The organism is Polaromonas sp. (assembly GCF_012927485.1).
Classification (GTDB): Bacteria; Pseudomonadota; Gammaproteobacteria; order Burkholderiales; family Burkholderiaceae_C; genus Polaromonas.
Window position 1 is genome coordinate 111658 of the sequence record NZ_JABBPC010000035.1, and the last position, 56527, is coordinate 168184.

Sequence of the window (56527 nt, forward strand, 5' to 3'; positions counted from 1 at the left end):
TCGGCCAGTGCAAGATGGGCTTCCGCGTGCTTGGGTGACAGCCGGATGGTCTGCTCCAATGCATTTTTCACCTTGTTTCCCAAGCCCTGTGCCAGTGCCTTGGCGACGCTGATGCCCTGGCTATAGCGTCCGAGCGCGAATGCTTGCCAGTACCAGGCATTCGCGTTCTTCGGGTCAGCGACCTGCTGCGCTTCCGCTCGCTTGGCCACTTCCATAAAAAGCTCCAGCCTGGCTTTTTCTCCACTCTCCAGGTAGTTGGCATAAATGCAGGTGGCCTTGTTGGCTGCCGTGATGCCGTGACCACCCGCCTTGAGGCCTGCCTCGGCCGCCTTCTGGAACTCGCCGTTATGAAACAGCACCCAGGCATCCAGCACGGCGGCTTCTTGAGGCAGCGGTTCGCAATCACCTTGGTGCAGTCGCGCCCAGTTCTCTTTGAGGGTGGCCGTATCAAAGGCATAGTCGCCAGCGTGCGGGAAAGTCGTCCATTGGGTCATGTGTCGTCTCCTTGGGATTTTTTTATTGATATTGCGGATAAATCATGGTGCATTAGTGACTGTGCCGCAGTAGGCCCCTACCAAAGCCTGCAAATGCGCGCGCTGACTGTCTTCCAGATAAGGAATCAGCAAATTCAGGACGTGATGCGCACCTCGCAGCAGCGCAGCTTGGGCGTTGCCGGGCTCCAGTGCATTGCGCGGATCGCGCACGTATTCAAAGCTTAACCAGAATGTGAGCACTACGACCATGCTGGTAGCGGTGGCATCCACTTCGCGCAAATCAATGTTCATGGCGCCAGCGCGGCTCATTCCGTCCAGCAGGGCCTTGACGGCACGTGTTTTATTTTTCAATATCGACTGGAAATGGGTTTCCAATCGCCGATTTTTGCTTAATAAATCATTCAGATCGCGGTACAAAAAACGGTATTGCCAGATCAGTTCACACAGCGTGTGCATGAAAAACCAGGCGTCTTCGACGTTTCGCACACCGTCGCTGGCGTTGAGCAGCTCGCTCAGGGCGCTCTCGTAGCGGTCGAACAGAGAGTTGATCAACTCCTCTTTGGCGGGATAGTGGTAGTAAAGGTTTCCGGGGCTTATGCCGAGTTCGGCGGAGATCAGCGTGGTCGAGACATTGGGTTCGCCAAAGCGGTTGAACAGGTTAAGCGTCACCTCCAGAATCCGCTCTGCAGTGCGGCGCGGCGCTTTTTTCGCCATAGTGGTCTCCCCGGTGTTGTGCCCTACTCTAACCTAGCGCGGCGGGAGTGGAACGGGGGAGCTCATAATCCGGCGCGAAGACCCATGCAATGGGGATGAGAAAAAAAAGGACAGATTGTCCTTTTTAAAACGGCGCAGTCAGGGCGATTTGCGTGCGGCCGGCCGCTTGGTGGTCGCTGGCCTGGTTGCCGGATCGGCTACGTTGTTAGCTGCCGGTTTTACAGTTGTTTTGCCTGCAGCTTTTGCTGCTGGGCCTTGCGTGCGCATAGTCCGCACGTGCTTGCTGAGTTCATCCACGCGCGCTGCCAAGGCGTCTACTTCTTTAACAGACGGCACGCCGAGTTTGCTTAGCGCCTTGGCCACACGGTTTTCAAAGATATTCTCCAGCTTGTCCCATTGCTGGCCCGCTTTGGACTGAAGGTCGGTCGCCATGGTGGTCATTTTGATGGTGGCTTCAGAAATCTTTTCTCCGGTAACCGACTGCGTCTTGCGCTGGATGGAGAGGCCTTCCTTGACCAGTGCTTCAAACATTTTTCCGCCTTCTTCCTGTGCCTTCGAAAAAGCGCCCAGGCCAGCCAGCCAGATTTGTTGTGCAGACTCTTTTACAGCACTCGACAATTGCGGTCCCGATTTTTTGTCAGCGCTCATTTTTTCCAGTTTCTTGACCATAGCGGACTCCGAACAGATTAGGGTTGTGGAATATTGCGCAGGCATGGTGCCACGCACGCCCAGGAAATATAAGCGTTGGCCGTACCCGCGTGTAGGTGTTGAATTCTAGAAATATGGCCTGTAGTTGCATAAGCCTGCAATTACTAAACCAAGGCGGATTGCCGCCGGTCGGGTAGGCCCGCGGCCTCCGATACGCATTGGATGATGCGAAGACTTCCTGTCTGACGTGGCAAGTCTGGGTACTCGCCACGGGTTCTTCGCAAAGTCGTCGGTCTTTAAATCAGAAAGTCCTGTTTGCTGCTACCGGCAGCGACTTGGGCGACTAACCAGCCGGGGGTCTTACCGCGACCGGTCCATGTTTTCCCGCTGGCGGGATCCTTGTATTTTGGCGCGACCGTGACGCGTCTGTCGCCCGATGCGCGTTTGGCAGACGTTTTCCCCAAAAAGCCTAATTCAGAGGCGGTCAGGCCGTGGGTTTTGATTAACTCCCTGGCGGCGACAATTCCTTGTGCTCGTTCATTGTTGCGCTCTACATCCAGTTGTTTTCGGAGTTCATTTACCTTGGCTTCGGCTTCATTAAATCGCTGCTGCAATTCACTAAAATTTGACATAAATAGACTTTTCTTAAAAAAATGCGATGGAATTTGTTTGTAAAAAAACTAAATTAATACTTAAACGGTGAATAATTGTATGTGAGCAAGTGTTTTTTGTCTCATGCCCCGCGTGAAGGATTTCTGGTTTTGGGATTTTTTTCTTGCCCGTGCAAAAAATATTAGACGCGAAAGCGGATGTTGTCACGTGTCAAATGGGTGTCCAATGACTCTTGCGGTTGAGAATCGCTACTTTATACGCCCTTATTTGGTTATAAATTAAATCTCGTGCCGTTACCTTCATGACATTAATCAAGTCCGATTGCAATAGGGTTTTCATAGGCTATTGTTATAAGTTGTAATTTTTGAAACAAGTGTTAAATACAACGATAGGGCCCATTTATTATTTCAATTCTTTGTATATCGTTAAGTTATTGCAAGCCTTCCTTTTTCCAATTCACGTAACCCGGACTATGTAAATAAAGTGCTTATGGATCTAAAGCCCGCTAGAAAAAAAATGGAAGAAATTCAAGGCTCGCTCACCGCCGAGGAAGGCGAAATTGGCTTGCTGGACATACTGGTCACTCTGGCAGAAAACCTTAAATTGCTGATCATCGTGCCGTTGTTCGTGGGATTGTGTGCGCTCGGCATCGGTTTTGTACTGCCTCAAGCCTTTGAAAGTGTGGCGGTGCTCCAGGCAGAGCCAATTACCGCCAGTCTTATGACTACCGCTGCGGTGCTGGACCCTGTAGCGGCAGCTTTGGGATTGACTAAGGGCACCACGGTTGAAGATGCCCGTCGCAAGCTGCGGGATCAAATCAAAGTCGTTGTCGGGCGAACCGACAAGCTGCTCACGCTGACCGTATCTGCCAGTGTGGCGCAGCAAGCCCAGGCCATCGCCAATGCGCTGCTGCTGCAAACCTATCAGGAGAGTCGTCCCAAAGCCAGTGCGCGTAAACGGCTAGAGGGCCAACTCGCAGAAGCGCAGGGCCGTCTGAAAAATGCCCAAAATGCTGCCGCGAGCTTGGTCAAACGCATGGAATCGCCGGCCTCTAGCGTGGCAGGTGGTGCTGAACTGGCGCGAGGTTATGCGGAACTGCTGAACGCAAGCAGTGCCGCCCAAACCCAAATCAGTTCCTTCGAGGTTTTGTTGGAAGGCGTGAGCGATGCATTATTGGTTCAGGCACCCACGCTGCCGCAGAAAGCCAGCCAGCCCAAAAAGGCCTTGTTGGCTATCGGAGTTACGTTGGCGACTGAACTGCTGTTATTGCTGATTGTTTTTATGCGTCAAGCGTTTCGCGACACGCCTGAAACTGCGGAGACCACTGGAAAGTGGGCGCGCATTCGTCGGGCACTGGGGCTGACATAAAATAGGGCGGTAGTGGTTTTGTAGTCGCTACAACACAGCGCTGGTACCAGCCCCATAGCCCCGAATCGGCTCGACGCCGAGTCCCCCTGAATTTATGACTATTCTCATCACCGGAGGCGCTGGCTTCATTGGTGCCAACTTCGTCCTCGACTGGCTGGCGCAATCCTCTGAGCTCCTCATTAACCTCGACAAGCTGACCTATGCCGGCAACCTCGAAACGTTGTCCAGTTTGCAGGATGATGCGCGGCACGTTTTTGCGCAAGGGGATATTGCCGACACCGAACTGGTCGCCAGCCTGTTGGTCAAGCACCAGCCCCGGGCCGTCATCAACTTTGCTGCTGAATCGCATGTGGACCGATCCATCCACAGCCCCGAAGACTTCATCCAGACCAACATCGTCGGCACGTTTCGCCTGCTCGAAGCGGTGCGTCACCACTGGAGCGCCTTGCCAGACCAGGGCAAAGCAGACTTTCGATTCCTGCACGTCTCCACCGACGAGGTGTACGGCTCGCTCAGCGCTGGCGAGCCCGCGTTCACTGAAACCCACGCCTATGAGCCCAATAGCCCGTACTCGGCCAGCAAGGCAGCCAGCGACCACCTGGTGCGCGCCTACCACCACACCTACGGCCTGCCGGTGCTGACTACCAACTGCAGCAACAACTACGGCCCCTACCATTTCCCCGAAAAGCTCATTCCGCTGATGATCGTCAACGCCCTGGCCGGTAAACCGCTACCGGTTTACGGCGACGGCATGCAGGTGCGCGACTGGCTCTATGTCAAGGACCATTGCAGCGCCATCCGCCGCGTGCTCGAAGCCGGAACACTGGGCCAGACTTACAACGTAGGCGGCTGGAACGAGAAGCCCAACCTCGAGATCGTTCACACCGTCTGCGCGCTGCTTGATGAACTGCGCCCCAAGGCCGATGGCCGCCGCTACGCCACCCAGATCACCTCCGTCAAAGACCGGCCCGGCCACGACCGCCGCTATGCCATCGACGCCAGCAAGATAGAACGCGAGCTGGGCTGGAAGCCGGCGGAAACGTTCGAATCCGGTATCCGCAAGACCGTGCAGTGGTATCTGGACCACCCCGAGTGGGTCGCCCACGTGCAAAGCGGTGCCTACCGTGAGTGGGTGCAAACCCAGTACGCTGCCGCATGAAGATTCTTCTTCTCGGCAAAAATGGACAAATCGGCTGGGAGCTGCAACGCAGTCTGGCCCCGCTGGGGGAGGTCGTCGCGCTGGATCGCCACAGCCCTGACTTATGCGGAGATTTGACCAATCTAAAAGGTCTTGCAGAAACAGTGCGCGCCGTGCGCCCTGATGTCATCGTCAATGCCGCCGCCCACACGGCAGTGGACAAGGCGGAAAGCGAGCCCGAACTGGCCCGAACCATCAACGCTTTGGCGCCTGGGGTGCTGGCGCAGGAAGCTCAACAGCTCGGCGCGTGGCTGGTGCACTACAGCACCGACTATGTGTTTGACGGCAGCGGCACCCAGCCATGGCTTGAAACCGACATGCCCACACCGCTCAGCGTGTATGGCCATACCAAGCTCGAAGGTGAGCAACTGATCGCTGCCCACTGCAAGACCCACCTGATTCTGCGCACCAGCTGGGTCTATGCCGCACGCGGCGCTAACTTTGCCAAAACCATGCTGCGCCTGGCGCAGGAACGTGAGCGCCTCACAGTGATCGACGACCAGTGGGGCGCCCCCACCGGTGCTGAATTGCTGGCCGATGTAACTGCTCACGCCATTCGCCACGTGCTAGGCCATTCAGAAGCAGCTGGCTTGTACCACGTAGCGGCCAGCGGCGAAACGACTTGGCACGGGTATGCGAAATACGTGCTCGCGCAAGCAGAGCGGTCGCAAAAAGCTATTAAAATAATAGCAAAAGAAGTGACTCCCGTGCTTACCAGCGCCTTCCCTACCCCTGCCCAGCGGCCGCATAACTCGCGCCTGAACACGGGCAAGCTGCAGACCACCTTTGGCCTGAGCCTACCCGCCTGGCAGCAAGGTGTGGATCGCATGCTGGCCGAAATCCTTTGAAATCAAGACAAGACCACATCACGACATGACACGACTTCAAAGTTCACGCAAAGGCATCATCCTCGCCGGCGGCTCCGGCACCCGGCTGCACCCGGCCACCCTGGCCATCAGCAAGCAGCTGCTGCCGGTGTACGACAAGCCCATGATTTATTACCCGCTCAGCACCCTGATGCTGGCCGGTATCCGCGACGTACTGATCATCAGCACCCCACAAGACACGCCGCGCTTCGAGCAACTGCTCGGCGACGGCAGCCAGTGGGGCATGAATCTGCAGTACGCCGTGCAAGCCAGCCCGGACGGTTTGGCCCAGGCGTTCATCATTGGTGAAAAATTTGTCGGCGACCATCCCTCCGCCTTGGTGCTCGGCGACAACATTTTTCACGGTCACGACTTCGCGCCCCTGCTGGCGCAGGCCGACGCACAAACCAGCGGCGCCACCGTGTTTGCCTACCATGTGCAAGACCCCGAGCGCTACGGCGTGGTGGCGTTTGACGCAGCGGGCAAAGCCCGCAGCATTGAAGAAAAACCGCTCAAGGCCAAAAGCAACTACGCCGTCACTGGCCTGTACTTCTATGACAACCAGGTGGTGGACATCGCCAAGGCGGTCAAACCCAGTGCCAGAGGGGAGCTTGAGATTACCGCCGTCAACCAGACCTACCTCGACTTGGGCCGGCTCAATGTCAAAATCATGCAGCGCGGCTACGCCTGGCTGGACACCGGCACGCACGACAGCCTGCTGGAAGCCAGCCAGTTCATCGCCACCCTGGAGCGCCGGCAAGGCCTCAAGGTGGCCTGTGTGGAAGAGATCGCATGGCGCAACGGCTTGATTGACGACGCCCAACTGCGCAAGCTCGCCCAGCCGCTGGTCAAGAATGGCTACGGCCAATACATGCTAAGACTGCTGGCTGAACACCTATGAAAGCCATACCCACTGCCATTCCCGACGTCCTCATTATCGAACCCAAGGTGTTTGGGGACTCGCGCGGTTTTTTCTTTGAAAGCTTCAATAAAAGAGCCTTCAGAGACGCCACCGGCGTCGATGCAGATTTTGTGCAAAACAACCACTCACGGTCTGCCAAAGGCGTATTGCGTGGGCTGCATTACCAGATCGAGCAGCCGCAAGGCAAACTGGTGCGGGTCGTGCGTGGTGCCGTATTTGACGTCGCGGTCGACTTGCGTAAGTCATCCGCGACCTTTGGCAAATGGGTGGGCGTGGAACTGTCGGAGTCGAATAATCGGCAGTTGTGGGTTCCACCCGGTTTCGCGCACGGTTTCTTAACCCTGAGCGACTCGGCAGACTTCCTGTACAAAACCACTGACTATTACGCACCAGAATTTGAGCGCTGCATTGCGTGGGACGAGCCCGCGCTGGCCATTGCATGGCCACTGGCGGGCAACACCCCGCAAATCTCGGTAAAGGATCAGACGGGTTTTGTGCTGGTGAACGCGGAAGTGTTTGTTTAGGGATGCACAAAGTTTGCGGGGGATATTGTCGCGCAAAGGGAGTGATAGGAGAATGGAAGTGGAAGTGGAAGAAAAAGAAGTCAGCTTGCTTGACTTGCTGGTAGTAGTCGCAGAAAACCTCAAGCTGTTGATTCTGGGGCCTGTTTTGGTTGGGCTGCTGGCAATCGGCTATGCCTTGCCGCAGAGCTTAACCAGTCAGGCCATCCTGGCACTGCCAGCGCCGATAGCCCCGCAGGCTGCGGCAATGATGGTGTCGCCGTTGGTGCTGGACCCAGTCATCCAGATGCAGAATTTGTCCAAAGGGCAGTCTATTCAGGGTGCGCGCGCGGAGCTTGCCAGCCAAATCAAGGCGGCAGTGGGAAAAGACGGGTTGTTGCGCTTGGACGTTACCGCTGATACGCCCATCCACGCCTAGATAATTGCCAACGCAGTAATTGACTCCTGGCTCAAAAGCACCGTGCCGGGCGAGCAAGACCGCGCAGACCTGGAAAAGCGCCTTGCCTATGCTAAGACATCGCTCGAGTCCGTGCGTCATCTTCTGGACCGCCTGACTGCAGGCTCGGTCAGTCTCAACACACCACTCACACGTGGTGAGGCTGGCACCAGCCTCGTGGCGTTGGGCGAGTTGCAGGCCACATGGCAATTTCAGCCATCACGCTGGCCGAATTACTGCACGGTGCGGAAAAAAGTAATGCGCCAGCGCATTCCCTGGCCGTCGTGGAGACTTTTATAGTCGTCTGAAGGTGTTGCCTTACGGACCCAAAGCTGCGCAGCATTGCGGCAGCATCCGCAGCGCATTGGAAAAGCAGTGCGACCCATGGGTGTCAATGATCTGCACATTGGCTCCCATGCCCGCAATGAAGGACTGACGCTTGTGTCGAACTACCTGCGCGAGTTCGAACGCGTGGAAGCGCTGCAACTTGCCAACTGGGCGATTTGACGCTGCGCCATAAAAACCAAAATAAATGACTCCTTACACCCAACTCTAAGCCCATCACTCGACATAGCCGACCAGCATGGCTCCTGCGAGTGGTATCATTTGTTCAACACTTGAACAAATAGGCGGAGCGAGCCTTCTTGCCTTTCATCTCAATGTCCGAAAACGTTCCCCTCCATGAAGACACGCACTTGAAAGTGCTGCGCCTGCTGGAAGCCAAACCGAAGATAAACCAACGCGATTTAGCAGCGGCTTTGGGTGTGAGCTTGGGTAAAACCAACTTCTGCCTGAAAGCACTTCTGGACAAGGGGCTGCTGAAGATGCAAAACTTTCAGAGCAGTAAACGCAAGCTCGCCTACGCCTACTTGCTCACCCCCGCCGGCATTGCCGAAAAGACATCCCTTACTGGCCGGTTTTTGAAGCGCAAGATGGAAGAATATGAATTGCTGAAAGCAGAGATTGCATCGTTGCAGCAGGAGACTTCCAGAAAAGAAACCGAAGTGCAGCCCCGTCCATGACGTCAACACCCAAAATCTACGTTGCCGGCCACCCGGGCAGGGTCGGTTCAGCCATCGTTCGTACTCTGCAGCAACAGGGCCAGTCAAACATCGTCACCCGCAAAGGTGCGGGCGAAGTGGGCTACTGGACTAACAAGCCGATCATCAAGATCGACCCCCGCTACTTCCGCCCCACCGAAGTTAAAACCCTGCTCGGCGATCCCATCAAAGCGAAAGAAAAACTCGGCTGGGTGCCGGAATTATGCTGGATGAAATGGTCCAAGAAATGGTGGCATCCGATTTGGCTAATGCGAAAAAACATGCCCTGCTCACACAGCATGGCTATCAAATCGCCGTGAGCTTGGAGTAACCCAAAATGAAAGCAGTCATTCTCGCTGGTGGCCTCGGCACCCGTATTTCCGAAGAAACCCACCTCAAGCCTAAGCCAATGATCGAAATCGGTGGCATGCCCGTTCTCTGGCATATTATGAAGATTTATTCCCACTACGGGATCAACGACTTCGTGATCTGCTGTGGTTACAAGGGTTATGTGATCAAGGAATACTTCGCCAATTATTTCCTACACATGTCCGATGTTACTTTCGACATGGTCAATAACCGTATGGAAGTACACCAGCAAAAAGCAGAGCCCTGGAAGGTAACTCTCGTCGATACGGGTGACGAAACGCAGACCGGTGGACGACTGAAGCGCGTTGCGCAGTACTTGCAAGATGAAGAGGCTTTTTGCTTCACCTATGGCGATGGCGTCAGCGACATAAACATCGCCGAGCTCATTGCCTTTCACAAAGCGCAAAAGGTAAAAGCCACGCTCACCGCGACCTTACCTCCAGGACGTTTCGGCGCACTCGATTTCGAGGGCCACAAAATCCGCACCTTCAAAGAAAAACCCAAGGGCGATGGCGCCATGATCAATGGCGGTTTCTTTGTGCTTTCCCCCGAGGTGATTAACCTCATCAAGGACGACACCATAGTGTGGGAGCGCGGCCCGCTGGAAACCCTGGCTAGTCAGGGTCAGCTTGCAGCCTTCCAGCATAGCGGTTTTTGGCAACCTATGGATACCTTGCGTGACAAAGTTCACCTTGAGGAACTTTGGGCTAGCGGTAAGGCGCCGTGGAAGGTCTGGCAATGACGACTCATTTCTGGCGCGGAAAACGCGTTCTTCTTACCGGCCACTCTGGCTTCAAGGGCGCCTGGATGGCACTTTGGCTCCACCGACTTGGTGCACAGGTCACCGGAATTAGCCTAGCCCCGCAGACTACGCCCAACCTTTTTAGCCTGGCTAGCATCCAAACGATCACCGATAGTCATTTTTGCGATATTCGCGAGTCAACCGCGCTCGCTACGTTGATCATCAAAGCCCAGCCAGAGATCGTTTTCCACTTAGCCGCGCAAGCGTTGGTGCATGCCAGCTACCGAGATCCGCTGACGACCTTTGCCACCAACGTTCAAGGCACCGCCAATGTGCTCGACGCTCTGCGGCCGCTCGACTCGGTCCGGGTGGTTGTTGCCATTACAACCGACAAGGTCTACAAGAACCTGGAACAGCCTTACCCATACCGCGAGACGGATGCGCTTGGTGGTCACGATCCCTACAGCGCCAGCAAGGCTGCTGCGGAAATCGTTATCGCCAGTTACCGTGATTCCTACCTGAACAACAAAGGCATCGCCGTTGCATCGGCCCGTGCCGGCAATGTCATCGGTGGCGGTGACTGGTCCGCAGACCGTCTAATTCCAGACGCCATCCTCGCCTGGAATACAAACCAGCCATTACAGATTCGCCGCCCGCAAGCCATCCGCCCCTGGCAACATGTTTTGGAGCCTGTTGCCGGCTACATCAAACTTGCCGAGCAACTCTGGCAACAACCGACCGTGGCGGGTGCCTACAACTTTGGCCCGCAAACTCATGAAGCGGCGACCGTGCGCGAAGTCGTACAACTCGCTCAAGGCGCCTATGGCATGGGGCAAGTCTCTTGGGGTGATGGCACCGAAGGCCCGCACGAAGCTGGCTGGCTGGCCCTTGAGATCGCCAAGGCACGTACCGTGCTGGGCGTTAAACCGCGCTGGCCACTGGTTGAGTCCGTGCAGCGCACTATCCACTGGTATCGTCAGCAGCATGAAGGTGCTGACGCTCGGGCACTATGCGAGGCAGACATTTCAGCCTACGAAACGGCCAGCGAATCAAGTGGGGAATCATGAGCCGCTTTACTATTCTCGATACCCCCATCGACGATCTCAAGATCGTCGAGCGTCAACAACAGGGCGATAGCCGCGGCTTCCTCGCGCGGCTGTTCTGCGCCGACGAACTCGCCGCTGCGGGCTGGCACAAACCCATCATCCAGATTAATCAAACGCTCACGCAAAAGCAGGGTACGATTCGCGGCTTGCATTTTCAGAACGCCCCGTATGCCGAGATGAAGCTCGTAACTTGTTTGCGCGGCGCAATTTGGGATGTGGCAGTGGACCTCCGCGCCGCGTCGCCCACCTTTTTGCAATGGCACGCCGAGGAGCTTTCCGCCGCCAATCACCGCGCACTGCTCATACCCGAAGGCTTCGCTCACGGTTTCCAAACCCTTTGTGACGACTGCGAGCTCATTTACTTGCACTCACGGGCCTATACGCCAGGTGCAGAGGCTGGGCTCAACCCGAAAGACTCCATGCTGTCAATTACCTGGCCACTGGCCATCACAGAACTGTCAGCCAGAGATGCACACCTCCCTATGCTCGACCCTCAATTTAAAGGACTGACGCTGTGAAATGCCGTCATTGCGAATCCTCACTTGAGCACACTTTCCTCGACCTCGGGTTCGCACCCCCATCGAACGCCTATCTGACAGATGCAGACCTCGCCAGGCCAGAAAAGTACTATCCCCTTAAAATCAAGGTCTGCGATCAATGTTGGCTGGTGCAAACCGAGGATTACACCCAGGCCGACGAATTGTTTAGCTCCGACTATGCCTATTTTTCCAGCACTTCTAGCGGCTGGTTGATCCACGCGGCAAGTTATGCAGAAAAAATGACCAGGCAGTTAAATCTCACCAAAGACTCCTTGGTCATCGAGGTCGCTTCCAACGATGGCTACCTACTCAAGAATTTCGTGGCAGCAGGAATTCCCTGCCTGGGCATCGAGCCCACCGCCAGTACCGCCGCCGCCGCCGAGAAGCTCGGTATTCCTGTCTTGCGCGAGTTCTTTGGCGAGCAACTAGGCAAGCAACTTGCCACCTCAGGCAAACAGGCCGATCTCATCGCCGGTAACAATGTCTACGCCCATGTGCCCGACATCAACGACTTCACCCGTGGCCTGAAAGCCGCACTCAAACCCGGCGGCACCATTACCCTGGAATTTCCTCACCTGATGCGCTTAATTGAGCACACCCAGTTCGACACCGTCTATCACGAGCATTTTTCTTACCTCTCTCTCTACACGGTTGAACGCATCTTCAAAGCGGCTGGTTTGCGTGTTTGGGACATAGAAGAATTGCCAACGCATGGCGGCAGCTTGCGCATTTATGGCTGCCATGCCGAAGAGGCGCACGCGACCACTCCTGCCGTTGGCGCGATGCTGGCAGAGGAAGCGCAGCGTGGCCTGCAAACGCTCGCCACGTACCAAAAGTTTCAGGCTAAGGCTAATCGAGTCAAGGACGATCTCCTGGCTTTCCTGATCGAACAAAAACGCGCGGGCAGACGAGTGGCCGCCTACGGTGCAGCGGCCAAGGGAAATACGCTGCTCAATTACGCAGGCGTCAAGCCTGACCTGCTACCGTTCGTTTGCGACGCCGCCGTCGCCAAACAAGGCAAGTTCATGCCGGCCAGCCACATTCCCATCCTGGCGCCAACCGTGCTACTTGAACAACGCCCCGACTACCTGGTGATCTTGCCCTGGAACATAGCCGCCGAGGTCAAGCAGCAAAATGCTCGTTTGGCCGAGCTGGGTACGAAATTTGTCACGGCTGTGCCAAAACTGGAGATCGCATGAAACCTCGCATCTATTACACCAAGCCATCCATCACCGAACTAGAGGTTCGCTATGCCACTGATGCGGCTACTAATGGTTGGGGTGAGAAATGTTACGAGTACATCAATCGCTTTGAGGCAGCGTTCAAGGAGCATCTCGGGGTGGAATATGCGATAGCGACTTCGAGTTGCACCGGCGCACTGCATATGGGCATGGCCGCCCTCGGCGTTGGCCCCGGCGACGAAGTCATCCTGGGCGATACCAACTGGATCGCTTCGGCGGCTCCCGTTACCTACCTCGGTGCCAAACCAGTTTTTGTCGACGTGTTGGAAGACAGCTGGTGCATCGATCCCGCGAGGATAGAGGCCGTGATCACACCCAAGACCAAAGCCATACTCGCCGTTCACTTGTATGGCAACCTCTGCGACCTCGACGCGCTGCTGCTGATCGGTGAAAAGCACGGGATACCGGTGATCGAGGACGCTGCAGAAGGCATTGGTTCTGTCTACCACGGCAATCGGGCTGGCTCCATCGGCAAGTTTGGTGCATTCTCCTTTCATGGCAGCAAGACCGTGACAACCGGCGAGGGCGGCATGTTCGTCACCAACGATGCCGAACTCTATGAGCATGTGCTGACGCTCAGCAACCATGGGCGAGCACGCGGTCAGACCAAGCAGTTTTGGCCGGATATGGTGGGGTTCAAATACAAGATGTCGAACATCCAGGCGGCCTTGGGATGTGCACAGATTGAGCGCATTGAGGAGCTGACGCGTCGCAAGCGTGAAATCCTGTCCTACTACAAGAAGGGCCTGACGGGCATTCCCGGCCTGCAGATGAATCCGGAGCCGTCAGATACCGTAAACGGTGCGTGGATGCCCACAGTTGTCATGCCAAAGGATACGCACATCACTCGGGAGGCGTTGCAGCAGGCTTTTACGACCGAGAATATTGACGCACGCGTGTTCTTCTGGCCGCTGAGTTCGCTACCGTTCCTTGATAGCCATGCAGTGAACCCGGTGTCGGATGGGTTGCCGGGGCGCGCGATCAATCTGCCCTCCTATCACGACATAACCCGAGAAGATATGGATCGTGTGATAAGTGTGTTGTTGCGCTTGTGTCTGCAGCGATGATGCCATGAAGCTCGCACTTTTCGCAGATGGACAGGTGGGCTTGCGCATCACACAGTTTCTGGTGGACTCCTACCTCGGGGATTTGGCTTTGATCGTCACCACGCAGAAAAATGAAATACATGCGTTGGCTGAAAGTCGGGGCCTCGCTGTCGATCTTTATGACGCCAGCCATGCGGTTCCTGCCGCCCTTGCCGACGGTGTAGATCTTGGTGTTCTGGCCTGGTGGCCGAAGATCATTCGCAATCCACTTCTGGCCTTCCCGAAGCATGGGTTCGTCAACACTCACCCGAGCCTGCTTCCTCATAATCGCGGCAAGCACTACAACTTCTGGACGCTCGTCGAACAGACTCCGTTTGGCGTGACATTGCATCGCGTGGATGAAGGCGTCGATACTGGTGAAATCGTGGCACAGCGCGAAATAGCGTACGGCTGGAGCGACAACGGCGGCAGTCTATATGCGAAAGCGCAGGAGGCCATGGTCGAGCTTTTCTGCAGTACGTATCCGGGATTGCGGGCAGGGGATTTCGAGTCAACCGCCCAAAATAGCGAGCTTGCGTCGTTCCATCACTCGTCCGAAATCGAGTCCGCCAGCCGAATCGACCTTGATCGACTTTATAGCGCAAGGGATATCCTCAATTTGTTGAGGGCGAGAACATTTGCGGGGCATCCCGGTTGCCAGTTTGAAGATATAGGAGATCATTTTGAAGTATCAATTGAAATCAAGAAAGTCCAATCATGAATGAACACGAAAAATTCAAAGCCGAGTGCAAAGTTGAAGTTGCCGCTTTGGGCGAAAATCAACCGGTTAAAAAGCTAACCAACGACTGGATGACTGCGGTCAACCTGCTGAAGTACTCCTATCACTTCGAGTGGCAAAGCCGGCCGGTCATCCAGTACCCGCAAGACATCGTTGCGCTGCAGGAGCTGATCTGGTCGATCAAACCCGACCTGATCATCGAAACCGGCATCGCGCACGGCGGTTCGCTGATCTTCAGCGCTTCGATGCTTGCCTTGCTGGATATGTGCGAAGCCATCGAGGCAAATAAGTCGATAGACCCCAAATCATCCAGGCGAAAAGTCCTGGGCATCGATATCGATATCCGCTCGCACAATCGCGCAGCGATCGAGGCCCATCCTATGGCCTCCAGGATCCATATGATCCAAGGATCGAGCATAGCGCCGGACGTTGTCCAGCAAGTCAAGGATTTCGCAGCGGGGTATTCGCGCGTGTTCGTGATTCTCGACAGCAACCACACCCACGACCATGTTCTGGCAGAACTGCAAGCCTATGCACCACTGACCAGCAAGGGTAGCTATTGCGTGGTCTTCGATACCGTGGTCGAAGACATGCCGAAGGAGATGTTCCCAGACCGCCCTTGGGGGCCTGGTGATAATCCGAAAACGGCAGTATGGGAATACCTTAAGACGCACCCTGAATTTGAGATCGATAAGAGCATTCAGCATAAGCTCCTGATTACCGTAGCGCCGGATGGCTATTTGAAGCGCATCACCTGAACACAAACGCGCATGCTTAAACGCAACCTCATCGCCAACTACCTAGGCCAAGGCTGGACCACCCTCATGGGTTTGGCCTTCATCCCCCTATACATCAAGTATCTGGGGATTGAAGCCTATGGTTTGATCGGCTTGTTTGGGGTGTTGCAAGCCTGGCTCAGCCTGCTTGACATGGGCATGACCCCCACGCTCAATCGCGAGATGGCGCGCTTTACCGGCGGCACCCATAGCGCCACATCCATCCGTGATTTGCTGCGCAGTATTGAGGTCATCGCGCTGGGCATTGCAGCGCTAGTAGGACTGGGTATTTGGGCCGCCTCGGGTTGGCTGGCAAGTGACTGGCTGCGTGCTGAAAACCTGCCCATCGACACTGTCGCCCAAGCTTTTACCATCATGGGTGCGGTCACCGCCCTCCGTTTTGTTGAGGGCATTTACCGCAGCGCCATCGTCGGCCTGCAACGCCAGGTGCTGTACAACGCAGTCAACAGCGCACTGGCCACCCTGCGCGGGCTGGGTGCGGTGGGTATTTTGATGTGGGTATCACCCACGATTGAAGCCTTTTTTATTTGGCAAGGTGTTATTTCACTGCTCACCTTGGGTGTGCTGGCCAGCGTGACCTATCGCGCCCTGCCCAAAGCCGAACGCGATGGTCAGTTTTCGATGCCCGCTCTGCGGGGCATTGGCAGTTTTGCCGGCGGAATGATGGGCATCACTTTTTTAACACTGCTGCTGACGCAGGTGGACAAAATCATGCTCTCCAAACTGCTCACCCTCAGCGACTATGGCTACTACTCCCTGGCGACAGTAGTGGCTGCTGCGCTGTACATGCTCACTGGCCCCATCACCCAAGCTTGGTTTCCACGCCTCAGTGAATTGCACGCCAATAATCAGCAGGCCGAGTTAATCACAAAATACCACCAAGGTGCGCAACTGGTGTCTGTGTTTATGGGAAGTGCCGCCGTAGTAATGATTGTATTTGCCGAGCCCATTTTGCAGCTCTGGACGCGCGATGCCGAACTGGCCCACCGCAGCGCCACCTTGCTCAGCCTGCTGGCGCTGGGCAACTTGCTCAATGGTTTGATGTGGATACCCTACCAAACCCAGCTTGCCCATGGTTGGACGGGTTTGACCACCCGCATCAATATCGTCTCGGTGGCCATCATCGTGCCCGCCATTTTGTGGGCAACACCCCGCTACGGCGCAGAAGGTGCTGCTTGGGTTTGGGCGGGTCTGAATGCCGGTTATGTGCTGATTGGCATTCACTTTATGTATCGTAAAATCTTGATTTACGAAAAATGGCGTTGGTATGGTCAAGATGTCTTTCTACCCCTTCTCACATCAATCGTGGCAGCGTTGCTGGTGCGCCGGCTGGTACCTTCGATGGTGCATCCGATCGGCCAGCTGACAGTTCTGGCTGTGGCTTCCAGCCTTACCCTAGCCTCAGCGACGGTTGCTGCACCGCTGTTACGGCAACAAGTGTTCTCGAGGATGATTATTCTGCTCATGCATGTGAGTCGAAGGCTAAAGAACTCTATACAAACTGACTAGGGAATTAGAAAGTGTGTGAAAGTTTAAAATATCCTTTTTTTTCAATTGTAATTCCCACAAAAGGTCGACCAGATCTACTCCAGGATGCAATAAGTAGTGTACTTCGTCAGGATTTTTCTGATTATGAATTAATCGTTTCCGATAACTTCAACGACAATCGAACGCGAAAAGTAGTTGAATTATTCAAAGGAAATTCGTCGATTCGCTATTTTCGCACGGAGTGTGAACTCAATATGCCATTGCATTGGGAATTTGCGACAAAAAAGACGCTTGGTAAGTATGTGTTGATATTGACAGATCGTTCTGTTCTTAAACAACATGCCTTAACTACAATACATAAAGAGCTCGTTGATCACCCGGAGGTCGCAATTTGCTCATGGAGATGGTCTCTTTATGATGCGAAAAATGGCATTGAGTTTTACAAAACTATCGATCAACGACTCCAGGAGGTAGAAATACTACCGACAAGCTTTGTAGCTCGAGATTTTGTACGTAAATCGACGAATTACCCCTATTCTCTGCCTAGAGGGTTAAACAGTTGCTACAGAGCAGACCTGGCAGAGCATGTCAGAGAAAAACACGGTGCTCTTTTCTTGCCAATTAGTCCAGATTATAGTTCGGCGTTTTTACTGTTGGCTTACGCACCAAGTATTATTCATATCAATAAATCATTATTTATTTCGCAAGGTCTAGCCGTTAGCAACGGAGGAAATGCTATGGCTTCCAACGGGGATAGTTACTTAAATACATTAAATTTGCCTGATCCCTACAAGTACGTACCAATAAAACGTTTTATTGTGGAAAGTGGGATTTTTAGCGATTTTTTAATGGTTAAAGAAATCACTAACGGAAATCTGGCAAATGTTGAAATGGATTGGGAAGAATATTTTGTTGCATGTTACCGCGAGATTTATGAAAAAATCAGTAGAAATGTGCTTAACAAAACTGCCATCGCTAAAATAGTTTTATCATGGGATCTTGCTTTAAAAAACTCTAATACAAACATTCAAATTAATGTTAAAAGAAGGTTAAGGCGATTTAAGCTTCTTGTAGTATTGAAAAGAAGTATGTTTGGGCCACCATTGCTATATATCAAACATAGCGTTAAAGCATTAAGATCGGTGGGGCGTCAACCCGATCATAAGACGGTTATTGAAGCAGCGGGGTTTCGTATTGAAATCAAAAAATAAAATAGTTTTATATTTTATCAATATTTTGAATCCGTGGCCTCAAAATCCGACCATAAATTTCCAGTCTGAATAACGCTCAAACTTTCCCTACTTTTTGTGAAAACACTCGTCCACGCCAACCGCAATGCTTCGAAAGTTCACCCGCGTGAATTCTTGACTAGCATGTGGCTGCGTCCTCCAAATTCTGGACGCTACCAACCACGTCCAGTCAATACAAAAAACAAATTTCAGATCGTGGAATTATTTTGATTCGACTGATTTGCTAATCAGTATTGGGCTGCCCGTAATAATGCTCAAACACTGCAATGCCGCTATTACTCTCGCTCAGGCCAAATATCCAGCGCCTGGTGTGCTTGGTTATGCGCGCCGCCATAAACATCATCTCCTGCATCCTTGCCTTAATGCACCTGCGCTTAGCGGTATGGCGCATGGTGCTCTTGGGATATTTGGCAACGAATTCAAATTCGACGTCAGAGCTGAGTTGCTAGGGCAGTCGTTTGATAATGAAGTCGATCATATTGGGCCTGACATGCAGAGTGAGTTGCACATGAAAGCTAATGCGCTTATTTCAAAAGAGAAATCGACAAAATTCACACTAAAGCCACCGATTCGAGGCATATCTTTTGCTGTAACCACGGCCAAGTTGAGTATGATTATTCTTCACCGCGTACTTGGCAAAAAGTTATTAAAGAACCCCCACGAAGATTATTTTGGGGTGCACGTTTCCCTACCGCCATTACTTCAACGCTGGGTAGGTCTACATGGTGGATAGACATATGAAATCCATTCTCGTCATTCATCATGGCCAGGGAGTAGGCGGTGGATTAATTGCATTGTTGGGATTGATTGCGGAACTTAAGGAAAACAATAGGGTACATGTTTTATCTATTTTTGACGGAATTGCAGTAGATTATATACGCCAGACTGGCGCGACGGTCACGGTGGCGAAATCACGATTTTATGCAAAATTTTATCAACTCTTTATTCATAGCGATGCCGCGTATTTTAATATTATTGATTCAATTAGAAATAATAAATCTGTAATTTTGTATTATCTTAGCAAATATTATTTTGCTGGTAAAGAGTTGAAAAATATTGTTTTCGATTACGAGATTGTTTATTTGAATTCAATTTTCATTTCAGACTGGGCGAGGGCGTCGAAACTCGCGAAAAAGAAAGTGGTAATTCATGTTCGAGAACCGCTATCCAGGGGATTGTTCAAATTTAAATACGAAATTATACGCCAAACTATTAATAAATACTGCGACCAAGTTATTGCAATATCGCATGATAATGCCAGTCGATTGGACTTGCAGCACAAGACAACAGTTGTTTATGATCCAGTGGTGACTAAAAATCGGAGCCAATCAGAGTATAAACTAATAAATCGAAAATTTAAGTATTTTGTATATTTGGGAGGTATGGCGCGTATTAAAGGATTTGAGCAGTTGGTTGAGTCGCTGGAGTATTTGGATGAAAATATAAGAATATTTTTTCTTGGTGGAGAATCCGAATACGCGAGTCATGGATTAAAGCGCCTAGTTCGGCAAAATTTGGATCCGTTCTTTCTTAAAAATAAACGTCTGATTGATAAGCTTAAGAAATCAGGAAAAATTATCCATGTCGGATTAGTTGATGACGTGTTTTATTACTACGAGAACAGCATCGCGGCAATATGTCCATTTTCAAAACCACATGCGTCATTGCCGATTCTCGAGGCCTTTTCGGTCGGTAAGCCAGTTATAGTATCGGACGTGAAGGGCATGGAAGAGTTAGTTGATAGTACCAATGGCGTATTTTTCATAAATTCCGACCCCGAGTCGCTAGCGCATAAAATAAACGAAATGTCGCAGGTTACGGAACAAGATTATGAGGCCATGCGGACCGCATGCATGACTAAATACAAACAGATTCGCGAGCGAAGCGATTCGGTGACATCTGTTTTGAATCGAACATAAAATTTTATCGGAAATAGGGATTGGCCCATAAATGAGTTTATTAGGTAAGCTTTATACGACGCCTAAAATTTTGGAATCTGGCGAAAAAAAGGTCAGTTACTCGTTGGTGTTTTTGCTAGGAATGGTAATTTTTCTTTCAGATGATACTATTCTGTTCGGGACCAATGCAAGTAAGAGTTACCTGATATTCAAGAATTTAGTTTATCTGATTGTTACGTTAGGGCTATTAACCAATTTAAACCTTAAAGTATTTCGATCACGTGGAATTTATTTTATCTCTGCCATAGTTGCCTCGATTCTTTTAACCTTGTTGTCCAATCTTGATTTTACTGGTGGCTATGTTTATCAGATTTGGATAGTGTTTCTGGCTTTCCTCATTACCCAGTCTTTGGACTTTGAGGTGTTTGCAAGTCTTTTTAAGAAGTATATTTTCATCCTGTGTTTGTTTTCAATCCTTATATTTATAATTGCAAATTACTATGAGTGGATACTTGATTATTTTCCGACGGGAGAAAATACTGCGGGAGTGGAGTTTGTTAATTTATATGTAGGCTCTGTATATAAGGGGGTTGGTGAAGTAAGAAATTCAAGCATTTTTCGTGAGCCTGGTGTATTTGCAATATATATCCTGCTTGCCATAATGTTTGAATTATTTCTTTCAATAAAAATGAAGGTAAATATAAAATTTATTGCTTGCTTCTTAATAGCATTGTTTGCCACATTTTCTACTACTGCTTTTGCGGTAATGGCTCTGATGACAATTGGATATATGTTTAAAGACGGGGCGGCCCATTTTCAATCGAAGATTGTTTTGGTCGCTTTGTTTTTCATGATCGTTACTTTTGTTTTTGGTTTTCAGGAAGATCTGTACTTTAAAGTTTTTTCTAAACTGGACACCGATTCGATATCGTTTGAAAGTTCAATTGCAAGGGTTGCATCCATTGTTGTGAATTTTGAGATATTCATAAATCATCCATTATTCGGCTCTGGGTTGGGAAATTACGGGAATTTGTTTCAAACGTATTCAAATCTGCATTTTGGTGTGCCTCTTGAAGCCTCTGGTCTATCCACCAACTCCTTTATGTCTGTATTGGCAACCTACGGTTTGTTATATGGATTAATTATCATGTTGGCCCTAATGCGCCTGCCAGCAAAGTTATCCGATAGATTTGTCGTGAAAACTGTTTTATTCATTTCGTTTGTACTTATGTTTAGTAGTCAGGATATGCGCTATTCCTTGCTATTTAATATTCTAGTTTTTTATGGATTAAAGCTTTCTGGAAGTGTTTTTTATCGCCCTAATTTAGATCAAAATTAGGACTTACGTTGAATAATAAATTTAAAACAATCCGCATGCACTTTGTTGGCTCAGTCGTCCCGGCTGGTGATGAATCTAGCTCGGATGCAATCAGTCACGCGGGCAATTTGTGCCAGCTAGGATTGATACGCGGATTTACTGACACAGTGGTAGAGCTTATTCAGGTAATTTCTTATTTTCCAAACAGGATATTTCCGGTGGGTAAACGGGTTTATTTTTCCGGTAAACATCGAACTTTACCGGGAGACATAGACTTTTATGCTATACCGTATTTAAATCTTCCCGGCCTGCGTGCGATTACTGTGAATGCGGGCGTGCTATTAAACCTTTTGGTAAACGCACGACGAGGCGATGTTGTCTTATTTTACAATGTGACTATCCCCTCTGGTTTGTTAGGTCTTTTACTTAGGTTGATTCGAGGGGTGCATTGTTTTGCCATGGTGTATGATATTCATGTGCCGGGACAGACTGTCCCAGATAGTTGGCGCTGGCGTTTTGAATATTGGAAACATAAATGGTTACTTCCTAGACTTGATGGTGTCATAGCAATCACGTCAAAGATTTTATTTGATTTTAATGCCACCAATAATGGAATTGTTGTAGAGGGCGGCGTTGCAGTCTTACCATCCGCAATTATTTTTTCATCTTTGGCGAGGTCGCCATCGACTTTCACCATGGTATATGCTGGTCGACTCAATGAAGATAATGGAATTGAGTTAATGCTTCGGGCTATGGCACGGCTGACGAACGCTGAGTTGCGGATGGTGATTGTAGGTAGCGGACTGCTGAGTGACACGGTTAAGAAGGCAGCCGAAAAAGACGCGCGTATTACTTACCTTGGAGTGATTTCACACAGCGAAGTAACCGCGCTTTATAGAGGTGCGCAGTTGCTGATGTGCATACGTATTACTAAGCAGTTGAATACAGGATATTTTTTCCCGTCCAAGTTGATTGAATGCCTGGCTACCGGTGTTCCAGTTTTGACTACTCGCGTTACTGGCGGAAGTTTTGACCCAGCTGAATATGCATATGTGGTTGATGATGAGACTGATCAAGGCGTGGCGGCGGGAATTCTAGAAAGTATGAAAAATGGTGCCGCTTATAATTTCGCAAAAGGAGAGAAGGCACGATTGTTTATTTCAGAGAATATGACTTGGTCAAAGCAGTGTCTGAAGATTAGTCACTTTCTATTAACAAAGATCGAAATTGAGTGAGGCATTTTTAGAATGCTTAAACTACTACATATTGTCCCCGATATCGCACTAAGCTCCGGTGGCTTGGGTCTCGCAGCTCTGCGCTTTGGAGAAGCCGTTGCCAAGGCCGGTGCCAGAGTCACCTTGTTTTCAGCTTCTAACGGGAGCCAGACACTGTTAAAGCCAATTGCAAATGTCGATAGTTTTGAGTGCGTGAATTATTCGCTTTCCGGCAACTTCGCACAGAGGTTGATCCAGCAGCAGACGCAGATTGTCGAGTATTGTGCGCAGCATCGGCCCGATATTATTCATCTTCATGGCGTGTGGCTGCCTTTTTTGATGATTGCTGCGCGGGTTGCGAATAAGCAGGGAATACCTTACATAATTTCACCGCATGGTAGTTACGAGCCTTGGGCGCTAAATCAAAAGCGATTGAAAAAAGCGATTGCATTGGTGACATATCAAGGTATGGTTAACCGGGCTGCGGCTATGTTCTTTGCTACCGCGCCGCAAGAGGCCGATAGCATACGTCGGTTACGACTTTCGCAGCCGATAGCGGTGATACCAAATGGTGTCGATATTAACAGCCTGCCAGAGCATGTATTAGCTGATGGAAAGCGGACGATACTGTTTCTTTCGCGGATACATCCTAAAAAGGGGTTGCTGGATTTGGTCGAGGCCTGGGCCCAAGTCCGTGATCAAACTTGGCGAATTGTTATCGCAGGACCGGATGAAGATGGTCATCAATCGGAAGTGCAGGGAGCAATTGCGGCTCGCGGCTTAGCGTCTGATTTTGAATTTGTTGGCTTAGTGGATGGCGTTAAAAAATCGGCATGTTTTCAAAATGCCGAATTATTTATATTGCCCACCTATTCCGAAAACTTTGGTATTGCAGTAGCAGAGGCTTTGGTTCATGAAGTACCCGTAATTACGACCACCGGTGCACCTTGGGAAGATCTTGTTACTTTTAAGTGCGGTTGGTGGGTGACGCCAGGAGTTGCATCTATTTCAGCAGCACTCAAGGCTGCTATGAATACCGAGGCAGAGGAACTTCGACTCATGGGTCAACGGGGTCGCCAGGTCGTGATGCGAAAATATTCATGGGACAAGATAGGACAAGATGCACTGAGGGTATATCTTGCTCTTATAAACCGGTCACCCTTTCCTCTTGAGTTCATGACCGACCGGTAAGGTAGAACTCTTGAAAACATTTAGTTGTAATTGGATGGAAATGTTTACTGATAAAGTGTTGTTAATTACCGGAGGTACGGGCTCATTCGGCAATGCCGTTTTGAAGCGTTTTCTTGATACCAATATCGCGGAAATTCGCATCTTCAGCCGCGATGAGAAAAAGCAGGACGACATGCGTAAGCGCTACGGTCACCCCAAGCTCAAGTTCTACATCGGGGATGTGCGCGACTTGCGCAGTGTGGCTGCGGCCATGCGTGAGGTGGACTATGTGTTTCATGCGGCGGCGCTCAAGCAGGTGCCTTCGTGCGAGTTTCACCCCATGGAGGCAGTGCGTACCAATGTACTGGGCACCGAGAATGTTCTGGAGGCCGCAATAGCCGCAGCCGTCAGGCGCGTGGTGTGCCTGAGCACTGACAAGGCGGTGTATCCCATTAACGCCATGGGCATCAGTAAGGCCATGATGGAAAAGGTGATGGTGGCCGCCAGCCGTAACCTGGAGACTACTTGCACAGTCATTTGTGGCACGCGCTATGGCAACGTGATGGCCTCACGCGGGTCGGTGATTCCGTTGTTTGTTGAGCAGGTGTTGGCTGGCAAACCCATCACCGTGACCGACCCATCAATGACGCGCTTCATGATGACGCTGGACGATGCGGTGGACCTGGTGCTGTACGCGTTTGAGCATGGCAGTAACGGCGACATTTTTGTGCAAAAGTCTCCTGCTGCCACGGTGCAGGTACTCACGCAGGCGCTCCTGGAGCTGATGGGAAAGCCGAAGCACGAGGTGCGTCAGATCGGCACCCGCCACGGCGAGAAGTTGTATGAAGCGCTGCTCAGCCGCGAAGAGATGGCCTGTGCCGAAGACAGGAGGGACTACTTCCGCGTGCCGCCTGATGGGCGCGACTTGAACTACGGCAAATTTGTGGAGCAGGGCGAGCAGCGCATCACCCAAAGCACGCACGGCGAAGACTACAACTCGCACAACACTACCCGGCTCGATGTAGCGGGCATGAAGGCGCTGTTGCTGAAGCTGGACTTCATGCAGCGCATCGCCCGTGGTGAATACGCGGTGGCAGAGGAATAGCGCAATGAAGGTGCTGATCACCGGGGCCAACGGCTTCGTCGGTAAGAACCTGCAGCTGCACCTGGCCGGGCGCAAAGACGTGCAGGTGGTGTGCTTCACCCGCAATGACGATTTGGTCCAGCTGCCGGCCATGCTGCTCGGGGTGGACTTTGTGTTTCACCTTGCGGGCGTCAACCGCCCGCAAGATCCGCAGGATTTTGTGACCGGCAATGTGGATTTGACGCAGGCGCTGTGCCAAGCTGTGGGCGCAGTGGCCGAGGCTGCCCGTAAAAAGGTGCCCATCGTTTACACCTCGTCTACGCAGGCCGGGCACGACAATCCTTATGGCCAAAGCAAGCGCGGGGCAGAAGGCGCTTTGCTGGCTGCCGCACATCGCCATCAGGTACCGGCGCACATATTCCGGCTGCCCAATGTTTTCGGCAAATGGTGCAAGCCTAACTACAACTCGGCGGTGGCCACGTTTTGCCACAACATTGCACGCGGTTTTCCGATCCAAATCAACGATCCGGCTGCGCCGGTTACGCTGGTGTACGTGGATGATGTGATTGAGCGGTTTGTGCAACTGATGGATGGCGCTGACGCGGCAGTTGGGCTGGATGGCTTTGGTACTGTGGCCCCGCAGTACACAACTACCGTGGGCGAACTGGCCAGGCAGATTCAGGCCTTCAAGGACAGCCGCGCCACGTTGATGACCGAACGCGTAGGTACCGGGCTGGTGCGGGCGCTCTATGCCACCTATGTGAGCTACTTGCCGGTGGAGTCGTTTGCTTACGCTGTGCCGCAGTATGGCGACCCGCGCGGCGTGTTTGTGGAAGTGCTCAAAACGCCGGACGCTGGGCAGTTCTCTTTTTTCACGGCGCACCCCGGCATTACCCGGGGTGGCCACTACCACCACAGCAAGACCGAAAAATTTCTGGTCATTAAGGGCCAGGCACGCTTCAAGTTCAGGCAAATGGAAACCGGTCAGACACATGAGCTGGTCACTAAGGGCGAAAAACCCGAGATCGTTGAAACCGTGCCCGGCTGGACGCATGACATCACCAACATTGGCACTATTGAGATGATCGTGATGCTTTGGGCCAATGAAGTGTTTGACCGTTCAAAGCCCGACACCTTTGCCTGCCCGCTGTAAGCCGCCTCAAACAGTTTCTTTATCCATGAAAAAACTCAAAGTCATGACCGTGGTAGGTACCCGGCCCGAGATTATTCGCCTCTCGCGCGTGCTCGCGCGGCTGGACGAGCATTGCGACCATGTGCTGGTGCACACCGGGCAAAACTATGACTATGAGTTGAACCAGGTTTTTTTTGACGACCTGAGCATTCGCAAGCCTGACCATTTTTTGAACAGTGCAGCCAACACCACAAGTGCGGCCCACACTATTGGCAACCTGATTATTGCGGTGGACCAGGTGCTGGCCCAAGTGCAGCCGGAGGCCATGCTGGTGCTGGGGGACACCAACAGTTGCCTGTCTGTGATTCCCGCAAAACGCCGCAAGATTCCGATCTTTCACATGGAGGCCGGAAACCGTTGCTTTGACCAGCGTGTGCCGGAAGAAACCAACCGGCGCATTGTCGACCACACGGCTGATGTGAACCTGACATACAGCAGCATTGCCCGCGACTACCTGCTGCGCGAGGGCCTGCCGCCGGACTTGGTGATCAAGACCGGCAGCCCGATGTATGAGGTGCTGACGCACTACCGCCCGCGTATAGAAGCATCCGACGTGCTGGTGCGCCTGGGGCTTGAGGCGCAGGGCTACTTCGTGGTCAGCGCCCATCGTGAGGAAAACATCGAATCCCCCCAGTCATTCACCAAGCTGGTGGCGGTGCTCAACGCCGTGGCGGAAGACCACAAACAGCCGGTGATCGTGTCCACCCACCCGCGCACGCAAAAGCGCATTGACGCCACGGGCACGCGCTTTCACCAGCAGGTACGCCTGCTCAAGCCATTGGGCTTTCATGACTATGTGAAGCTGCAGTTCTCGGCCAAGGCCGTGCTGTCAGATAGCGGTACCATCAACGAGGAGTCATCGATTCTGAACTTCCCGGCGCTCAATCTGCGCGAGGCGCACGAGCGGCCCGAGGGCATGGAAGAGGCCGCTGTGATGATGGTGGGGCTGGAGGTGGAGCGCGTGCGCCAGGGCCTGGCCATTCTGGCCGCGCAGCCGCGCGGTGAGGATCGCTCTGACCCGCACGGCATTCGCCAGGTGGGCGACTACAGCATGCCCAATGTGTCGGACAAGGTGCTGCGCATCATCCACAGCTACACGGATTATGTGAACCGCGTGGTGTGGAAGAAATACTGAGCAAACCATTAATGCGCTTGCTCGTCGTTTCGCAGTATTTTTGGCCCGAAAACTTCAGGATCAACGATTTGGTGGCCGAGTTGGTTCGGCGTGGTCACCACGTCACGGTACTGACCGGTGTTCCAAACTATCCTGATGGCAAGGTTTTCTCGCAGTTTCGCGACGCCCCTGCCCGCTATGCGCATTACGAAGGTGCCGAGATTATTCGAGTGCCGCTTATGCCAAGGAGCAATGGTGGTCTGCGCTTGATGTTGAATTACCTGACCTTTGCGGTCAGTGCGTCGGTGGTCGGTCCATGGAAACTGCGCGGGCGTCAGTTTGATGCGGTCTTCGCGTACGAGCCGTCACCCATCACCGTCGGCCTTCCTGCCGCTGTGATGCGTGCAGTCAAGCGCGCGCCTCTGACGTTTTGGGTGCTCGATCTGTGGCCTGAAACCTTGCAGGCGATTGGTGTTGTGCGCTCCCCTGTAATCATGCACGCTGTGGGCAAACTGGTTGCCTTCATCTATAGGCGCTGTGATTTGATTCTGGCGCAGTCAAGAAGCTTTATGCCGCAGATTAGGAAGTACGCTGGCAAAGACATCCGGGTCGAGTATTTTCCGAGTTGGGCTGAATCTATTTTTGATTTGCAGAACACTATCCCGGCGGATGAGGTCCTCTCAAAGCCCGGGAGCTTCAACGTGATGTTTGCCGGGAACATTGGTGATGCCCAGGATTTCCCCGCGATTCTGGCGGCGGCAGAAAGCTTGAAGTCGCATGCACACATCCGGTGGCTGATCGTTGGCGATGGGCGGATGGCGCACTGGGTTGCCGATGAAATCAAGCGCCGCAATCTGCAGGATCACGTCCTGATGCTGGGGCGGCATCCAGTGGAGAGGATGCCTTCGTTTTTCCGGCATGCGAATGCCTTGTTGGTCAGCTTGAAGGACGAACCCATTTTTTCCATGACGATTCCGGGAAAGCTTCAGTCGTATCTGGCGGCTGGTATCCCGGTCGTGGCCATGTTGAACGGCGAGGGCGCCGAGGTGGTAGAGAACTCTCGCTCGGGCCTGACATGTGCTGCCGGCGATCATGCCGGGTTGGCCGCCGCCGTCCTGAAACTTTCGGAAATGACTCGTGACGAGCGGGACACTATGGGCAGAAATGGGTTGAATGTGAGTGTCCGTGAATTTGATCGTGGCACATTGATCAATCAACTTGAGGAATGGATAGGACAGTTAAAAGTCGGAGCAATTTCGCCCTCGATATCCCGGGGCACACAATGATTTTGGTGACAGGCGCAACAGGTTTTGTCGGCTCTGCGCTGGTGGCCAGACTGGCCCGTGAAGGAACTGAAACGCGCGCCTGCGTTCGTCGCAACGGCGTATCCATGCCAGATGGCATTCACACGGTGCAGGTGGCTGGCTTGACTGCAGATGCGGACTGGAGTCGCGCATTGGCGGGCGTCTCAGTCGTCGTGCACGCCGCAGCACGTGTGCACGTGATGGTTGACGCGGCCACCGATCCCTTGGATGAATTTCGCCGTGTCAATGTCCAGGGGGCTTTGCACTTGGCGCGCCAGGCCGCAGCAGCCGGTGTGCGGCGCTTTGTCTTCATCAGCTCCGTCAAGGTCAATGGCGAAGCCACGAAGTTGGAGGTGCCTTTTTCTGCGGATGACATTCCAGCGCCACTTGACCCCTACGGCGTTTCCAAAATGGAGGCCGAGCAGGGCTTGCGCCAGATTTCGGCTGAAACCGGCATAGAGGTGGTCATCATCCGCCCGCCGCTGGTCTACGGGCCTGGTGTGAAGGCCAACTTTGCCGCGCTCATGCGCGCCGTGCAGCGTGGTTGGCCCTTGCCGCTGGGCGCGGTGCACAACCAGCGCAGCCTAGTGGCGCTTGATAACCTGGTCGATTTCATCGTCACCTGCATCACCCACCCCCAAGCGGCCAACCAGACTTTTTTGGTGAGTGACGGGCAAGACCTGTCCACCACCGAGCTGGTGCGCGGTATGGCGCAAGCAGCCGGTGTGCCGGCCCGTTTGCTGCCTTTGCCGGTGTGGGCTTTGCAAGCGGGGGCCACTTTGCTAGGCAAGGGCGACGCGGTGCAGCGTTTGTGCGGCAATTTGCAGGTGGATATTTCTAAGGCCCGTACTCTGCTGGGCTGGGTGCCACCACTTTCTGTGGAAGAGGGTTTGCGGCGGGCGGCGATAAAAATTATAAGTAATTGATTTTTAATAAGGTTCAACGTAAACTTTAGTTTTTCATTTTTACCTTGAACACGAGTTTTAATCATGTCTGCAACAGACTGCTTGTTTGAACTCTCCGAGAGTCAAAAGCGCCAATACATTGATGCGGAAACAGTATTTATCGCGTTGGCTCAAGCCAAAAAGGCAGCGGCAGAAGTGCGCGGGTTCATGTTTTGGCGGGAACTCAAGGGTACGCGTACCTTGATTCGCAGTTCTGCCGCGGGTGCACAAAAATCGCTCGGTGCTTACTCTGAGACCACGCAAAAGCTGTTTAATAGCTTCATGGTGCGCAAGACCAACGTTGAGTTACGGGTGAAGGCTTTGAAGGCCCAGCTTGCCACCCAACAGAGGCTAAATCGGGCGCATCGGGTGGGCAGGGTGCCAAACATCGTGGTCGGTGTTCTGAACGAGATGGCGAAGGCGGGTGTTGATGCGCATTTTTTGGTGGTAGGCACCCATGCTCTTTACGCGTATGAGGCGGCTGCAGGTGTGCGTATCACCGAGCAGGCGATGGCTACTCGCGACGTAGATATGTTGTTTGATACCCGTAAGCGTTTGGCTTTTTTCACGGTAATGGAAAAGCTTGACAGTTCGCTAATTGGTTTACTTCGCAAGGCCGATGCCAGCTTTGAGGTGGTTGAAGATCAGCATTACACAGCCAGAAACAATGACGGTTTTGAGGTAGACATCATCAGGCGCATGGCCCACGGGCGTGATCCCCACCCTCTGCGCATGAGCAGCGCTGAAGACGACTTTTGGGCAGCGCAAGTGTCAATGGGTGACAAGCTTGCGTCGGCGCGCCGATTTGACCAAGTGGTGGTGGCAACCTCCGGCGAGATGGCGTTGATGCGAACAGTGCATCCGCTAGATTTCGCACGGATCAAGTGACCCTGTCAAAGCAAGCAGGTCGGGATGCCAATAAGAGAGGCTAGGATGCGCTGCAGTCAGCCATCATCGACACCTTGGTAACAAACTACTTGCCAACGCTGATTTAATTAATAGTGACTCTCGCCGCGTGGATCACGACGGTCTGCTGCCTCGCCTTTGTATTCGTAACGCCTTAAAATTTGTCCATGCGCCTATCTATCGAACAAATTGCAGCCATACGCAGGGAGGTATCCTTGACTGCGGGTGATTCTGCGCGGGTCTGGTTGTTTGGCTCACGGGTACGGGATGACGCGCGGGGGGGAGACATCGATCTGCTGGTGGAGCTCGATGAGTCTGTAGCTGAGCCAGCCCAACTCTCCGCACGGCTTGCGGCTCGAGTGTCAAGATCAATATACGGACGAAAAGTCGATGTGTTGGTCCAGGCCCCCAACCTGCTGCGTTTACCCATCCATGCCATAGCACTTGCAGAAGGCGTTCGGCTTTGAAAATAGCCACATCACTGGCCGCGCGCCTTGAGTTTTTGTCACGTGTTACTACAAAGGAGTGTCAACATTTGTTGGACACGGATCGTCGTTTGTTTCCAAATCTTTTCACGATTGAAGAGGCGCAAGAGGTCGAGGCAGCCCCCATTCTGGCCGAGCGCCTGGATGCCTTTGTTAGCCGCTTTGGTCGGCTGCAAGACACGGTAGGCGACAAACTACTGCCTGCTTTACTGAGCGCCTTGGCAGAAACGCTGGGCCCGACGATTGACAATCTGGACAAGGCAGAGAAATTCCGGTTCATCGAATCTGCTGATGGATGGATGGATGGAAATGCGCAAACTGCGCAACCAGGTGGTGCACGGGTACATAGAGGATTTGGTCGTGCTTTCCAGCGCCTTGCGTAATGGCCATGCATTTGTGCCGAGTCTTGTGGTTGCCTCCCGCCAGTGCGTGGCCGAAATTGAGCGGCTACTTAACGCCCCTTCTTAAAGTGGAGCTTAAAAAATGGACGCTACGCTTTCCCCCATCTTTCAGCTTGGCGCAATGATTGTTTTTGCATGAAGAGATTGTTTGATCTGCTCGTAGCTGCGTGCGCCGCGCTGGTCTTGTTGTTGCCGATTGTTTTGGTTGCCTTGGCGGTGCGCCTGACTTCAAAAGGGCCAGCCCTGTATTGGTCTGACCGGGTTGGGCGCAACAACACCATTTTCAAGATGCCCAAGTTCCGCAGCATGCAGATCGGTACCCCTGCGGTGGCGACGCATTTGCTGAGCAACCCGGATGCCTACTTGACGCCCATCGGCAGTTTCTTGCGCAAAAGCAGCCTGGACGAACTGCCGCAGTTGTGGAGCATTCTGGCAGGCGATATGAGTTTTGTCGGGCCCCGCCCCGCCCTGTTTAATCAGCACGATTTGATTGAGTTGCGCACCCGGCAAGGCGTGCACGAACTAGTACCCGGTTTAACGGGCTGGGCTCAGATCAATGGACGCGACGAGCTGCCTATACCCGACAAGGTAAAGCTCGATGTGGACTACCTGCAGCGCCAGTCGCTGGCGTTTGACATTCGGATTCTTTGGCTTACTTTCGTAAAAGTGTTGCGTCGGGATGGCGTTTCTCATTGAATCCAGTCATTCGGTGGCGCAACAGGCACGGACTCCTGCGCAGTCAGGGACAATTGGGCAACACGTAAATGACTGCGAAGGAAAGTGGATGCCTATAAATCGAGAACGCTCAATCGCAGCTGAACATGCGTAGTCAAGTTCTCAATTGGCCGCGCGCTGCCAAATTTCTACTCGTGATGCTGTTCGATACCCTCATGGCCGTCGTCGCCATGTGGATGGCATTTTCGCTGCGGCTGGATATGCTGCACTGGCCTTCGGGTATGCAGTGGGTGGCCTACGGACTCGGGCCGGTGCTGGCGATTCCGGTGTTCATCCGGTTTGGGCTCTACCGCGCCATCTTCCGCTATACCGGGCTGGCCGCCTTGGTGGCAACGGCGCAAGCGGTTGCCGTGTATGGGTTTCTGCTTTCAGCGCTTCTGCTGTGGCACCAATGGCCGGGCGTACCGCGCACGATTGGCTTGTTGCAGCCGCTCATCTTTCTGGTGCTGGTGGGCACCAGCCGCGCGTTGGCGCGTTTTTGGCTGGCTGATCCAGCCCGACTCGCCCGACAGGTGGAAGGGCGCCTTTTGATTTACGGCGCTGGCAGCGCCGGCGTGCAGACCGCAACGGCGATTGGCGTGACCGGCCAATACAAGCTGGTGGGCTTTATCGATGACGACACCTTCAAAATACGCCGCACCATTAATGGCGCGCCCGTGTTTGGACCCGACCAAATCCCGAAACTGGTGGCTGACCACGCCGTCACTGACATTTTGCTGGCATTGCCCAGTGCGTCCAGGGAGCGGCGCAACAGTATTATTGAAAGTTTGCGCGGTCTGCCCGTGCATATCCGTACGGTTCCCGCCTGGGCGGACTTGGCCAGCGGCCGGGTCACGGTGCGTGATTTCCGTGAACTGGATGTAGAGGACTTGCTGGGCCGCACGCCCGTGCCGCCCGACGCGGATCTGCTGGCGCGTGATCTCACGGATCATGTCGTGCTTGTCACTGGTGCCGGAGGCAGCATCGGCAGCGAGTTGTGCCGCCAGATTCTGCTGCAGCGGCCGCGTCAGTTACTGCTGGTTGAGCACAGTGAATTTGCGCTTTACGCTATTCATCAAGAACTTCATGCCCAGTGTGTCGCGTTGGAATTGTCAGTTGACCTGGTGCCGCTGCTTGGAAACGTGGCCCACTACCCGCGCATGTCGGCGTTATGCGCTTTGTACAGGCCAGCCATCGTTTACCACGCGGCGGCGTACAAGCATGTTCCCATGGTCGAGAGCAATGCCGGAGAAGGCATTGTGAACAACGTGTATGGCACGCTCACTATGGCGCGCGCGGCGCTGGAGAACTCTGTCGCGCGCTTCGTGTTGATTTCGACGGACAAGGCAGTGCGCCCAACCAACGTGATGGGGGCCAGCAAGCGCATGGCCGAACTGGTCCTGCAGGCGCTCGCCGGTGAAGGCGCGCCGTCTTTTTTCTGTGGGGCCGACGGATTCGGGGGCGCGCAAACTAACCAAACCTGCTTCACCATGGTTCGCTTTGGCAATGTGCTGGACTCCAGCGGAAGCGTGGTGCCGCTGTTTCGCAGGCAATTGACAGAAGGCGGTCCGCTGACGGTCACACACTCCGAAGTCACGCGTTACTTCATGACGATTCCCGAGGCGGCTCAACTGGTGTTGCAGGCCGGCGCCATGGCGGCGGGGGGGGATGTATTTGTGCTCGACATGGGTGAGCCGGTCAAGATAATGGATTTGGCGCGCCGCATGATCGAACTGTCTGGGCTGACTGTGTGCGAGGCCGGCGCTTCCACAGGCGATATTCAAATCAAGGTCATCGGCTTGCGACCCGGTGAAAAACTCTACGAAGAGCTTCTGATTGGCGACAACCCCGAACCCACGGCGCACTCGCGCATTATGAAAGCGCATGAACCTTGTTTGCCGTGGTCGCAACTGGCCCCCGAATTGCAGGCCCTCTATTTGGCGGCACAAGCCAACGATGTCCAGGCGATCAAGGTCTTGCTCAAGCGCCATGTGCAGGGCTACCAGCCAAGTTAATCCACAGCCAAGTGCCTCGGGTTGCTTGGCTATGCATGCGGCACAATTCGTGATTACTTTTTCTTCCTGCAAGGCGAGCCGCAATGATTCACCCTTCTACTGATCCTGACCTGTCCCATATCGGCCCGCGCGACAAAGCAGAAATCCTCGCGCAGGCTCTGCCCTACATCCGCAAGTTTCACGGCAAAACGCTGGTGATTAAATACGGCGGTAATGCCATGACCGACCCGGCCTTGCAGGCGGACTTTGCCGAGGATGTGGTGCTGCTTAAGTTGGTGGGCATGAACCCGGTGGTGGTTCATGGCGGCGGCCCGCAGATTGAAACTGCGCTTAACCGCTTAGGTAAAAAGGGGCACTTCATTCAGGGCATGCGGGTAACCGATGAAGAAACCATGGAAGTGGTGGAGTGGGTGCTGGCGGGCCAGGTGCAGCAGGACATCGTGGGCCTGATCAATCAGGCCGGCGGCAAAGCAGTCGGACTGACGGGGCGCGACGGCGGCATGATTCGGGCGCAACGGCTCAAAATGTTTGATAAGGACGACCCTGCCAAAGAGCACGACATCGGCTTCGTCGGCGAAATCGTCAGCATCGACCCTAGCGTGGTCAAGGCGCTGCAAGACGATGCGTTCATTCCCGTGATCAGTCCGATTGGCTTTGGAGAAGATAACGAGAGCTACAACATCAACGCCGATGTCGTAGCAGGCAAGCTTGCCACCGTCCTCAAAGCTGAAAAGCTGGTGTTGCTGACCAATACGCCGGGCGTGCTGAACAAAGCGGGCGAACTGTTAACCGACCTCACAGCGCGCGAGATTGATGAATTGTTTGCCGATGGCACGATTTCCGGCGGCATGCTGCCCAAGATCGAGGGGGCGCTGGACGCGGCCAAAAGCGGCGTGAATGCGGTCCATATCATCGACGGCCGCGTACCGCATGCGATGCTGCTGGAAATTTTGACAGAACAAGCCTACGGAACCATGATCCGCTCACATTGAGGTTAACCGACTTTCCTGGGATCGAGATTTCGGCGGGCGATGGCGGGCGGGGCGCCTTCTCAAGAGGACTAGGGAACCATGACCCAGCTGTGCGAGAATCATTTGCAACGATTCTAAGTTTTTTGAAACATTCTTTATTTTTCGTCTACCGCCCTATGTCCGATCTCGCCCCTGAACCTGAACTGAGCCCGGAGGCCGCCGCCGGGCCGACAGCGCGGAAGCGTCCCAAACCGGGTGAGCGCCGAGTGCAAATCCTGCAGGCGCTGGCGACCATGCTGGAGCAGCCTGGCGCAGAACGCATCACGACCTCGGCGCTGGCGGCCAAACTGGAAGTCAGCGAAGCCGCTCTTTACCGCCATTTCGCCAGCAAGGCGCAGATGTTTGAAGGGCTGATCGAGTTCATCGAGCAAAGCGTTTTCACGCTGGTCAATCAGATTTCCGATCGGGAAACCGACCCCACTGTGCGCACCCACAAGCTGGTCGTCATGGTGTTGCAATTCGGCGAAAAAAACCCAGGCATGGCGCGGGTGATGGCGGGCGATGCCCTGGTATTTGAAAACGACCGGCTGCAAGACCGTATGAATCAGTTTTTCGACAAGCTGGAGTCAAGTCTCAAACAACATTTGCGTGACGCCGCGGCCGCTGCCGGATCTGCGACGCCGACGGTTGACGCGCAAGTCCGCGCTTCCGTCATCGTGGCGTTCATGATGGGTCGTCTGCAGCGCTTTGCCCGCTCTGGTTTCAAGCGGCTGCCGTCAGAACACCTCGAAGCCAGTCTGGCGACCATTCTGGCCTGACCCTGCCTTGGTACGTGGCCTGTCAGGGCAGGCAATACCTTATAGTGAATAGCAGCTCGCGCGCTTACCTAGTGCGGTAGGCGGCTTTTTCTTTGTATATTGAAGACGGAAAAAGGGACCTTATGAAACTCGTTCGCTACGGCCAACCCGGAAAAGAAAAACCGGGCCTGATTGACGCCGACGGCAAACTGCGCAGCTTGGCCGCCGTCATCACAGACATTGGTCCCAATCAACTCAGCGACGCGGCGCTCGCCAAACTCAGCAGGCTAAAGGCCGAAAAATTGCCATTGGTGAAAGGTCCGCCGCGCTACGGTAGCCCGCTCACTGGGATCCGCAAATTCATAGCCATCGGCCTTAATTACGCGGACCATGCGGCGGAGTCCGGTTTGCCCATCCCTGCGGAGCCCATTGTGTTCATGAAGGCGACGAGTTGCATTCAGGGCCCCAACGACCCCATCATGCTGCCCAAAGGATCCGTCAAGACCGATTGGGAGGTTGAACTCGGTGTGGTGATCGGGACGCGGGCACGGTATGTGTCACAAAAAGAGGCGCTTAACCACGTGGCCGGTTATTGCGCCGTCAATGACGTCAGTGAACGCGAATTCCAGATTGAACGTGGCGGCACTTGGGACAAGGGCAAAGGCTGCGATACCTTTGGCCCGCTGGGTCCCTGGTTGGTCACGCGCGACGAGGTGCCCAATCCGCAAAAACTCGCCATGTGGCTGGAAGTCAATGGCCGGCGGGTGCAGAGCGGCAGCACCAAAACCATGATCTTCAGCGTCGCCAAAATCATCAGCTATGTCAGCCAGTTCATGACGCTGGAGCCTGGCGATGTCATCACCACTGGCACACCCCCCGGAGTCGGGATGGGCATGAAGCCGCCTTTGTTCCTCAAAAAGGGTGATCAGATGGCACTGGGCATCGATGGTTTGGGCGAGCAACGGCAAACAGTCGTGCCCTTCAAGTTGTAAAAATACGCGCTTCGAGCTGCTTGAAGAACGCTGACTGATCAGGAGCGGGATTAGACTTCTATCTCTATAAACGGCGATAGAAACGACCGTTAAGACCTGCTGGAGAAGGAATTGCGGCAAAATAGAACGATCGTTCGTTTTATTTTGCCAATTTATTCCATTCCATGACCGTCGCTGAACACCCTGTTAAACCTGAACGCACATCGTCAACCGGTGCGGCGCAGCCTAAGCCCCAGCAAAAAGGCCAGCAGACCAAGGCGGCTATTGTGGACGCGGCTTTGGGATTGGCTACGCAGATTGGACTGGAAGGACTGAGCATTGGTGCGCTGGCCGAGGTCATGCACATGAGCAAGTCCGGGGTATTTGCGCATTTTGGATCGCGCGAAGAATTACAGATTTCGGTGATTCGCGAATACCACGCCCGCTTTGAGGAAGAGGTCTTCTTTCCGGTCTTGCAAGTAGCGCGGGGACTGCCGCGTCTGCGCGCGCTATTTCATAACTGGATGAACCGCACCTCAATCGAGATCGATTCGGGTTGCCTCTACATCAGCGGCGCGGTCGAATTTGACGACCGACCCGGCCCGGTGCGTGATGCCCTAGCGGGCTCTGTCAGGACCTGGCTGGCCGCAATGTACCGCGCGGTCGTGCAGGCCAAAGAGGCCGGTCAATTGCGTGACGGGGCCGATGAGCAACAAATCGTTTTTGAGATTCACGGTCTTATTCTGGCGCTGCACTACGAAGCCCGATTTTTGAAGACGCCGGGTTCAATAGACCGGGCCAACACTGCTTTTGCCAATATCTTGGCGCGCTACGGTAGCGAAGGTCTGGCAGCGCCCGCTGCTTCGGCCTCCGCCGCTACTTCCACATCCCGCCTTTCATCCCAATCCAAGGAGTAACCATGCCCATTTACACCCCGCCCCTGCGCGACATGCAATTCGTCATGCACGAGGTGCTCAAGGTCACCGACGAGTTGAGGGTTTTGCCCCCGCACGCCGACATCGACGCTGACACCATCAATGCAGTGCTTGAAGAAGGCGGAAAATTTGCGACTGCGGTCACGTTTCCGCTCAATATCAGCGGCGACGAAGAAGGCTGCACACTCGATAAGGTGACCCATGAAGTCACGCCACCCAAAGGTTTCAAGGAAGCCTACGCGCAGTACGTGGAGGGGGGCTGGGCCGCGTTGAGTTGCGACCCCGAGTACGGCGGGCAGGGTCTGCCGTTCATGGTCAACCAGTGCTTTTACGAGATGATGAACTCCGCCAACCAGGCCTGGACCATGTACCCGGGTCTCTCGCACGGTGCTTATGAGGCACTGCATGCCCATGGCACCGACGAGCAGAAAAAGCTCTACCTGCCCAAGCTCACCAGCGGCGAATGGACCGGCACGATGTGCTTGACAGAGTCCCATTGCGGTACCGACCTCGGGCTGTTGCGCACCAAGGCTGAAGCCCAAACCGACGGCACCTACAAGCTCACCGGCAACAAGATTTTCATCAGCGCCGGCGAACACGACATGACGAGTAACATCGTGCATCTGGTGCTGGCGCGCTTGCCCGACGCGCCGAAAGGCAGCAAAGGCATCAGCCTGTTCGCGGTGCCGAAATTCAACATCAATGCCGACGGTTCGCTGGGTTCACGCAACGGCATCTACTGCGGTGGCCTGGAGCACAAGATGGGCATTCATGGCAACGCCACCTGCCAGATCGTGCTCGACGAGGCCGTAGGGACCATGGTGGGCGCGCCCAATAAGGGCCTGGCCGCCATGTTCGTGATGATGAACGCCGCGCGCTTGGGCGTGGGCAACCAGTCGCTGGGTCTGACCGAAGTGGCCTACCAGAACGCGCTGGCTTATGCCAAAGACCGTATCCAGATGCGCTCGCTGTCCGGCATCAAGGCGAAAGACAAGCCGGCTGATCCGATCATCGTGCACCCCGATGTTCGCAAGATGCTGCTGACGGCCAAAGCCTATGCCGAAGGGGGCCGCGCGCTGGCGATTTATTGCACGCTGCTGCTCGACAAGGAAATCCACCACCCGGACGAGAAAGTCCGCAAAGATTCGGCCGAAATCGTGGCGTTGCTCACGCCTATCGTCAAAGCGTTCATTACTGACAATGGGCACATTGCTACCAACGCCTGTATGCAGGTGTTCGGCGGCCACGGCTACATCAAGGAATGGGGCATGGAGCAACTGGTGCGCGACAACCGCATCAACATGATTTATGAAGGCACCAACACGATCCAGTCGCTCGACTTGCTGGGGCGCAAAATTCTGGGTAACAACGGAGCCACGCTGAAAAAATTTGGCAAGCTGATTGGTGCGTTGATCGCCGAAGAAGGTGTCAACGAAAAAATGGCCGAGTTCATTAACCCGCTGGCGATCCTGGCCGAGCAAATGACCAAGTTCACCACCGAGCTAGGTTTCAAAGGCTTCCAGAATCCCGACGAGGTGGGCGCCGCTGCGGTGGATTACCTGCGCGTGGCAGGCCACTTGGTCTTCGGCTACTTCTGGGCGCGCATGGCTCAAGTCGCGTTGCGTGAGATCGCCGCGGGGAACCCCGATAAGTTTTATCTTGCCAAGGTGCAGACCGCCCGCTTTTATTTCGCCAAGTTGTTCCCGGAAACCGCGACGCTCATGCGGACCGCGCGCAGCGGCAGCCGGGCGCTGATGGACACCGACGCCGCGCTCGCCTGATTTCAGGAATCATGACGCAGCCCTTTAATCCTGGGGTTGGGGCGCTGGCTCCAAGCTCCCCCGGGCATTCGATGAAGAAAGAGATCCATGTCGCGTTTTCAAGTTAAAAAAGTCGCGGTGCTCGGTGCCGGTGTGATGGGCGCCCAAATCGCCGCCCATTTGGTGAATTGCAGAGTGCCTGTGGTGTTGTTTGATCTGCCCGCAAAAGAGGGCCCCAAGAACGGTATCGTCATCAAGGCGATCGAGGGTCTGAAGAAGCTCAAACCTGCACCGCTGGGGGTACCTGAAGACGCCGCCCTGATTCAGCACGCGAACTACGAAGAGCACCTGGACCTGCTGAAAGGCTGCGATCTGATCATCGAAGCCATTGCCGAGCGCATGGACTGGAAGACCGACCTGTACCACACCATCGCTCCGTTTATTGCGGAGGGTGCCATCGTAGCAAGCAATACGACGGGCCTGTCTATCACCCGGCTGAGCGAGGCGCTGCCCGACTCCATCAAACCACGGTTTTGTGGCATTCATTTCTTTAACCCGCCGCGTTATATGACGCTGGTCGAACTCATCAACACGCCGACGACCGAGCCCAAAGTGCTTGACGACCTGGAAACGTTTGTGACCAGCGCGCTCGGCAAGAGCGTGATCCGCGCCCACGACACGCCCAACTTCATCGCCAACCGCGTTGGCATTGCCAGCATGCTGGCCACCATCAAGGAAGCCGAGACGTTTGGCTTGACTTACGACGTAGTGGATGACCTGACTGGCAAGAAGCTGGGCCGCGCCAGTTCTGGCACTTTTCGCACCGCCGACGTCGTGGGGCTGGACACGATGGCGCACGTCATCAAAACGTTGCAAGACAACCTCGGCCCCGGCAAAGTGGACGATCCATTTTCAGAACTTTACGGAACTCCGCCGGTGCTGGCCAGGCTGCTCGAGGCCAAGAGCCTGGGCCAAAAATCCGGTGCCGGATTTTTTAAAAAGCAGGGCCGCGACATATTGCGCCTGGACCCTGAAAGCATGGAATACGTCGCCGCTGGCGCCAAGGCCGACGACGTGGTCGGCCGCATGCTGAAAAAACCCGCAGGCGAACGCCTGAAGTTGCTGCGTGAAGCGGAGGGCGCTGAAGCCCGCTTCTTGTGGGCTATTTTGCGCGACCAGTTTCACTATGCTGCCGTGCACCTGGAAACCATTGCCGAGACCGCTCGCGACATTGACTTTGCGATGCGCTGGGGTTTCGGCGCCAAGCAGGGCCCGTTTGAATTGTGGCAACAGGCCGGCTGGTTGCAGGTGGCAAACTGGATCCAGGAAGACATTGATGCCGGAAAGGCGCTCAGCAAAGCGCCGCTGCCCGATTGGGTGTTTAAAGGCCCGGTGGCGGACGCGGCAGGCGTTCATACCGCTGCGGGTTCCTGGAGCGCCTCCGCCAAAAAATTCATTCCCCGTCGCCAGCTGCCGGTGTATGCGCGTCAGCATTTTCCGGAAGACGTGCTGGGTGCTAAGGCACCTGCCTTTGAAACCGCCGGTACGACCTTGCACGAGGACCTCGCCATTCGTTTGTGGACGCTTGACGGCGACCAGAATGATGTGCTGATCGCCAGTATCAAAACGAAGATGCACGCGATCGGCCCGGATGTTGCGGAAGGCTTGGCAATGGCGGTCGATCTGGCCGAAAAAAGCTACAAAGGCTTGGTGATCTGGTCCAACGACGAAATGTTTTCGGCCGGTGCCGACCTGCAGGCCATGCTGCCCGCCTTCATGATGGGGGGCGTTCAGGCGGTTGACGGGGCGGAGGCCGAGTTGCAAACCGTGATGCTCAAGCTGCGGTATGCCGCCGTACCCGTGGTGTCGGCCATTCGGGGGCTAGCCCTGGGAGGCGGCTGCGAAATGGCCGTGTATTCGGCTAAGCGCGTAGCGGCAATGGAAAGCTACATCGGACTGGTGGAAGTGGGCGTCGGCCTGGTGCCCGGCGCAGGCGGTCTTTCCTACATCGCGCGTCGCGCGGCTGAAAATGCAGCGACCTCCACTAACAAGGACATGCTGCCTTTTCTAACGGAAGGCTTCACCGCCGCCGCCATGGCCAAGGTGGGAACCAGCGCTTTGGACAGTCGCAAGATCGGTTACCTGCTCGACAGCGACGTGATCGTTGCGAATAAAGACGAGCTTTTGTTCGTGGCCCTCAACGAAGCCCGCGCGCTGTTCAATTCCGGCTATCGCGCACCGCACAAGCGGCCATTTCCGGTGGTGGGTCGCAACGGCGTGGCCACCATCAAAGGCCAGTTGGTCAACATGCGCGACGGCGGTTTCATCAGCGCACACGACTTTCATATTGCGAGCCTGATTGCCGGCGTGGTCTGTGGCGGCGACGTCGATACCGGCACTTTGGTGACCGAGGAATACCTGATGACGCTGGAGCGCAAGGCCTTTTGCGCGCTGCTCGAGCATCCCAAGACGCAGGAACGCATCATGGGCATGATGAGCACCGGCAAGCCCGTGCGCAACTGATCGCTCGAATCCGCAGGCCCTCACACGAATCCCCTCCCGCCAGTGGGCGAGGGCGTCAAGACACCGAAAGGAATATTTCCATGAAGCAAATCCAAGAAGCCTATATCGTTGCTGCCACGCGCACGCCCATCGGTCGCTCGCACCGGGGCTTTTTCCGCAATACCCGTCCTGATGATTTGCTGGTCAAAGCCTTGCAGGCCGCGTTGGCCCAGGTGCCGACGTTGGATCCCAAAGCGATCGAGGACATCATCTGCGGCTGCGCGATTCCCGAAGGCCCGCAAGGCTTGAACGTCGCCCGTATCGGCGCCGTGCTTGCCGGCTTGCCGACCAGTGTGGGCGGCATCACCGTCAACCGTTTTTGCGCTTCGGGCTTGTCTGCCGTGCAGATGGCGGCAGACCGCATCCGTGTTGGCGAGGCCGATGTGATGATTGCAGCCGGTACCGAAAGCATGAGCATGGTTCCGATGTCGGGCAACTCGCCTTCCCTGTCGCCCGCCATGTTTGCCCACGACGAAAACATCGGCATTGCTTACGGCATGGGCCTGACCGCTGAGAAGGTGGCTCAGCAATGGAAGGTCTCGCGTGAGGCGCAGGACCTGTTTGCCTACGAGTCTCATATGAAAGCCCTCAAGGCGCAACAGGCGGGAGAGTTCACCAACGAAATCACGCCGGTGGAAGTCACTGACCGCAGCGCCAATTTGGAAACGGGCGAAGTCATTGCCACCAGCCGCACCGTCAGTCTTGACGAAGGGGCACGCCCTGACACCACCCTGGAAGGTCTTGCCAAACTCAAGACGCCTTTTGCAGCGCGAGGCTCGGTCACAGCGGGCAACAGCTCGCAAACCTCGGACGGCGCGGGGGCACTGATTTTGGCCAGCGAAAAAGCGATCAAGGAATTCGGCCTCAAGCCGCTCGCACGTTTTGTGAGCTACGCCGCGAAGGGCGTGCCGCCCCACATCATGGGCATCGGTCCCATCGAAGCCATTCCGGCGGCGCTTCGCTTTGCCGGACTGAAGCAGGATGACATTGACTGGTTCGAGCTGAACGAGGCGTTTGCTGCGCAGTCCCTGGCGGTGATCAACACCCTGGGCTTGAATCCGGCCAAAGTTAATCCGATGGGCGGTGCGATTGCGCTAGGCCATCCGTTGGGTGCCACCGGGGCGATTCGTGCCGCTACCGTGATTCATGCGCTGCATCGTCATCAACTAAAGTACGGCATGGTGACCATGTGTGTCGGCATGGGCCAAGGCGCTGCAGGTATTTTCGAACGGGTTTGAAGGTGTTTGTGCGGTCAACCGGCTGCCGCTCCCTGTATCATTCGGGCCGGTTGGCGCTTTGACGTTAGCTGATTTCTCTGCGGTCAACTCCGAACGTTTTCATCATGTCTCCCACAAAAAGCCCCGGCCTGAAGAAATGGATTGAGCAGCACCTGGCGGACAACCCGCCGCGCGCAAAGTCCAACGTGATGACGTTGTTCGGCGACGTGATCACGCCGCACGGCGGACAGGTCTGGTTGGGAAGCTTGATCGAGCTGCTGGCGCCTTTTGGTATCAACGACAGGCTGGTGCGTACGAGCGTATTCCGGCTGGCCGAGGAAGGGTGGCTGGACGCGCAACGCGAAGGCAGACGCAGCCGGTACGCGCTGAATTCCTCTGCAGCGCGCCGCTTTGAGCGCGCTTACCAGCGCATCTACACGCCGTCATACCGCGACTGGAAAGGCAAGTGGACGCTTGTGCTTGCAACTTCCGGCACCCTCACGGCGGAACAAAAAGTAGGCTTGCGCAAGGAGTTGCTGTGGGAAGGATTCGGGATGATCGCACCCTTGGTGTTTGGCCACCCCTGCGCCGATGCGGAAACCCTGGAAGAAATCCTCGTCAGGGTCGGCGTAAAAGGCAAGGTCTTTGTGTGCGATGCGACCGAATCCGAATTCGCTGCGGCCAGGCCGCTGAGCGAATTGATCCAGCAATGTTGGGAGCTGGACACTGTGGTTGCGGATTATGAACGCTTCATAAATTACTTTGCCGCGTTGCCTAAACTGCTGAAAGCCCGGAACGCACTTAACCCGGAACAGGCGTTCGTGGTCCGCACGCTGCTGATCCATGAATTCCGACGCGTCCAGTTGCATGATCAGCAATTGCCGCTTGAACTTCTGCCAAAAAACTGGCCTGGAAAAACCGCCTACGAACTGTGCCGGCAGATCTACCAATTGACGTACACGGAAGTCGAGCAATACGTGCTGACGACTTTACGGCGGGAAGACAAAGATGCGCCTGAAGCAGCGCCTTATTTTTACCAGCGCTTTGGCGGGTTGGTGTAAGAACGACAACGCTGCCGCTTACTCCAGCTAGTCAACCGCCGCATTGATAACGAACTCGTTGTCGAGTCGCTTTGATCTGGCCAGTTGATCTGGTTTCTCGGTTCTTTAGCGTCCAGCGCTCGCAGTGGCCAGACGGTTTGCTGGCGGTGTTTCTGGCTGCTGCTGTTGAAAATAACCTTCGGTATGAATCATCTCGTCTTTCGCGCCGAGAAGCTTTGCCGCCTGCTTGCAACTCGCTACAAATTCAGGGGTCCCGGCGATGAACACGGTGTACCCCGACAGGTCGGTAAACTGCGTTGGCAGTAAGTCGGGAATCCGGCCACTGAGCATTCCATCGCGCTTTTCGCGTGTCAGGGTCGGTATGAATTTGAAGCGGCGGTTCTTGGCTTGCAGAAAAGTCATCAAGCCCTGGTTGTAAATATCTTCCGCGGTGCACGCTGAAAAAAGTAGTTTCACTGGCTGCTTGAAGCCGCGTCGCAGCGCCGCTTCAGTCAGCGACAGGATAGGCGCCAGGCCGGAACCCGCCGCCATACAGAGCACCGGCGTCTCCACCGAAGGATCGCCGATAAAAGTACCGTAGGCGCCTGACAACTTGACGCTGTCGCCAACCTGAACCTGGTCGTGCAGCCAGCGGCTGGTTGCGCCAGTGGCGTCACGCGTGACGTGCAGCAGGATTTCTCCATCAGGCCTGGGTGCGCCAGCAATCGAGTAGGAGCGCTGTGGCGCGCCCGCCGTTGCGTCGCCCAGCATGACGTATTGACCCGGCCAGTAACGCACCGGGTTACCCAGTGGTCGAAACCGGAATTCGGTGATGCGCGGAGTGCGCCGGATCTTGTCGGTGACGATATGCAGCATGTTCTCGCGTGGCGGAAAGAGTTTCGGCTTCGCGTCGTCAGTGCCCCACTCGATCACTAGTTCGTCCGACAGCGGCTTGGCCATGCACATCAGGCCGAAGCCCTGCGCCCGCTCCTCCTGTGACAAAGCCATGTCAAGCACAATGCCCTGGTCGAACTCACCCTGTAGAACCTTGACCTTGCATTCGCCGCAGGCACCGGCTCGGCAGTTGTTGGGAAGCGCATAACCCGAGCGTTCAACGGCAGCAAGAACGGTATCGCCCTGTTGACATTCGATCTCATGACCCGAGGGGTGCAGTTTAATTCGGCTCACTTGTCGTCCTTGACGTCATTAATGCATGAGGCGCTGCGCCGTGCGATGGCCGGCTCGCCATCGCACTGGGGCAGCGCCCTGAAAGGTCAGAATACCGGAATGATATCGGCCATGTCGATGTCGGTCACTTCTTCGCCTGAAATGCCGACTTCGGGAATTGCAGGGAATGGAATGTCGTACTTGTCGAGCACGCCTTTCAGATTCAACATCGCGGCCTTCCAGTTTTCTTTTTTCTGTTCATAGGCAGGAATATTGAAACCCGCATCGCGCGCAATCGTTTCTCCCTTGCGCTGCACCTCGATGAAGTCTGGTGGCAGATCCCAGAAGTCTGGTGGCGGCTCGAACAGCACAGCCGACAGGAACAGGTAGCCGGCGCGCACCTGCTTGGTAATGATGGCGCGGTCTTCCTTTTTCATTTTGGGATAGTCGCGCTCCATGAGCGCCATGCAGATCGCCATGTGACGTCCTTCGTCGCGACCGATATTGCGGAAGCCTTCTTTGAATACCGGCTCGGTGCAGCCGGCGGCCATCTGGTGAAAGATCGTCGCCGCGGCAATTTCGCCCATCAAGAAGGAACTGAACAACACGGCCAGGCTGTATTTAGGCACAGCGAGTTTGTAGCTGGTCCAATAGCGACCGCCGTTGTAATACAGCCAGGCGGCGTTGCGCTGCAATTGCTTGCCAATCTCGGTCTTGGGCGTGTACGTCAGCGGATCGGGATGCTCCAATAATTTGGTGATTGCCAAACCGCACATTTGCTCATGGTTTTGCTCGTCGCGGGTGACGGAGAAAAAGCAACGGCGCACGGCATCTTCCTCGTGTACTTCGTAGGTCTTGATAAATGCTTCGGCGAATACTGGCGGTGCGGAGGCGTCGAACACTGACAACAGCGTCCACCAGTAGGCGATCGACTCACGTTCTTCCCAGCTGTAGCTGGCCGCGTTGAACGTATCCCATGGTAAAGCCTGCGGGTCCCAGGCTTCACGCAGGGAAGAATTCCACACTTCTTCTAGTTTCGACGTCTGGCGGTGCCAGGACAACGGATACACATTGGGCTGCTCCGTCGCGGGCGGGTAGTCCATCTTGTGGGCGATTTTTTCATGGTGGCTCATGGTCTTGTCTCCTGAAAGGAATTAAAAGGCCACTCAAGTGGTGGCCTGGCGTTGGAAGCGGTAACGATTCAATAGTGTTTGCCATTGAACAATTTAATTATGATACTGTTTTTTATAATTGCAAACTATTTTGTATCATGTTGTCAGGGGGTGGCTTTTGGGGGGTGCTATGGGCGTGCACTTCGTGTCCCGCCTACACTGGGCTTCTCAACACGGGAAATCATCATGAGTACATCCAACTTCAGCACCGCAGCAGGCATATCGCCCGGCACCCTTGCAGAAATCCTCACCCACGTTGACGGGGGCGTAATGACCCTCACGCTCAACCGCGTGGACAAGAAGAATTCCATCACTTCCGCCATGTACAGCGCCATGGCCAACGCCCTGGAGTCCGCGAACCACGACGCCGCCGTTCGCGCCGTCGTGATTCAAGGCCACGAAAGCATTTTTTCGGCTGGCAATGACATCGGCGATTTTCTGAATAAGCCGCCATCGACTTCCGAGTCGCCAGTGTTTCTTTTCTTGCGCGGCATCAGCACTTTTCCGAAGCCGATCGTGGCCGCTGTGTGCGGTCCGGCGGTCGGTATTGGCACCACGATGCTGCTGCACTGCGATCTGGTCTACGCCGGTGACAACGCAGCGTTTTCCATGCCTTTCGTTAATCTGGGCCTGTGCCCCGAAGCGGCGTCGAGTTTTTTGGTGGCGCAGTTGATGGGCTATCCGCGTGCGGCGGAAGCCTTGTTGTTGGGCGAGCCCTTCACGGCTGAAACCGCGCTGGAAATGGGATTGATCAACCGCATCGTCCCGCCTGCTGAAGTCAACGCGCTGGCCCAAAGGCAGGCCCTCAAGCTGGCGGCCAAGCCGCTTACGGCATTGATTGAAACGAAGCGCCTTATGAAAAAAGGCAATGCCGGTATCGTGGCCGAACGCATGGCGGAAGAGGGCGCCAGCTTCGGCCGCATGCTTCAGGAGCCCGCAGCCCGCGAGGCGTTCACGGCTTTCATGGAAAAGCGGCGCCCCGATTTTTCCAAAAGTTGAAGTGAAAGCCATGCTGTGCGCCACGACCATAGCGCCAGCGGTCGCCGCGGTGCGCCGCGCCAAACGCCAACCGCGATTCAGTCCTGTTTGAGGGACGCGCCCCTGAGCCGCAGGGCATTGCTGATGACCGAGACTGAACTCAGGCTCATCGCCAGCGCTGCAATCATGGGCGACAGCAACCAGCCGGTCAAGGGATACAGCACGCCTGCGGCCAGCGGCACGCCGAGCGCGTTGTAAACAAAGGCAAAGCCGAGGTTTTGCTTCATGTTGGCGACCGTCGCAACGGACAAGGCGCGGGCTGCGGCGATTCCCCGCAAATCGCCCTTGACCAGCGTGAGCTGCGCGCTGTTCATCGCCACGTCGGTGCCGGTTCCCATTGCGATGCCCACGTCCGCGCGTGCCAGTGCCGGGGCGTCGTTGATACCGTCGCCTGCCATCGCTACGACGCGGCCTTCGCGCTGCAGGCGTTCGACCAGTTGCAGTTTGTCGGCGGGTTTGACCTCGCCGTGCACTTCATCAATGCCCAACCGCTGTCCGACCGCGCGTGCAGTGGTGAGTCCATCGCCGGTTGCCATCACGATGCGCAGGCCCGCCGCACGTAACGAGGCCAGCGCAGCGGCGGTCGTGGCCTTGACCGGGTCCGACACGGCGAGCAGCCCGGCGAGTTGTCCGTCAACTGCCAAATGCATCACGCTGGCGCCTTGTACGCGCAGTTCCTCGGCGCGGCTGGCGAGCGGTGCGACGTCGACCCCCAGTTGCTGCATCAGCGCGGTATTGCCCAGCGCGAGTGTCTTGGCGGATACCATGCCGCGCACGCCGATGCCGGATGCCGAATCGAATTGTTCGGGCTTGTCCAAGGCCAAGCCACGTGCATGGGCTGCCGCAACGATCGCAGCGGCGAGTGGGTGCTCGCTGCCCTGGTCCAGACTGGCGGCCAGGCGGAGCACTTCGTCCTCCGTAAAGCCGGCGGCAGCCACCGCGCGTTCGAACACTGGCCGCCCTTCGGTCAGTGTGCCGGTTTTGTCAACGATCAGGGTGTCGACTTTGCGCAGATTCTCGATCGCCGCAGCGTCGCGGAAAAGTACGCCCTGCGTGGCGCCGCGACCAGTAGCGACCATGATCGACATCGGTGTAGCCAGTCCCAGCGCGCAGGGGCAGGCAATGATCAATACCGACACCGCGTTGATGAGACCGTAGACCCAGCTCGGCTGCGGGCCGAACAGGCCCCAGCCGAAGAAGCTCAACAAGGCGACCGTGACCACCCCCATGACGAACCAGCCCGCGACTTGATCCGCCATGCGCTGCATGGGTGCCCGGGAGCGCTGCGCCAGCGCGACCATCTGCACAATTTGCGCCAGCACCGTGGCCGAGCCGACATGCTCGGAACGCATTACGAGCGCGCCGCTGGTGTTGAGCGTGGCGCCGATGAGCGTGTCGCCCACTCGCTTCGTTACGGGCAACGGTTCGCCCGTCAACATCGACTCATCAAGCGCGCTACTGCCCTCGACCACCACGCCGTCTACCGGCACTTTCTCGCCCGGGCGCACCCGCAGCTTGTCACCCACATGGACATGGGTCAAGGGGATGTCCTCTTCGTTGCCGTCGGCGTTGATTTTGCGCGCCGTCTTGGGGGCAAGGCCGAGCAGCGACTTGATCGCGGCCGAGGTCTGTGACCGGGCCTTCAGTTCGAGTATCTGACCGAAGAGGGTCAAGGAGATGATGACCACCGCCGCTTCGAAATAAACCGCTACCCGGCCCATCGAGATAAAGGAAGCCGGAAACACGCCGGGTGCCAGTGTGGCCACGACGCTGTACAAGAACGCGGCCCCGGTGCCGAGGCTGATCAGCGTCCACATGTTCGGACTGCGATGCAACGCTGATTGCACGCCCCGAACGAAGAACGTCGAACCAGCCCACAACACCACGGGCAAGGATAAAGCCATCTCGATCCAGCTCTGTGTCGCCATGTCGAACCACCCGAGTCGGTGGCCCACCATGGCCAATGTGGCGACGACCACGGTGAGCGGTAGTGTCCACCAGAACCGGCGGGTGAAGGAGGCCAGCTCCGGGTTCTCGTCGTCGTCAAGTGTCGGCAAGATGGGCTCCAGGGTCATGCCGCATTTAGGGCAATTTCCGGGATGGTCCTGCCGGATTTCTGGATGCATCGGGCAGGTGTAGATGACGGTCTCAGCTCCCGTCGCGGCTACCTTGGGAACCGCTGCGGCCCCCTCCGGGATAACCGGTGGATCAATATAAGCCTGCGGATTAGCAGAGAATTTGGCTCGGCAATCGGCACTGCAGAAGTAGTACGGTTTTCCGCCATGCTCCAGCCAATGCGACGACTTGGCCGTGACGGGCATGCCGCAGACGGGATCCGTAAGGCCGACCGACGGTTTGGCCGGGGCCAGCGTGGCGCCATGGGGGACTGAGTTTTCCGCGGTGAGGGAATCGGGTTTGTCGTTCATGTCAGGAGTTCCTTCTGTCGAACCAAACTGAAGGCGATCGACCAGGTCAAAAGTGCTTTAACGGTGGCGTTGAGCAGGTACCCCGCTGGTCAGCCCGAGCGGTCGCTGTCGCGATCCAGCAATGCTTTGCGTTCCTCATAATCCGCCGGTGTGATTTCCCCGCTGGCCAAGCGCCGGCGCAGCAACTCGTGTGCGGTTTCACGCGACAGATGTCTTTGGTGGGGCGCGCGACCCCGACCATAAAATAAAAATCCGGCGATCAGGACAAGCCAGAACAGCCACCAGAGCGCGTGCATGCCAATCATGTAGCCGCCGCCGTAAAACATGGGCATAGCGTAGCCAGTCATCGGTTAGCCGTGCCGCCGGACGTTTGCACTAAGGCCGAACGTACCCGCTCAAGGCTGCCGCGGACTTCCTTCGCGATCTTGGCCACTTCGGGGTCGTTGGTGAGTTGCAACACGGCTACGGGGTCCATGAATCCCACGGTAAGGCTGCTGTCGGGGTCTTCCCGCACGATGACATTGCAGGGAAGCAGTAGCCCGATGTCCGGCTGCGCGCCCAAGGCGCGGTGCGCCAGCTGTGGGTTGCAGGCGCCGAGGATACGGTAAGGTCTAACCTCAACGTTCAATTTCGCCTTCATCGTCGCCCGGACGTCAATATCGGTTAGCACGCCGAAGCCTTCAGCTTTCAAGGCAGCGGTCACACGAGTCACCGCGTCGGCGAAGCTCGATTTGCCCAGCTTGCAATAAATCCCATAGGTCGCCCCAGATGTGGTGTTGCCGGAAGTTTCAGTGTGTGTAGTCATGGCGATTCCTTAAGGTTTGGCCGGTGCCGGAGGCATGCGGTCCATCATCATCTGCATCATGGATTGCATCATCTCCATGCGTTTTTCCATCATTTGGTAACGCGCCGCCATGTCACCGGGCATGGCCCCTTGGCCCTGCATACCACCCATCCCCCCCATGGACCCCATCCCACCCATCATGCCCATCCCGTCTTGCATTAACTTCATCTGCTCGGCCATCAATGCGCTGCGCTCACTGGGTGTCGTGGCGCGCATCATCTTGTCGTGCATTTCGCGCATGGCTTTCATGTGCTCGTCCATGCGGGACATGGCGCCGCCCTGGCCACCCATTGGCATGCCCATCCCGCCAACTGAGGGGTTGGGTCCAGCAGGATAACCACCTTGATCGACCGGCATCTGGGCGCAACCGGCCAAAGCTAGCGCTGAGCCGGCTGCAACGATTGACAGCATGCGAATTAATTTCATTGAAAACTCCAGTTAAGGGACCAACGAACGATGCTTGAGGAACTGTGTTTGCGCCAAGCTTCTGGGCTTTAAAAGCTACGCTTCAACGGGCGGATTGTCTGTACGTTGGCGTACTGAGGCAGCCGCCAGTCTTTACTCGCAGGACTCAACATTTCGAGTCTTGCCAGAGCCGGTGAATGCGATCCATCCGGGATGTCAATTCTTGAAGGCTAAAGCTGCGAGCCACTTCCAGGCATAACTGCCCTTCGATAAAAAGTTTTACGGCCGGCAAAGCAAAGACGCCGTGTTGGGCGCAAATGTCTGGCGTCTGCTCGCAGTCCACATACGCGATCGAAATGTCCGGGAAGCGTTGTGCCATGACGTGTTCAATCTTGGGCTTGATCGACTGACAAACTCCGCAATGCGCGCCGCCAAAAAGGACTAGCAACTCAGCGCCTCTTTTTAACTGATCAAGTTGGTTTGCGCTGGCAACGGTTTGCATAAGAACAAGCTTACTCTCTCCACTCCCCGATCGAAAACAAGTGTCGGATTCACCCGTGCATCTTTTTACCAAGCGCACGCTTGCTAAAAATATCGGGTTTTGCTATGGTCGGGATCCATGAATCCACTCGCCGCGCGCAGCCGCTTCGCACTTCAAGTGCCCGTCACGGTGGCGACGAAGTGCGCTGCCCCCGAAAAACGTCCGCGCGGACGACCTCGGAAAACAGCGGGCGAGCGAGACGACGGCAACCGGCGGGTCGAGTTGATCAACGCCGCCGCGAAGCTGTTTCGAAAAAACGGTTTTGACGGTACCACCACGCGCGACATTGCCGCCGCAGTCGGCATGCACAGCGGATCGCCGTTCTATCACTTCAAGAGCAAAGGGGCACTGCTCTACGCGGTCATGGAGCAGGGCATGCGGACGGCCATTCTCCAGCAGGCCTTGGGGCTGCGGGCCGCCGAGAAATCACCACCCGATGGCGCAGCCTTGTTGAGGGTGTTAATCCGTAATCATTTTGGGGTGCTGCTGGGGCCTGGCAGTGATTTCATTCCGGTCATGTTGTACGAGTCGCGCTCGCTGACAGCCCGGCAGCGCACGTTGCTGGCTAAACTTCGGGGCGACTACGAAGCCGTCTGGGAGCCGGTGCTCAACGCGTTGCACAACGCGGGCCGGATAAAGGGCCAGGTCAAGCTCGCCCGACTGCTGATCTTTGGTGCTCTGAACTGGTCGGTGCAGTGGTTTGACGCCAAAAAAGGGGCCTCGCTGGAGGAGTTGGCTGACGCGGCGATGGCGCTTTTTGTGCAGACTTTGCCGCCTGCAACGTTGAAGACACCCTGAAAAAGCACGCAGTACGACAATTGCAATCATGACCCACGCTTTGATCCCAACGCCCAAGCTGTCCCCAACCCTCGAATTTGAAGCCGACTTCATCGCCGGATTAAAAAACATTTTTGAAGAAAAAATTATATTCAACCAGCTGCTCGGCCTGAAGATCACGTCGCTGAAGGCCGATCGGGTCACGGCGCGCATTGACATGCGGGATGACTTCGTGGGCCACCCGATCTACAACCGCATTCACGGTGGCGTCATTAGCGCAGGCCTCGACGCCATGGGCGGTTTGGCGGTGATGGCGGCTATCGGCGCACGGCACATGGACGAAACCCCGTTACAGCGATTACATCGTTTTTCGAAGCTGGGGACGATTGATTTGCGGGTCGATTATCTGCGCCCGGGGATTAGCGACTACTTCGAGCTGCGGGCCGAAGTGTTGCGATTGGGCTCGCGCGTGGCCAGCACGCGCATGGAGTTTCTCGGCGCGGACGGCACGCTCTTTTCTACCGGGGCTGCTTCCTACATCGTTTCGTAATCGAGATGGCGCGGGAAGGGCGAAAGCCAAAAGGCCTCTACGCGCTCCGAGTCTCGGCCAGCGTTTTCAAAAACGTCTGGCGCCACCAGTGCACGTCTTGCTCCCGAATAGTTTTGAGTAGCTTCTGGTGCCGGCTTTGCCGTTCTTCCAGCGACATATTGAGCGCGCGCTGGATGGCATCTGCCGTGCCGTCGGTGTCGTAAGGGTTCACCAGCAGGGCTTCCTTAAGTTGGTCGGCGGCGCCTGCAAAGCGCGACAGGACCAACACGCCGGGATCGGCCGGATCTTGTGCCGCAATGAACTCTTTGGCGACCAGATTCATGCCGTCGCGCAGCGGTGTGACGAGTGCTACCCGGGCCACGCGGTAGAGCCCTGGCAGGCGTCGGCGTGCCACGTTGCGGTGAATAAAGCGAATCGGCATCCAGTCAAGCTCGCCAAAGTTGCCATTGATCGCGCCACACAGGCTTTCCAGTTCCTGCAGCAAATCAGTGTAGGTGCCCATGTCCTCGCGGCTGGGTGAGGCAATCTGGATCAGCGTCGCGCTGCGGAGGTTTTCAGGATATTTTTTAAGCAATGTCTGAAACGCGCGCAAGCGTTGTGGCAGGCCTTTGGAATAATCCAGCCGTTCTACGCCCAGTAGCAGTTTGCGGCGCGAGTATTCTTCCTTCATGCGCTCGTACATATCGCTTGCTTCTTTGCCATGGGTAAGCGCGGCGAATTCGTCTACGTCGATACCGATCGGAAAAGCGCCTGCCTGAACGGTGCGGTCAAATGCCCGGAATCGATTCTGGCCCAGCGATTCAGCACTTGCCTCCGCGTGCACGTAGTGCGAAAAGTGCAGCAGATCGACCTCGCTTTGAAAGCCCACCAGATCGTAGGAAAAAAGTGCGCGCATCAGCCATTCGTGTTGGGGAATGGCCGCCAGCAACAATTGAGGCGGCAGGGGAATATGCAGGAAGAAACCAATGCGGTGGGTGGAACCCAATGCACGCAACTCGGCAGCCAGCGGGATCAAGTGATAGTCATGCACCCAAATGATGTCGTCGGGCTTCAATAGCGTCATCAGCTTGCGCGCGAACAGCTGGTTAACGCGGCGGTAGGCGTTGATGTGTCCGCCATCGAAGCGGGCCAGATCCAGCCGGTAGTGAAACACGGGCCAGAGTACGCCGTTGCTGTAACCGAGGTAGTAACCGGCATGGTCTTCTACCGATAAATCCACCGTCGCGAGCGTGACGCTACCAGCGTGTTGCACATGCAATTCGCCTTCCCCCGGTGCACCGCCTTCGACAATGCTACCGCTCCAGCCGAACCAGAGTCCGCCGGTGGCCTTAAGCGCTTCGCCCAGCGCTACGGCCAGGCCCCCGGCAGTGGCCTTGCGGGGATCGGCGACACGATTGGAAACGACAACGAGACGACTCATTTTTTTGCTCTCCTGCTTGGCTTGCTCATACTTGGGACTCCCAGGGCGCAGACAGTCGCATCGCCGCGTTGATGATGCCCACCATGGAATAGGTTTGCGGAAAGTTACCCCACATCTCGCCTGTGACCGGGTGGGTGTCTTCCGACAGCAGTCCCAGGTGGTTACGGGCTGCGAGCATGGTTTCAAAAATTTCACGCGCTTGCGCTTTTCGGCCGATGCGCGTCAGCGCGTCGATGCGCCAGAAGGTGCAAATATTGAACGCGGTTTCCGGCCTCCCAAAATCGTCAGAGGCTTCGTAGCGACGCATATAAGGCCCATCGCACAAATGGGTCTCCAGCGCGTTGACGGTGGCGATGAAGCGGGGATCTTTCGGGTCGATGAAGCCCACCTCAATCATCAGCAACACGCTGGCGTCTAAATCGCGCCCGCCAAAACTTTCGGCGAAAGCCTGGCGCTCTTCCGACCACGCGTCGCGCAAAATATGTTCCTGCATGCGTTGGGCATGGCCTTGCCAGTATGTCGCACGCTCTGGCAACTCAAGCGCCAACGCGATTTTTCCGAGTCGGTCGCAGGCGGCCCAGCACATCAGTGCCGACGAGGTGTGAATCCGGGCGCGTGTACGCAACTCCCACATGCCGGCGTCCGGTTTGTCATAGGTGCGCGCCGCCTGCTCGCCGACCGCCTCAAGCCGCTTGAATTCGGCCAGACCGGCACGGTGCAATAGCCGGTGGTCATGAAAGGCCTGGGCCGCACCCAGCACCACATTGCCATACACATCGTGCTGAAAATGCTCCTGCGCCTGGTTGCCAATGCGAACCGGCCCCATGCCGCGGTAGCCTCCCAAATGGGCCATCACCGATTCGGGCAACTCGCGCTCCAGGCCAATGCCGTACAGCGGCTGGATATGTCCGCCGTTGGCTTGCACCACCACGTTGCTCAGCCAGCGCAGGTAGTCTTCCAGGGTGCCGACCTCCGACAGACTGTTCAGCGCACGCACCACAAAAAAGGCATCGCGCAGCCAGCAGAAGCGGTAGTCCCAATTGCGCTGGCTGCCGGGTGCTTCCGGAATGCTGGTCGTCATGGCCGCCACGATGGCGCCGGTGTCTTCAAACAATGACAGCTTGAGGGTAATCGCCGCGCGGATGACCGCGTCCTGCCACTCCAGCGAAATATGCAGACGCTGGCTCCAGCGGCGCCAGTAGGTCACCGTCTCCTGCTCAAACAGACGAGCCGTGTCGACAATGCCATCAACCAGCGACTCATCGGCGCCCAATAGAAAATTGTGTTCGCGTGTCATCACGAAGGGCTGCCTGGACAGCAGGTGCGACAGCGGGGCGTCGGTGTTCAGCCGCAGCGTGAGCGCTTCTCCCACATAGCGCAGATGGTTGCTGCCCTGCGTGATCAGGGGCTCGCGCCGGCCCCAGTCGAAACGGATGTTCAGGGCCACGCGGATGCGCGGTGCGCCATGAATCGGCCGCACGCGCCGCACCAGTGTCATCGGCCTGAAGAAACGCGAGCGGCTGAAAAACCGGGGCGCAAAGTCAGTGATCTCTATGCCCTGTCCGCTTTTGTCAAACAGCTGCGTCCGGAGTACGGCGGTATTGGGTTCGTACCATTGTTTTGATTCTGCGAAATCCTCAATCTCAATGGCAAAAGCGCTTGATTGGGAGGTGCTGTCATCACCGTCACCGGTACCAGGCTCAATCAGCGCGTTGAATACCGGGTCACCATCGAAGCGCGGCAGGCAGCACCAGACAATGCGCCCGCGCACATCAATCAGCGCACTGAACGCGCAGTTGCCTATCACCCCCATGGAGAGGGATGGTTCCGCAGGCGGCGCAAAGCGCCTGGAGTCATCTGCAACGGTCATGGGCTGGTCTTCGCCATAAGTTCATTCGGTTCGTTATGGGTTGTTCTTAGAAATGCGATGCGGGCGCTGTGCGGCGGTTTTCAGCCATTGCCGAAGTGCCGCCGGGGTCGCGCATCGATGATGGGCGAGT

Annotated in this window: 57 protein-coding genes and 1 pseudogene (2 of these 58 running past the window's edge); 44 read left to right on the plus strand and 14 right to left on the minus strand. The window is 55.4% G+C overall.

The features are described from left to right. From HHJ16_RS14250 to HHJ16_RS14265, 4 genes are all read right to left on the minus strand, one after another. A protein-coding gene (locus HHJ16_RS14250; RefSeq protein WP_296901622.1) for a hypothetical protein crosses the window boundary here: on the minus strand, window positions 1-494 show its 5' portion. The gene continues 280 nt to the left of window position 1, outside the view; the window shows 494 of its 774 coding nt (coding positions 1-494); it begins with the start codon at window positions 492-494; its stop codon lies off the left edge, out of view. A gap of 42 nt (window positions 495-536) precedes the next feature. Then, window positions 537-1208 carry a TetR/AcrR family transcriptional regulator gene (locus HHJ16_RS14255; RefSeq protein ID WP_296901624.1) on the minus strand — a complete coding sequence of 224 codons (672 nt, stop codon included), beginning with the start codon at window positions 1206-1208 and terminating at the stop codon, window positions 537-539. A 138-nt stretch (window positions 1209-1346) separates the two neighbouring features. After that, the gene (locus tag HHJ16_RS14260; protein ID WP_296901626.1) at window positions 1347-1877 is read right to left on the minus strand and encodes a phasin family protein; all 531 of its coding nucleotides are present in this window, start codon (window positions 1875-1877) and stop codon (window positions 1347-1349) included. A 275-nt stretch (window positions 1878-2152) separates the two neighbouring features. After that, window positions 2153-2488, minus strand: coding sequence for an H-NS histone family protein (locus HHJ16_RS14265; protein WP_296901627.1), 336 nt, complete (start codon window positions 2486-2488; stop codon window positions 2153-2155). 469 nt (window positions 2489-2957) lie between these two features. On the opposite strand from HHJ16_RS14265, the gene HHJ16_RS14270 reads away from it, so the two are divergent. The 41 genes and pseudogenes from HHJ16_RS14270 (at window position 2958) to paaX (ending at window position 44208) form a co-directional block, all read left to right on the plus strand. Then, a complete protein-coding gene (locus HHJ16_RS14270; RefSeq protein ID WP_296901629.1) occupies window positions 2958-3836 on the plus strand; it encodes a Wzz/FepE/Etk N-terminal domain-containing protein in 879 nt (292 codons plus the stop codon). A gap of 94 nt (window positions 3837-3930) precedes the next feature. Then, window positions 3931-4995 (plus strand): dTDP-glucose 4,6-dehydratase, encoded by a 1065-nt coding sequence (rfbB, locus tag HHJ16_RS14275; RefSeq protein ID WP_296901630.1) that lies wholly within the window; start codon window positions 3931-3933, stop codon window positions 4993-4995. Beyond that, entirely contained in the window at window positions 4992-5882 is an 891-nt protein-coding gene (gene rfbD / locus HHJ16_RS14280; protein WP_296901632.1) for a dTDP-4-dehydrorhamnose reductase, read from the plus strand. The genes rfbB and rfbD overlap by 4 nt, the downstream gene beginning before the upstream one ends. Before the next feature lie 25 nt (window positions 5883-5907). Continuing rightward, on the plus strand, window positions 5908-6801 hold the full coding sequence (gene rfbA, locus HHJ16_RS14285) for a glucose-1-phosphate thymidylyltransferase RfbA (protein WP_296901633.1): 894 nt from the start codon (window positions 5908-5910) through the stop codon (window positions 6799-6801). Next, a complete protein-coding gene (gene rfbC, locus HHJ16_RS14290) occupies window positions 6798-7346 on the plus strand; it encodes a dTDP-4-dehydrorhamnose 3,5-epimerase (protein WP_296901635.1) in 549 nt (182 codons plus the stop codon). Before rfbA ends, rfbC (HHJ16_RS14290) begins: the two co-directional genes overlap by 4 nt. A 64-nt stretch (window positions 7347-7410) precedes the next feature. Further along, complete coding sequence (locus tag HHJ16_RS14295; RefSeq protein ID WP_296901637.1) at window positions 7411-7761, plus strand: hypothetical protein; 351 nt, start codon at window positions 7411-7413, stop codon at window positions 7759-7761. A gap of 402 nt (window positions 7762-8163) precedes the next feature. Next, a complete protein-coding gene (locus HHJ16_RS14300) occupies window positions 8164-8286 on the plus strand; it encodes a hypothetical protein (protein ID WP_296901639.1) in 123 nt (40 codons plus the stop codon). Between the two features lie 152 nt (window positions 8287-8438). Next, on the plus strand, window positions 8439-8801 hold the full coding sequence (locus HHJ16_RS14305) for a MarR family EPS-associated transcriptional regulator (protein ID WP_296901640.1): 363 nt from the start codon (window positions 8439-8441) through the stop codon (window positions 8799-8801). Continuing rightward, window positions 8798-9150 (plus strand): annotated as a pseudogene (locus HHJ16_RS14310) (GDP-mannose 4,6-dehydratase). The gene HHJ16_RS14305 and the pseudogene HHJ16_RS14310 overlap by 4 nt, the downstream one beginning before the upstream one ends. Window positions 9151-9156: 6 nt before the next feature. Beyond that, window positions 9157-9930 carry a glucose-1-phosphate cytidylyltransferase gene (rfbF, locus tag HHJ16_RS14315; protein ID WP_296901642.1) on the plus strand — a complete coding sequence of 258 codons (774 nt, stop codon included), beginning with the start codon at window positions 9157-9159 and terminating at the stop codon, window positions 9928-9930. After that, on the plus strand, window positions 9927-10997 hold the full coding sequence (gene rfbG / locus HHJ16_RS14320; protein WP_296901644.1) for a CDP-glucose 4,6-dehydratase: 1071 nt from the start codon (window positions 9927-9929) through the stop codon (window positions 10995-10997). The genes rfbF and rfbG overlap by 4 nt, the downstream gene beginning before the upstream one ends. After that, the gene (rfbC, locus tag HHJ16_RS14325) at window positions 10994-11554 is read left to right on the plus strand and encodes a dTDP-4-dehydrorhamnose 3,5-epimerase (protein WP_296901646.1); all 561 of its coding nucleotides are present in this window, start codon (window positions 10994-10996) and stop codon (window positions 11552-11554) included. Before rfbG ends, rfbC (HHJ16_RS14325) begins: the two co-directional genes overlap by 4 nt. Then, complete coding sequence (locus HHJ16_RS14330) at window positions 11551-12774, plus strand: class I SAM-dependent methyltransferase (protein ID WP_296901648.1); 1224 nt, start codon at window positions 11551-11553, stop codon at window positions 12772-12774. Before rfbC (HHJ16_RS14325) ends, HHJ16_RS14330 begins: the two co-directional genes overlap by 4 nt. Beyond that, on the plus strand, window positions 12771-13883 hold the full coding sequence (locus HHJ16_RS14335; protein ID WP_296901649.1) for a DegT/DnrJ/EryC1/StrS aminotransferase family protein: 1113 nt from the start codon (window positions 12771-12773) through the stop codon (window positions 13881-13883). The genes HHJ16_RS14330 and HHJ16_RS14335 overlap by 4 nt, the downstream gene beginning before the upstream one ends. A gap of 4 nt (window positions 13884-13887) precedes the next feature. Then, a complete protein-coding gene (locus HHJ16_RS14340; protein ID WP_296901651.1) occupies window positions 13888-14622 on the plus strand; it encodes a formyltransferase family protein in 735 nt (244 codons plus the stop codon). Further along, a complete protein-coding gene (locus HHJ16_RS14345) occupies window positions 14619-15398 on the plus strand; it encodes a cephalosporin hydroxylase family protein (protein WP_296901652.1) in 780 nt (259 codons plus the stop codon). The genes HHJ16_RS14340 and HHJ16_RS14345 overlap by 4 nt, the downstream gene beginning before the upstream one ends. A gap of 12 nt (window positions 15399-15410) precedes the next feature. Beyond that, window positions 15411-16946, plus strand: a complete 1536-nt coding sequence (locus tag HHJ16_RS14350; RefSeq protein WP_296901654.1) for an oligosaccharide flippase family protein — start codon at window positions 15411-15413, stop codon at window positions 16944-16946. 11 nt (window positions 16947-16957) lie between these two features. Beyond that, window positions 16958-18136: a glycosyltransferase family A protein gene (locus tag HHJ16_RS14355; protein WP_296901655.1), complete on the plus strand. Its 1179-nt coding sequence runs from the start codon at window positions 16958-16960 to the stop codon at window positions 18134-18136. A gap of 289 nt (window positions 18137-18425) precedes the next feature. Continuing rightward, window positions 18426-18908: a hypothetical protein gene (locus HHJ16_RS14360; protein WP_296901657.1), complete on the plus strand. Its 483-nt coding sequence runs from the start codon at window positions 18426-18428 to the stop codon at window positions 18906-18908. A gap of 4 nt (window positions 18909-18912) precedes the next feature. Further along, the gene (locus tag HHJ16_RS14365; protein WP_296901659.1) at window positions 18913-20094 is read left to right on the plus strand and encodes a glycosyltransferase family 4 protein; all 1182 of its coding nucleotides are present in this window, start codon (window positions 18913-18915) and stop codon (window positions 20092-20094) included. A gap of 31 nt (window positions 20095-20125) precedes the next feature. Then, window positions 20126-21412: an O-antigen ligase family protein gene (locus tag HHJ16_RS14370; RefSeq protein ID WP_296901662.1), complete on the plus strand. Its 1287-nt coding sequence runs from the start codon at window positions 20126-20128 to the stop codon at window positions 21410-21412. An 8-nt stretch (window positions 21413-21420) separates the two neighbouring features. Beyond that, a complete protein-coding gene (locus HHJ16_RS14375) occupies window positions 21421-22626 on the plus strand; it encodes a glycosyltransferase family 4 protein (RefSeq protein WP_296901664.1) in 1206 nt (401 codons plus the stop codon). A 12-nt stretch (window positions 22627-22638) separates the two neighbouring features. Then, window positions 22639-23796 (plus strand): glycosyltransferase, encoded by a 1158-nt coding sequence (locus HHJ16_RS14380; RefSeq protein WP_296901666.1) that lies wholly within the window; start codon window positions 22639-22641, stop codon window positions 23794-23796. 40 nt (window positions 23797-23836) lie between these two features. Continuing rightward, window positions 23837-24880 (plus strand): polysaccharide biosynthesis protein, encoded by a 1044-nt coding sequence (locus HHJ16_RS14385; RefSeq protein WP_296901862.1) that lies wholly within the window; start codon window positions 23837-23839, stop codon window positions 24878-24880. Between the two features lie 4 nt (window positions 24881-24884). After that, window positions 24885-26012 (plus strand): capsular polysaccharide biosynthesis protein CapF, encoded by a 1128-nt coding sequence (locus HHJ16_RS14390; RefSeq protein WP_296901668.1) that lies wholly within the window; start codon window positions 24885-24887, stop codon window positions 26010-26012. A gap of 25 nt (window positions 26013-26037) precedes the next feature. Next, complete coding sequence (gene wecB / locus HHJ16_RS14395) at window positions 26038-27186, plus strand: UDP-N-acetylglucosamine 2-epimerase (non-hydrolyzing) (RefSeq protein WP_296901669.1); 1149 nt, start codon at window positions 26038-26040, stop codon at window positions 27184-27186. Between the two features lie 11 nt (window positions 27187-27197). After that, entirely contained in the window at window positions 27198-28451 is a 1254-nt protein-coding gene (locus HHJ16_RS14400; RefSeq protein WP_296901671.1) for a glycosyltransferase family 4 protein, read from the plus strand. Beyond that, a complete protein-coding gene (locus HHJ16_RS14405) occupies window positions 28448-29395 on the plus strand; it encodes an SDR family oxidoreductase (RefSeq protein WP_296901673.1) in 948 nt (315 codons plus the stop codon). The genes HHJ16_RS14400 and HHJ16_RS14405 overlap by 4 nt, the downstream gene beginning before the upstream one ends. Before the next feature lie 63 nt (window positions 29396-29458). Next, entirely contained in the window at window positions 29459-30301 is an 843-nt protein-coding gene (locus tag HHJ16_RS14410; RefSeq protein ID WP_296901675.1) for a GSU2403 family nucleotidyltransferase fold protein, read from the plus strand. Window positions 30302-30486: 185 nt separating this feature from the next. Beyond that, the gene (locus HHJ16_RS14415) at window positions 30487-30786 is read left to right on the plus strand and encodes a nucleotidyltransferase domain-containing protein (protein ID WP_296901677.1); all 300 of its coding nucleotides are present in this window, start codon (window positions 30487-30489) and stop codon (window positions 30784-30786) included. Between the two features lie 89 nt (window positions 30787-30875). Next, entirely contained in the window at window positions 30876-31187 is a 312-nt protein-coding gene (locus HHJ16_RS14420) for a hypothetical protein (protein WP_296901678.1), read from the plus strand. Window positions 31188-31340: 153 nt separating this feature from the next. Further along, window positions 31341-31901 carry a sugar transferase gene (locus HHJ16_RS14425; protein ID WP_296901680.1) on the plus strand — a complete coding sequence of 187 codons (561 nt, stop codon included), beginning with the start codon at window positions 31341-31343 and terminating at the stop codon, window positions 31899-31901. A gap of 125 nt (window positions 31902-32026) precedes the next feature. Beyond that, on the plus strand, window positions 32027-33934 hold the full coding sequence (locus tag HHJ16_RS14430; protein WP_296901682.1) for a nucleoside-diphosphate sugar epimerase/dehydratase: 1908 nt from the start codon (window positions 32027-32029) through the stop codon (window positions 33932-33934). 83 nt (window positions 33935-34017) lie between these two features. Then, complete coding sequence (gene argB, locus HHJ16_RS14435; protein ID WP_296901683.1) at window positions 34018-34926, plus strand: acetylglutamate kinase; 909 nt, start codon at window positions 34018-34020, stop codon at window positions 34924-34926. A gap of 155 nt (window positions 34927-35081) precedes the next feature. After that, window positions 35082-35723, plus strand: coding sequence for a nucleoid occlusion factor SlmA (gene slmA, locus HHJ16_RS14440; RefSeq protein ID WP_296901684.1), 642 nt, complete (start codon window positions 35082-35084; stop codon window positions 35721-35723). A 122-nt stretch (window positions 35724-35845) separates the two neighbouring features. Then, window positions 35846-36694 (plus strand): fumarylacetoacetate hydrolase family protein, encoded by an 849-nt coding sequence (locus HHJ16_RS14445; RefSeq protein WP_296901686.1) that lies wholly within the window; start codon window positions 35846-35848, stop codon window positions 36692-36694. A gap of 164 nt (window positions 36695-36858) precedes the next feature. Continuing rightward, window positions 36859-37590 (plus strand): TetR/AcrR family transcriptional regulator, encoded by a 732-nt coding sequence (locus HHJ16_RS14450; RefSeq protein WP_296901687.1) that lies wholly within the window; start codon window positions 36859-36861, stop codon window positions 37588-37590. Between the two features lie 2 nt (window positions 37591-37592). After that, window positions 37593-39389, plus strand: a complete 1797-nt coding sequence (locus tag HHJ16_RS14455; protein ID WP_296901689.1) for an acyl-CoA dehydrogenase C-terminal domain-containing protein — start codon at window positions 37593-37595, stop codon at window positions 39387-39389. An 87-nt stretch (window positions 39390-39476) separates the two neighbouring features. Then, the gene (locus HHJ16_RS14460) at window positions 39477-41891 is read left to right on the plus strand and encodes a 3-hydroxyacyl-CoA dehydrogenase/enoyl-CoA hydratase family protein (protein ID WP_296901691.1); all 2415 of its coding nucleotides are present in this window, start codon (window positions 39477-39479) and stop codon (window positions 41889-41891) included. Between the two features lie 80 nt (window positions 41892-41971). Further along, window positions 41972-43168, plus strand: coding sequence for an acetyl-CoA C-acyltransferase (locus HHJ16_RS14465; protein ID WP_296901693.1), 1197 nt, complete (start codon window positions 41972-41974; stop codon window positions 43166-43168). A gap of 104 nt (window positions 43169-43272) precedes the next feature. Then, the gene (paaX, locus tag HHJ16_RS14470) at window positions 43273-44208 is read left to right on the plus strand and encodes a phenylacetic acid degradation operon negative regulatory protein PaaX (protein ID WP_296901695.1); all 936 of its coding nucleotides are present in this window, start codon (window positions 43273-43275) and stop codon (window positions 44206-44208) included. A 105-nt stretch (window positions 44209-44313) separates the two neighbouring features. Here the strand turns inward: paaX and HHJ16_RS14475 are convergent, their stop codons facing one another. Together HHJ16_RS14475 and HHJ16_RS14480 are read right to left on the minus strand one after the other, a co-directional pair. Next, the gene (locus HHJ16_RS14475; protein ID WP_296901697.1) at window positions 44314-45375 is read right to left on the minus strand and encodes a 2Fe-2S iron-sulfur cluster-binding protein; all 1062 of its coding nucleotides are present in this window, start codon (window positions 45373-45375) and stop codon (window positions 44314-44316) included. An 86-nt stretch (window positions 45376-45461) separates the two neighbouring features. Beyond that, window positions 45462-46457 carry a hypothetical protein gene (locus HHJ16_RS14480; RefSeq protein WP_296901699.1) on the minus strand — a complete coding sequence of 332 codons (996 nt, stop codon included), beginning with the start codon at window positions 46455-46457 and terminating at the stop codon, window positions 45462-45464. 255 nt (window positions 46458-46712) lie between these two features. Between HHJ16_RS14480 and HHJ16_RS14485 the strand changes: the two genes are divergently transcribed. Continuing rightward, window positions 46713-47525 carry an enoyl-CoA hydratase gene (locus HHJ16_RS14485; protein ID WP_296901701.1) on the plus strand — a complete coding sequence of 271 codons (813 nt, stop codon included), beginning with the start codon at window positions 46713-46715 and terminating at the stop codon, window positions 47523-47525. Window positions 47526-47602: 77 nt separating this feature from the next. On the opposite strand, the gene HHJ16_RS14490 is transcribed toward HHJ16_RS14485, so the two are convergent. The 5 genes from HHJ16_RS14490 to HHJ16_RS14510 form a co-directional block, all read right to left on the minus strand. Then, the gene (locus HHJ16_RS14490; protein WP_296901703.1) at window positions 47603-49990 is read right to left on the minus strand and encodes a heavy metal translocating P-type ATPase; all 2388 of its coding nucleotides are present in this window, start codon (window positions 49988-49990) and stop codon (window positions 47603-47605) included. Window positions 49991-50079: 89 nt separating this feature from the next. Continuing rightward, on the minus strand, window positions 50080-50337 hold the full coding sequence (locus HHJ16_RS14495) for an SHOCT domain-containing protein (protein WP_296901705.1): 258 nt from the start codon (window positions 50335-50337) through the stop codon (window positions 50080-50082). Next, window positions 50334-50795, minus strand: a complete 462-nt coding sequence (locus tag HHJ16_RS14500) for a DUF302 domain-containing protein (RefSeq protein ID WP_296901706.1) — start codon at window positions 50793-50795, stop codon at window positions 50334-50336. Before HHJ16_RS14500 ends, HHJ16_RS14495 begins: the two co-directional genes overlap by 4 nt. Window positions 50796-50804: 9 nt before the next feature. Beyond that, window positions 50805-51260, minus strand: a complete 456-nt coding sequence (locus tag HHJ16_RS14505; RefSeq protein WP_296901708.1) for a hypothetical protein — start codon at window positions 51258-51260, stop codon at window positions 50805-50807. A 145-nt stretch (window positions 51261-51405) separates the two neighbouring features. Beyond that, window positions 51406-51741: a thioredoxin family protein gene (locus HHJ16_RS14510; protein ID WP_296901710.1), complete on the minus strand. Its 336-nt coding sequence runs from the start codon at window positions 51739-51741 to the stop codon at window positions 51406-51408. Between the two features lie 117 nt (window positions 51742-51858). On the opposite strand from HHJ16_RS14510, the gene HHJ16_RS14515 reads away from it, so the two are divergent. Beyond that, window positions 51859-52578 carry a TetR/AcrR family transcriptional regulator gene (locus tag HHJ16_RS14515; RefSeq protein ID WP_296901712.1) on the plus strand — a complete coding sequence of 240 codons (720 nt, stop codon included), beginning with the start codon at window positions 51859-51861 and terminating at the stop codon, window positions 52576-52578. 28 nt (window positions 52579-52606) lie between these two features. Further along, window positions 52607-53107, plus strand: coding sequence for a thioesterase family protein (locus HHJ16_RS14520; protein WP_296901714.1), 501 nt, complete (start codon window positions 52607-52609; stop codon window positions 53105-53107). Between the two features lie 37 nt (window positions 53108-53144). Here HHJ16_RS14520 and otsA read toward each other — a convergent pair whose 3' ends face one another. The 3 genes in view from otsA to otsB are tightly spaced (at most 33 nt apart) and all read right to left on the minus strand, a layout consistent with a single transcriptional unit that may run on beyond the window. After that, entirely contained in the window at window positions 53145-54527 is a 1383-nt protein-coding gene (gene otsA, locus HHJ16_RS14525) for an alpha,alpha-trehalose-phosphate synthase (UDP-forming) (protein ID WP_296901716.1), read from the minus strand. Between the two features lie 25 nt (window positions 54528-54552). Then, window positions 54553-56397, minus strand: a complete 1845-nt coding sequence (locus HHJ16_RS14530) for a glycoside hydrolase family 15 protein (protein ID WP_296901717.1) — start codon at window positions 56395-56397, stop codon at window positions 54553-54555. Window positions 56398-56430: 33 nt separating this feature from the next. Next, window positions 56431-56527, minus strand: the end of a protein-coding gene (gene otsB / locus HHJ16_RS14535) for a trehalose-phosphatase (RefSeq protein ID WP_296901719.1). The gene runs 680 nt beyond the window's last position; 97 of the gene's 777 nt are visible here — the last part of the coding sequence; its start codon lies off the right edge, out of view; the stop codon is at window positions 56431-56433.

Excerpts from the sequence above, each read along its gene's own strand:
- HHJ16_RS14500 (WP_296901706.1), bottom strand. The coding sequence starts at position 50,795 with ATGACTACACACACTGAAACTTCCGGCAACACCACATCTGGGGCGACC.
- HHJ16_RS14305 (WP_296901640.1), top strand. The coding sequence starts at position 8,439 with ATGTCCGAAAACGTTCCCCTCCATGAAGACACGCACTTGAAAGTGCTG.
- HHJ16_RS14465 (WP_296901693.1), top strand. The coding sequence starts at position 41,972 with ATGAAGCAAATCCAAGAAGCCTATATCGTTGCTGCCACGCGCACGCCC.
- HHJ16_RS14515 (WP_296901712.1), top strand. The coding sequence starts at position 51,859 with ATGAATCCACTCGCCGCGCGCAGCCGCTTCGCACTTCAAGTGCCCGTC.
- HHJ16_RS14510 (WP_296901710.1), bottom strand. The coding sequence starts at position 51,741 with ATGCAAACCGTTGCCAGCGCAAACCAACTTGATCAGTTAAAAAGAGGC.
- rfbB (WP_296901630.1), top strand. The coding sequence starts at position 3,931 with ATGACTATTCTCATCACCGGAGGCGCTGGCTTCATTGGTGCCAACTTC.
- HHJ16_RS14460 (WP_296901691.1), top strand. The coding sequence starts at position 39,477 with ATGTCGCGTTTTCAAGTTAAAAAAGTCGCGGTGCTCGGTGCCGGTGTG.
- rfbA (WP_296901633.1), top strand. The coding sequence starts at position 5,908 with ATGACACGACTTCAAAGTTCACGCAAAGGCATCATCCTCGCCGGCGGC.
- HHJ16_RS14350 (WP_296901654.1), top strand. The coding sequence starts at position 15,411 with ATGCTTAAACGCAACCTCATCGCCAACTACCTAGGCCAAGGCTGGACC.
- HHJ16_RS14480 (WP_296901699.1), bottom strand. The coding sequence starts at position 46,457 with ATGGACTACCCGCCCGCGACGGAGCAGCCCAATGTGTATCCGTTGTCC.
- HHJ16_RS14415 (WP_296901677.1), top strand. The coding sequence starts at position 30,487 with ATGCGCCTATCTATCGAACAAATTGCAGCCATACGCAGGGAGGTATCC.
- rfbF (WP_296901642.1), top strand. The coding sequence starts at position 9,157 with ATGAAAGCAGTCATTCTCGCTGGTGGCCTCGGCACCCGTATTTCCGAA.
- HHJ16_RS14390 (WP_296901668.1), top strand. The coding sequence starts at position 24,885 with ATGAAGGTGCTGATCACCGGGGCCAACGGCTTCGTCGGTAAGAACCTG.
- HHJ16_RS14485 (WP_296901701.1), top strand. The coding sequence starts at position 46,713 with ATGAGTACATCCAACTTCAGCACCGCAGCAGGCATATCGCCCGGCACC.
- HHJ16_RS14370 (WP_296901662.1), top strand. The coding sequence starts at position 20,126 with ATGAGTTTATTAGGTAAGCTTTATACGACGCCTAAAATTTTGGAATCT.
- HHJ16_RS14405 (WP_296901673.1), top strand. The coding sequence starts at position 28,448 with ATGATTTTGGTGACAGGCGCAACAGGTTTTGTCGGCTCTGCGCTGGTG.
- HHJ16_RS14410 (WP_296901675.1), top strand. The coding sequence starts at position 29,459 with ATGTCTGCAACAGACTGCTTGTTTGAACTCTCCGAGAGTCAAAAGCGC.
- HHJ16_RS14445 (WP_296901686.1), top strand. The coding sequence starts at position 35,846 with ATGAAACTCGTTCGCTACGGCCAACCCGGAAAAGAAAAACCGGGCCTG.
- HHJ16_RS14380 (WP_296901666.1), top strand. The coding sequence starts at position 22,639 with ATGCTTAAACTACTACATATTGTCCCCGATATCGCACTAAGCTCCGGT.
- HHJ16_RS14345 (WP_296901652.1), top strand. The coding sequence starts at position 14,619 with ATGAATGAACACGAAAAATTCAAAGCCGAGTGCAAAGTTGAAGTTGCC.
- paaX (WP_296901695.1), top strand. The coding sequence starts at position 43,273 with ATGTCTCCCACAAAAAGCCCCGGCCTGAAGAAATGGATTGAGCAGCAC.
- HHJ16_RS14365 (WP_296901659.1), top strand. The coding sequence starts at position 18,913 with ATGAAATCCATTCTCGTCATTCATCATGGCCAGGGAGTAGGCGGTGGA.
- HHJ16_RS14335 (WP_296901649.1), top strand. The coding sequence starts at position 12,771 with ATGAAACCTCGCATCTATTACACCAAGCCATCCATCACCGAACTAGAG.
- slmA (WP_296901684.1), top strand. The coding sequence starts at position 35,082 with ATGTCCGATCTCGCCCCTGAACCTGAACTGAGCCCGGAGGCCGCCGCC.
- HHJ16_RS14265 (WP_296901627.1), bottom strand. The coding sequence starts at position 2,488 with ATGTCAAATTTTAGTGAATTGCAGCAGCGATTTAATGAAGCCGAAGCC.
- HHJ16_RS14360 (WP_296901657.1), top strand. The coding sequence starts at position 18,426 with ATGCTCAAACACTGCAATGCCGCTATTACTCTCGCTCAGGCCAAATAT.
- HHJ16_RS14260 (WP_296901626.1), bottom strand. The coding sequence starts at position 1,877 with ATGGTCAAGAAACTGGAAAAAATGAGCGCTGACAAAAAATCGGGACCG.
- HHJ16_RS14400 (WP_296901671.1), top strand. The coding sequence starts at position 27,198 with ATGCGCTTGCTCGTCGTTTCGCAGTATTTTTGGCCCGAAAACTTCAGG.
- argB (WP_296901683.1), top strand. The coding sequence starts at position 34,018 with ATGATTCACCCTTCTACTGATCCTGACCTGTCCCATATCGGCCCGCGC.
- HHJ16_RS14530 (WP_296901717.1), bottom strand. The coding sequence starts at position 56,397 with ATGACCGTTGCAGATGACTCCAGGCGCTTTGCGCCGCCTGCGGAACCA.
- HHJ16_RS14490 (WP_296901703.1), bottom strand. The coding sequence starts at position 49,990 with ATGAACGACAAACCCGATTCCCTCACCGCGGAAAACTCAGTCCCCCAT.
- rfbC (WP_296901635.1), top strand. The coding sequence starts at position 6,798 with ATGAAAGCCATACCCACTGCCATTCCCGACGTCCTCATTATCGAACCC.
- rfbC (WP_296901646.1), top strand. The coding sequence starts at position 10,994 with ATGAGCCGCTTTACTATTCTCGATACCCCCATCGACGATCTCAAGATC.
- wecB (WP_296901669.1), top strand. The coding sequence starts at position 26,038 with ATGAAAAAACTCAAAGTCATGACCGTGGTAGGTACCCGGCCCGAGATT.
- HHJ16_RS14340 (WP_296901651.1), top strand. The coding sequence starts at position 13,888 with ATGAAGCTCGCACTTTTCGCAGATGGACAGGTGGGCTTGCGCATCACA.
- HHJ16_RS14450 (WP_296901687.1), top strand. The coding sequence starts at position 36,859 with ATGACCGTCGCTGAACACCCTGTTAAACCTGAACGCACATCGTCAACC.
- rfbG (WP_296901644.1), top strand. The coding sequence starts at position 9,927 with ATGACGACTCATTTCTGGCGCGGAAAACGCGTTCTTCTTACCGGCCAC.
- rfbD (WP_296901632.1), top strand. The coding sequence starts at position 4,992 with ATGAAGATTCTTCTTCTCGGCAAAAATGGACAAATCGGCTGGGAGCTG.
- HHJ16_RS14255 (WP_296901624.1), bottom strand. The coding sequence starts at position 1,208 with ATGGCGAAAAAAGCGCCGCGCCGCACTGCAGAGCGGATTCTGGAGGTG.
- HHJ16_RS14425 (WP_296901680.1), top strand. The coding sequence starts at position 31,341 with ATGAAGAGATTGTTTGATCTGCTCGTAGCTGCGTGCGCCGCGCTGGTC.
- otsA (WP_296901716.1), bottom strand. The coding sequence starts at position 54,527 with ATGAGTCGTCTCGTTGTCGTTTCCAATCGTGTCGCCGATCCCCGCAAG.
- HHJ16_RS14270 (WP_296901629.1), top strand. The coding sequence starts at position 2,958 with ATGGATCTAAAGCCCGCTAGAAAAAAAATGGAAGAAATTCAAGGCTCG.
- HHJ16_RS14300 (WP_296901639.1), top strand. The coding sequence starts at position 8,164 with ATGGGTGTCAATGATCTGCACATTGGCTCCCATGCCCGCAATGAAGGA.
- HHJ16_RS14520 (WP_296901714.1), top strand. The coding sequence starts at position 52,607 with ATGACCCACGCTTTGATCCCAACGCCCAAGCTGTCCCCAACCCTCGAA.
- HHJ16_RS14455 (WP_296901689.1), top strand. The coding sequence starts at position 37,593 with ATGCCCATTTACACCCCGCCCCTGCGCGACATGCAATTCGTCATGCAC.
- HHJ16_RS14505 (WP_296901708.1), bottom strand. The coding sequence starts at position 51,260 with ATGAAATTAATTCGCATGCTGTCAATCGTTGCAGCCGGCTCAGCGCTA.
- HHJ16_RS14385 (WP_296901862.1), top strand. The coding sequence starts at position 23,837 with ATGTTTACTGATAAAGTGTTGTTAATTACCGGAGGTACGGGCTCATTC.
- HHJ16_RS14495 (WP_296901705.1), bottom strand. The coding sequence starts at position 50,337 with ATGACTGGCTACGCTATGCCCATGTTTTACGGCGGCGGCTACATGATT.
- HHJ16_RS14430 (WP_296901682.1), top strand. The coding sequence starts at position 32,027 with ATGCGTAGTCAAGTTCTCAATTGGCCGCGCGCTGCCAAATTTCTACTC.